59 protein-coding genes (2 of these 59 running past the window's edge) are annotated in these 56,950 nt (G+C 54.6%); 28 read left to right on the top strand and 31 right to left on the bottom strand.

Features of this window, described 5'->3' with window-relative positions:
• The 4 genes in view from BP07_RS03745 to purE are tightly spaced (at most 12 nt apart) and all read left to right on the top strand, a layout consistent with a single transcriptional unit that may run on beyond the window.
• On the top strand, positions 1-211 hold the 3' portion of the coding sequence (locus BP07_RS03745; RefSeq protein WP_042685717.1) for an inositol-3-phosphate synthase. The gene continues 866 nt to the left of window position 1, outside the view; 211 of the gene's 1,077 nt are visible here — the last part of the coding sequence; its start codon lies beyond the left edge, outside the window; the stop codon is at positions 209-211.
• The gene (ribC, locus tag BP07_RS03740; protein WP_394296288.1) at positions 211-678 is read left to right on the top strand and encodes a riboflavin synthase; all 468 of its coding nucleotides are present in this window, start codon (positions 211-213) and stop codon (positions 676-678) included. The genes BP07_RS03745 and ribC overlap by 1 nt, the downstream gene beginning before the upstream one ends.
• A gap of 12 nt (positions 679-690) precedes the next feature.
• Positions 691-2,208, top strand: coding sequence for a 2,3-bisphosphoglycerate-independent phosphoglycerate mutase (gpmI, locus tag BP07_RS03735; protein ID WP_042685712.1), 1,518 nt, complete (start codon positions 691-693; stop codon positions 2,206-2,208).
• Positions 2,209-2,210: 2 nt separating this feature from the next.
• Positions 2,211-2,609 (top strand): 5-(carboxyamino)imidazole ribonucleotide mutase, encoded by a 399-nt coding sequence (gene purE / locus BP07_RS03730; protein WP_042685710.1) that lies wholly within the window; start codon positions 2,211-2,213, stop codon positions 2,607-2,609.
• Here the strand turns inward: purE and BP07_RS03725 are convergent.
• From BP07_RS03725 to BP07_RS03715, 3 genes are read right to left on the bottom strand one after another with little or no spacing between them, the layout of a single operon-like run.
• Positions 2,584-2,871: a chorismate mutase gene (locus tag BP07_RS03725; protein ID WP_042685707.1), complete on the bottom strand. Its 288-nt coding sequence runs from the start codon at positions 2,869-2,871 to the stop codon at positions 2,584-2,586. The two genes, purE and BP07_RS03725, sit on opposite strands and share 26 nt — an antisense overlap.
• Before the next feature lie 2 nt (positions 2,872-2,873).
• Positions 2,874-3,719, bottom strand: a complete 846-nt coding sequence (locus BP07_RS03720) for a shikimate kinase (protein WP_042685705.1) — start codon at positions 3,717-3,719, stop codon at positions 2,874-2,876.
• Between the two features lie 37 nt (positions 3,720-3,756).
• The gene (locus BP07_RS03715) at positions 3,757-4,851 is read right to left on the bottom strand and encodes an OBG GTPase family GTP-binding protein (protein ID WP_042685702.1); all 1,095 of its coding nucleotides are present in this window, start codon (positions 4,849-4,851) and stop codon (positions 3,757-3,759) included.
• Positions 4,852-5,100: 249 nt separating this feature from the next.
• Here BP07_RS03715 and glnA point away from each other — a divergent pair, with 249 nt between their 5' ends.
• Positions 5,101-6,429: a type I glutamate--ammonia ligase gene (glnA, locus tag BP07_RS03710; protein ID WP_042685700.1), complete on the top strand. Its 1,329-nt coding sequence runs from the start codon at positions 5,101-5,103 to the stop codon at positions 6,427-6,429.
• 96 nt (positions 6,430-6,525) lie between these two features.
• Here the strand turns inward: glnA and BP07_RS03705 are convergent, their stop codons facing one another.
• The 9 genes from BP07_RS03705 to BP07_RS03665 form a co-directional block, all read right to left on the bottom strand.
• Positions 6,526-7,287 carry an ABC transporter permease gene (locus BP07_RS03705; protein WP_042685697.1) on the bottom strand — a complete coding sequence of 254 codons (762 nt, stop codon included), beginning with the start codon at positions 7,285-7,287 and terminating at the stop codon, positions 6,526-6,528.
• A gap of 12 nt (positions 7,288-7,299) precedes the next feature.
• Positions 7,300-7,932, bottom strand: a complete 633-nt coding sequence (locus tag BP07_RS03700; protein WP_052353230.1) for an ABC transporter ATP-binding protein — start codon at positions 7,930-7,932, stop codon at positions 7,300-7,302.
• A gap of 5 nt (positions 7,933-7,937) precedes the next feature.
• The gene (locus BP07_RS03695) at positions 7,938-8,237 is read right to left on the bottom strand and encodes a PadR family transcriptional regulator (protein ID WP_211247045.1); all 300 of its coding nucleotides are present in this window, start codon (positions 8,235-8,237) and stop codon (positions 7,938-7,940) included.
• 90 nt (positions 8,238-8,327) lie between these two features.
• Positions 8,328-9,146 (bottom strand): sulfite exporter TauE/SafE family protein, encoded by an 819-nt coding sequence (locus tag BP07_RS03690; protein WP_245597042.1) that lies wholly within the window; start codon positions 9,144-9,146, stop codon positions 8,328-8,330.
• Positions 9,147-9,304: 158 nt separating this feature from the next.
• Complete coding sequence (locus tag BP07_RS03685) at positions 9,305-9,646, bottom strand: ArsR/SmtB family transcription factor (protein WP_042685686.1); 342 nt, start codon at positions 9,644-9,646, stop codon at positions 9,305-9,307.
• On the bottom strand, positions 9,643-11,022 hold the full coding sequence (locus BP07_RS03680; protein WP_042685683.1) for an NAD(P)/FAD-dependent oxidoreductase: 1,380 nt from the start codon (positions 11,020-11,022) through the stop codon (positions 9,643-9,645). The genes BP07_RS03685 and BP07_RS03680 overlap by 4 nt, the downstream gene beginning before the upstream one ends.
• On the bottom strand, positions 11,015-11,458 hold the full coding sequence (locus BP07_RS03675) for an adenylyltransferase/cytidyltransferase family protein (protein WP_052353217.1): 444 nt from the start codon (positions 11,456-11,458) through the stop codon (positions 11,015-11,017). The genes BP07_RS03680 and BP07_RS03675 overlap by 8 nt, the downstream gene beginning before the upstream one ends.
• A complete protein-coding gene (amrS, locus tag BP07_RS03670) occupies positions 11,455-12,474 on the bottom strand; it encodes an AmmeMemoRadiSam system radical SAM enzyme (RefSeq protein ID WP_042685679.1) in 1,020 nt (339 codons plus the stop codon). The genes BP07_RS03675 and amrS overlap by 4 nt, the downstream gene beginning before the upstream one ends.
• A gap of 5 nt (positions 12,475-12,479) precedes the next feature.
• Entirely contained in the window at positions 12,480-13,751 is a 1,272-nt protein-coding gene (locus BP07_RS03665) for an adenylosuccinate synthase (protein WP_042685674.1), read from the bottom strand.
• Between the two features lie 260 nt (positions 13,752-14,011).
• On the opposite strand from BP07_RS03665, the gene BP07_RS03660 reads away from it, so the two are divergent.
• Together BP07_RS03660 and BP07_RS03655 are read left to right on the top strand one after the other, a co-directional pair.
• Positions 14,012-14,662, top strand: coding sequence for a DUF2284 domain-containing protein (locus BP07_RS03660; RefSeq protein ID WP_042685672.1), 651 nt, complete (start codon positions 14,012-14,014; stop codon positions 14,660-14,662).
• A gap of 38 nt (positions 14,663-14,700) precedes the next feature.
• Entirely contained in the window at positions 14,701-15,288 is a 588-nt protein-coding gene (locus BP07_RS03655) for a site-2 protease family protein (protein WP_042685669.1), read from the top strand.
• Here BP07_RS03655 and BP07_RS03650 read toward each other — a convergent pair.
• Both BP07_RS03650 and BP07_RS03645 read right to left on the bottom strand, forming a co-directional pair.
• Complete coding sequence (locus tag BP07_RS03650; RefSeq protein ID WP_042685667.1) at positions 15,276-16,139, bottom strand: RIO1 family regulatory kinase/ATPase domain-containing protein; 864 nt, start codon at positions 16,137-16,139, stop codon at positions 15,276-15,278. The genes BP07_RS03655 and BP07_RS03650 overlap by 13 nt on opposite strands.
• Before the next feature lie 3 nt (positions 16,140-16,142).
• A complete protein-coding gene (locus BP07_RS03645) occupies positions 16,143-16,799 on the bottom strand; it encodes a histidinol phosphate phosphatase domain-containing protein (RefSeq protein ID WP_042685988.1) in 657 nt (218 codons plus the stop codon).
• A 59-nt stretch (positions 16,800-16,858) separates the two neighbouring features.
• Here BP07_RS03645 and larC point away from each other — a divergent pair, with 59 nt between their 5' ends.
• A complete protein-coding gene (larC, locus tag BP07_RS03640) occupies positions 16,859-18,046 on the top strand; it encodes a nickel pincer cofactor biosynthesis protein LarC (RefSeq protein WP_042685666.1) in 1,188 nt (395 codons plus the stop codon).
• A 358-nt stretch (positions 18,047-18,404) separates the two neighbouring features.
• Here larC and BP07_RS08750 read toward each other — a convergent pair whose 3' ends face one another.
• The 11 genes from BP07_RS08750 to BP07_RS03595 form a co-directional block, all read right to left on the bottom strand.
• Positions 18,405-18,641 carry a hypothetical protein gene (locus BP07_RS08750; RefSeq protein WP_169736239.1) on the bottom strand — a complete coding sequence of 79 codons (237 nt, stop codon included), beginning with the start codon at positions 18,639-18,641 and terminating at the stop codon, positions 18,405-18,407.
• A complete protein-coding gene (locus BP07_RS08745; RefSeq protein WP_157203057.1) occupies positions 18,613-18,777 on the bottom strand; it encodes a hypothetical protein in 165 nt (54 codons plus the stop codon). Before BP07_RS08745 ends, BP07_RS08750 begins: the two co-directional genes overlap by 29 nt.
• Before the next feature lie 4 nt (positions 18,778-18,781).
• Positions 18,782-19,420 (bottom strand): M48 family metallopeptidase, encoded by a 639-nt coding sequence (locus BP07_RS03635; protein WP_042685663.1) that lies wholly within the window; start codon positions 19,418-19,420, stop codon positions 18,782-18,784.
• Entirely contained in the window at positions 19,420-22,311 is a 2,892-nt protein-coding gene (locus BP07_RS03630; protein WP_042685661.1) for a type I restriction endonuclease subunit R, read from the bottom strand. Before BP07_RS03630 ends, BP07_RS03635 begins: the two co-directional genes overlap by 1 nt.
• Positions 22,312-22,378: 67 nt before the next feature.
• The gene (locus BP07_RS03625; protein WP_042685659.1) at positions 22,379-23,311 is read right to left on the bottom strand and encodes a HEPN domain-containing protein; all 933 of its coding nucleotides are present in this window, start codon (positions 23,309-23,311) and stop codon (positions 22,379-22,381) included.
• A 49-nt stretch (positions 23,312-23,360) separates the two neighbouring features.
• Positions 23,361-24,515: a hypothetical protein gene (locus BP07_RS03620; protein ID WP_157203056.1), complete on the bottom strand. Its 1,155-nt coding sequence runs from the start codon at positions 24,513-24,515 to the stop codon at positions 23,361-23,363.
• Positions 24,512-25,774: a restriction endonuclease subunit S gene (locus tag BP07_RS03615; protein ID WP_042685656.1), complete on the bottom strand. Its 1,263-nt coding sequence runs from the start codon at positions 25,772-25,774 to the stop codon at positions 24,512-24,514. Before BP07_RS03615 ends, BP07_RS03620 begins: the two co-directional genes overlap by 4 nt.
• Before the next feature lie 61 nt (positions 25,775-25,835).
• Entirely contained in the window at positions 25,836-26,891 is a 1,056-nt protein-coding gene (locus BP07_RS03610) for a DUF3800 domain-containing protein (protein WP_042685655.1), read from the bottom strand.
• A 9-nt stretch (positions 26,892-26,900) separates the two neighbouring features.
• Complete coding sequence (locus BP07_RS03605) at positions 26,901-27,236, bottom strand: hypothetical protein (protein ID WP_042685652.1); 336 nt, start codon at positions 27,234-27,236, stop codon at positions 26,901-26,903.
• A gap of 5 nt (positions 27,237-27,241) precedes the next feature.
• Positions 27,242-28,831, bottom strand: coding sequence for an SAM-dependent methyltransferase (locus BP07_RS03600; RefSeq protein WP_211247044.1), 1,590 nt, complete (start codon positions 28,829-28,831; stop codon positions 27,242-27,244).
• Between the two features lie 164 nt (positions 28,832-28,995).
• Complete coding sequence (locus tag BP07_RS03595; protein ID WP_052353216.1) at positions 28,996-29,763, bottom strand: DUF2797 domain-containing protein; 768 nt, start codon at positions 29,761-29,763, stop codon at positions 28,996-28,998.
• Positions 29,764-30,001: 238 nt separating this feature from the next.
• Between BP07_RS03595 and BP07_RS08320 the strand changes: the two genes are divergently transcribed.
• From BP07_RS08320 to BP07_RS03575, 4 genes are all read left to right on the top strand, one after another.
• Entirely contained in the window at positions 30,002-31,783 is a 1,782-nt protein-coding gene (locus BP07_RS08320; RefSeq protein ID WP_052353215.1) for a hydantoinase/oxoprolinase family protein, read from the top strand.
• A gap of 48 nt (positions 31,784-31,831) precedes the next feature.
• A complete protein-coding gene (locus BP07_RS08315; protein ID WP_052353214.1) occupies positions 31,832-32,908 on the top strand; it encodes a GTP-binding protein in 1,077 nt (358 codons plus the stop codon).
• A gap of 12 nt (positions 32,909-32,920) precedes the next feature.
• Positions 32,921-34,612, top strand: coding sequence for a methylamine methyltransferase corrinoid protein reductive activase (locus BP07_RS03580; protein WP_084174088.1), 1,692 nt, complete (start codon positions 32,921-32,923; stop codon positions 34,610-34,612).
• Between the two features lie 64 nt (positions 34,613-34,676).
• The gene (locus tag BP07_RS03575; protein ID WP_042685648.1) at positions 34,677-34,994 is read left to right on the top strand and encodes an archaellum operon transcriptional activator EarA family protein; all 318 of its coding nucleotides are present in this window, start codon (positions 34,677-34,679) and stop codon (positions 34,992-34,994) included.
• A gap of 208 nt (positions 34,995-35,202) precedes the next feature.
• On the opposite strand, the gene BP07_RS03570 is transcribed toward BP07_RS03575, so the two are convergent.
• Complete coding sequence (locus BP07_RS03570) at positions 35,203-36,078, bottom strand: damage-control phosphatase ARMT1 family protein (RefSeq protein WP_042685646.1); 876 nt, start codon at positions 36,076-36,078, stop codon at positions 35,203-35,205.
• Positions 36,075-37,574, bottom strand: a complete 1,500-nt coding sequence (lysS, locus tag BP07_RS03565) for a lysine--tRNA ligase (protein WP_338045894.1) — start codon at positions 37,572-37,574, stop codon at positions 36,075-36,077. Before lysS ends, BP07_RS03570 begins: the two co-directional genes overlap by 4 nt.
• A gap of 92 nt (positions 37,575-37,666) precedes the next feature.
• On the opposite strand from lysS, the gene BP07_RS03560 reads away from it, so the two are divergent.
• From BP07_RS03560 to BP07_RS03515, 10 genes are all read left to right on the top strand, one after another.
• The gene (locus BP07_RS03560; protein WP_157203055.1) at positions 37,667-38,566 is read left to right on the top strand and encodes a COG1470 family protein; all 900 of its coding nucleotides are present in this window, start codon (positions 37,667-37,669) and stop codon (positions 38,564-38,566) included.
• Between the two features lie 177 nt (positions 38,567-38,743).
• Entirely contained in the window at positions 38,744-39,097 is a 354-nt protein-coding gene (locus BP07_RS03555) for a DsrE family protein (protein ID WP_169736238.1), read from the top strand.
• Positions 39,098-39,106: 9 nt separating this feature from the next.
• Positions 39,107-39,472, top strand: coding sequence for a DsrE family protein (locus BP07_RS03550; protein WP_042685627.1), 366 nt, complete (start codon positions 39,107-39,109; stop codon positions 39,470-39,472).
• Positions 39,473-39,488: 16 nt separating this feature from the next.
• Positions 39,489-40,010, top strand: coding sequence for a CoB--CoM heterodisulfide reductase subunit C (gene hdrC, locus BP07_RS03545; protein WP_052353213.1), 522 nt, complete (start codon positions 39,489-39,491; stop codon positions 40,008-40,010).
• On the top strand, positions 40,007-40,888 hold the full coding sequence (gene hdrB, locus BP07_RS03540; RefSeq protein ID WP_084174085.1) for a CoB--CoM heterodisulfide reductase subunit B: 882 nt from the start codon (positions 40,007-40,009) through the stop codon (positions 40,886-40,888). Before hdrC ends, hdrB begins: the two co-directional genes overlap by 4 nt.
• Complete coding sequence (locus BP07_RS03535; protein ID WP_042685625.1) at positions 40,885-42,882, top strand: CoB--CoM heterodisulfide reductase iron-sulfur subunit A family protein; 1,998 nt, start codon at positions 40,885-40,887, stop codon at positions 42,880-42,882. Before hdrB ends, BP07_RS03535 begins: the two co-directional genes overlap by 4 nt.
• A complete protein-coding gene (locus BP07_RS03530) occupies positions 42,879-43,334 on the top strand; it encodes a hydrogenase iron-sulfur subunit (protein ID WP_052353212.1) in 456 nt (151 codons plus the stop codon). The genes BP07_RS03535 and BP07_RS03530 overlap by 4 nt, the downstream gene beginning before the upstream one ends.
• Complete coding sequence (locus BP07_RS03525; RefSeq protein WP_042685621.1) at positions 43,331-44,509, top strand: NADH-quinone oxidoreductase subunit B family protein; 1,179 nt, start codon at positions 43,331-43,333, stop codon at positions 44,507-44,509. Before BP07_RS03530 ends, BP07_RS03525 begins: the two co-directional genes overlap by 4 nt.
• A complete protein-coding gene (locus BP07_RS03520; protein WP_042685620.1) occupies positions 44,496-45,680 on the top strand; it encodes a Coenzyme F420 hydrogenase/dehydrogenase, beta subunit C-terminal domain in 1,185 nt (394 codons plus the stop codon). The genes BP07_RS03525 and BP07_RS03520 overlap by 14 nt, the downstream gene beginning before the upstream one ends.
• 15 nt (positions 45,681-45,695) lie before the next feature.
• Positions 45,696-45,926, top strand: coding sequence for a sulfurtransferase TusA family protein (locus BP07_RS03515; protein WP_042685617.1), 231 nt, complete (start codon positions 45,696-45,698; stop codon positions 45,924-45,926).
• Positions 45,927-45,972: 46 nt separating this feature from the next.
• Here the strand turns inward: BP07_RS03515 and BP07_RS03510 are convergent, their stop codons facing one another.
• Together BP07_RS03510 and purN are read right to left on the bottom strand one after the other, a co-directional pair.
• Complete coding sequence (locus tag BP07_RS03510; RefSeq protein ID WP_157203065.1) at positions 45,973-47,154, bottom strand: bifunctional 5,6,7,8-tetrahydromethanopterin hydro-lyase/3-hexulose-6-phosphate synthase; 1,182 nt, start codon at positions 47,152-47,154, stop codon at positions 45,973-45,975.
• A gap of 173 nt (positions 47,155-47,327) precedes the next feature.
• Positions 47,328-47,942 carry a phosphoribosylglycinamide formyltransferase gene (purN, locus tag BP07_RS03505; protein ID WP_394296287.1) on the bottom strand — a complete coding sequence of 205 codons (615 nt, stop codon included), beginning with the start codon at positions 47,940-47,942 and terminating at the stop codon, positions 47,328-47,330.
• A 128-nt stretch (positions 47,943-48,070) separates the two neighbouring features.
• On the opposite strand from purN, the gene BP07_RS03500 reads away from it, so the two are divergent.
• The 3 genes from BP07_RS03500 to BP07_RS03490 are packed head-to-tail and all read left to right on the top strand — an operon-like array spanning position 48,071 to position 51,823.
• A complete protein-coding gene (locus tag BP07_RS03500; protein ID WP_052353211.1) occupies positions 48,071-49,504 on the top strand; it encodes a radical SAM/SPASM domain-containing protein in 1,434 nt (477 codons plus the stop codon).
• Entirely contained in the window at positions 49,470-50,870 is a 1,401-nt protein-coding gene (locus BP07_RS03495; RefSeq protein WP_084174083.1) for a B12-binding domain-containing radical SAM protein, read from the top strand. Before BP07_RS03500 ends, BP07_RS03495 begins: the two co-directional genes overlap by 35 nt.
• A gap of 32 nt (positions 50,871-50,902) precedes the next feature.
• Positions 50,903-51,823, top strand: coding sequence for a presenilin family intramembrane aspartyl protease PSH (locus tag BP07_RS03490; protein WP_052353210.1), 921 nt, complete (start codon positions 50,903-50,905; stop codon positions 51,821-51,823).
• A 48-nt stretch (positions 51,824-51,871) separates the two neighbouring features.
• On the opposite strand, the gene BP07_RS03485 is transcribed toward BP07_RS03490, so the two are convergent.
• On the bottom strand, positions 51,872-53,776 hold the full coding sequence (locus BP07_RS03485) for a threonine--tRNA ligase (protein ID WP_042685603.1): 1,905 nt from the start codon (positions 53,774-53,776) through the stop codon (positions 51,872-51,874).
• Between the two features lie 118 nt (positions 53,777-53,894).
• Here BP07_RS03485 and asd point away from each other — a divergent pair, with 118 nt between their 5' ends.
• The gene (gene asd, locus BP07_RS03480; protein ID WP_042685600.1) at positions 53,895-54,926 is read left to right on the top strand and encodes an aspartate-semialdehyde dehydrogenase; all 1,032 of its coding nucleotides are present in this window, start codon (positions 53,895-53,897) and stop codon (positions 54,924-54,926) included.
• A gap of 31 nt (positions 54,927-54,957) precedes the next feature.
• Here asd and BP07_RS03475 read toward each other — a convergent pair whose 3' ends face one another.
• Positions 54,958-55,650 (bottom strand): DUF1614 domain-containing protein, encoded by a 693-nt coding sequence (locus BP07_RS03475; RefSeq protein ID WP_042685596.1) that lies wholly within the window; start codon positions 55,648-55,650, stop codon positions 54,958-54,960.
• A gap of 131 nt (positions 55,651-55,781) precedes the next feature.
• Between BP07_RS03475 and BP07_RS03470 the strand changes: the two genes are divergently transcribed.
• The gene (locus BP07_RS03470) at positions 55,782-56,543 is read left to right on the top strand and encodes an ATP-binding protein (RefSeq protein ID WP_084174082.1); all 762 of its coding nucleotides are present in this window, start codon (positions 55,782-55,784) and stop codon (positions 56,541-56,543) included.
• A 38-nt stretch (positions 56,544-56,581) separates the two neighbouring features.
• Positions 56,582-56,950, top strand: partial view of a carboxymuconolactone decarboxylase family protein gene (locus BP07_RS03465; RefSeq protein WP_211247043.1) — the 5' portion only. Its footprint extends 81 nt past the window's final position; 369 of the gene's 450 nt are visible here — the first part of the coding sequence; the start codon lies at positions 56,582-56,584; the stop codon falls past the right edge of the window.

The following is a 56,950-nucleotide window of genomic DNA, read 5'->3' as shown; positions in this document are numbered from 1 at the left end:
AGACCTCAAGCTCTCCGTGGAGGACAGCCCCAACAGCGCTGGCGTGGTAATCGATGCGGTGCGCATAGCCAAGCTCGCCCTCGACAGGGGCGTGGGTGGAGCCCTGAAGAGCGCCTCGGCATACTTCATGAAGCATCCACCCGTGCAGATGAGGGAGCCAGAGGCAAGGGCAGAGCTCGAACAGTTCATCCAACAGTTCATCCAAGAGTGATGCACATGAAAGTGGGCATTGCCGACACCACATTTGCGAGGTTCGACATGGCAAGGGCGGCGATTGACGAGCTGCGCCGCCATGTGTCGGTGAAGATAGAACGCATCACCGTGCCGGGGATAAAGGACCTGCCCGTTGCCTGCAAGAGGCTCATAGAGGAGAGGGGATGTGATGTGGTGATGGCTCTTGGAATGCCGGGTCCCAAGCCCATAGACAAGACGTGCGCCCACGAGGCGTCCATGGGGCTCATAATCGCACAGCTCATGACCAACAAGCACATCCTCGAGGTGTTCGTGCACGAGGACGAGGCAAAAGACGAGGTGGAGCTCGCAAGGCTCGCAGAGGCGCGCACCAGAGAGCATGCCCAGAACCTCGTGAAGATGTTCTTCAAGCCCCATCTCATGGAGAGGGAGGCGGGCATGGGCATGAGGGAGGGCTTCGAGGACGTGGGTCCCTTGAGGCCTTGAGGGAGTGAGCCCTTGAAGAGACCGCTCGTGCTGGTGGTGCTGGACGGCTTTGGACTCTCAGAGAGCGAGAGGGGCAACGCCATCGCAGCCGCACGCACGCCCAACATCGACCACCTGTTCTCCTCTTACCCGTTCACAACGCTCTGCGCCCACGGGGAGGCTGTGGGTCTTCCAGAGGGGCAGATGGGAAACTCAGAGGTCGGGCACCTGAACATCGGTGCGGGACGCATCGTGTATCAGGACATCGTGAGAATCTCAAAGGCGATAGAGGACGGCTCGTTCTTCCAGAATGAGGCTCTGCTCTCTGCTGTGCGCTGGGTGAAGGAGCACCGCTCCATCCTGCACCTTCTGGGGCTGGTCTCCCCAGGGGGTGTGCACTCCCATCAGGAGCACCTGTATGCGCTGCTCGAGCTCGCCCGCATGCACGATGTGCCCGTGATGGTGCACGCCTTTCTGGACGGCAGGGACACGCCCCCGAGGAGCGCCCACCTGTACATCAGGGAGCTCGAAAAGAGGCTGCACGATGGACAGGTGGTGGGAAGCGTGTGCGGGCGATACTACGCAATGGACAGGGACAGGCGGTGGGAGAGAACGCGGCTGGCGTATGATGCCGTTGTAAACGGCGTCTCGGAGTACAGGGCACAGAGCGGCTACGATGCCGTCATCAGAGCATACGAGCGGGGCGAGAACGATGAGTTCGTGAGGCCAACCGTGGTGGCACCCCACAGGATGCGTGATGAGGATGCCGTGATATTCTTCAACTTTCGGGCAGACAGGGCAAGACAGCTCACGCTGGCGCTCACCGACAGAGCCTTTAAGGAGTTCCCCGTGAGCGCCCACCCGTTCTTTGTGGCGTTCACACGCTACGAGGAGGACATCCCCCTCAACGTGGCGTTCGACAAGCAGCACCTCATCAACACCTTCGGGGAGTGGATATCCCGCCACGGGCTCACACAGCTTCGAATCGCCGAGACCGAGAAGTATGCCCATGTGACCTATTTCTTTTCTGGTGGAAGGGAGGAGCCATTCGAGGGCGAGGAGCGCATACTGATTCCCTCCCCCAAGGTCGCCACGTACGACCTCAAGCCAGAGATGAGCGCCTATGAGGTAACGGACGCCGTGGTGGAGCACATGGGGAGGTTTGACGTGGTGGTGATGAACTATGCCAACTGCGACATGGTGGGGCACACGGGCATCATGGAGGCGGCGGTGCGGGCTGTGGAAGCTGTGGACGAGTGTGTGGGAAGAGTCATGGAACGCACGCTCTCCCTCGGGGGCACGCTGGTGCTCACCGCAGACCACGGAAACGCCGAGCAGATGCTGGATGACGGCACGCCCCACACCGCCCACACCAACAACCCCGTGCCATTCGTGATAGCAAGGAGGGGCTTTGCGTGCACGCTTCGGGATGGGGGCATACTGGGCGACATAGCCCCAACGCTGCTCGAGCTTCTGGGGCTTCCCGTTCCAGAGGAGATGAGCGGCAGGAGCCTCATAGAAAGTGTTATCAGCCCACAGCCCCACCCATGACTATGCACAAGGTCGCCATCATCATGGGCTCCAAAAACGACGAGCGCATCGCAAAAAAGGCGATAGAGGTGCTCGATGATGCTGGGGTGAGCTGGGAGCTGCGGGTGCTCTCAGCCCACAGACAGCCAGAGGAACTCAGGGAGTACGTCAAGAACAGCGATGCCGATGTGTTCATCACGATAGCTGGGCTCTCGGCTGCGCTGCCGGGCGTGGTGGCATCGCTCACCGAAAAGCCCGTGATAGGTGTGCCAGTGAGCGCAAAGCTCGGCGGGCTGGACGCCCTGCTGTCCATCGTGCAGATGCCCTCTGGAGTGCCAGTGGCGTGCGTGGGCATCGACAACGGCGCAAACGCCGCCCACCTCGCCCTGCGAGTTCTCAGGGCAGGTTCCCGTCGCCCATGAACCCCCTCTGGCGCTCCACGCTCATCTCGATGAGCACCCTGAACAGCTCTCTCGTGAGTGAGGGATCGAGCCCCCTCTCCACCGCCAGCATGACTGCCCGCCTCAGCACCTCCTCCTCCTGCTCCTCGTCCTTTATTGGACTGCCCTCCCTTCGCTTGGCGGCAATCACCCTCTCCGCGAGCTTGGTGCGCTCGGCAACAAGCTCGATAAGCTGGGCATCTATGCCCGCAATCCTCTCCCTGAGCTCCTCAAGCTCGCCCATGCTCACACCTCCACACCCTCGTTTACCACCCTCGTCTTTATCACTGTTGCCCCCCTCTCCTTCCATCTCTCTTCAAGAGCATCCATATCGCCGTCCACGAAGAGGGCGGTGTATGCTGGGCCCGTGCCAGAGAGACCGCAGCCCACCGCTCCACAGCGCAGCGCGTCCATCACCACATCACTTTCGTATCCCAGTGCCGCACCGTACAGCAGCCCGTTGATGGTCATCGCCTCTGCATACCTTCCCTCTCTCGCCATTGCATATGCCTCGTGCACGAACGGCGCGAGAAGCGTGCACGCCCCCACGTCCACCTCGCTCGTGAGCTGCCTTCTTGAGGGCACGTACACCATCACCTCTGCATCGAGCGTGTCCCTCATCTCGATGCGCATGTGCCTGTTGTCCGTGAGCACGACACCGCCAAGGAATGAGGCACACGCATCATCGTATGCCCCCGTGATGCTCACCCCAGTGTCCAGTGCTGCCCGCACGCCCATCCTCACCACCTCCTCTGGGGGAAGGCACTCCCCTATCGCCCTCAGCGTTGCCATCACTGTGGCATTGGCGACCGCAGATGAGCTCTTGAGCCCGCTTGCTATCGGTATATCGCTCTTGGATGTCACCACGCCCTCACACCTCATCCCGAAGCGCTCGAGCACGAGCTCTGCACACCTCAGCATCAGGGAGGGGTCGGTGGGGGTGTCCATCCTCGCCTCAAGGTGCATCTCGTCCGAGTGTTTGAGAGTGACCTCCACCGTGGTGGTGAGCCCGATTGCAAACGCAGCCCCTTTCCACGTGGCTATCGCATTCACGATGGTGCCAGCCCCGTATGCCCTGCCCTTTCCCTTCATCACCGCCACATTTCTGAACGGATTGATAACACTTTGCCTACCGATCTATCACGATTGTGAGCACGTCGCCGTCTTCAAGCTCGTGCTCGAGCCCAACGCGCTGCCCCTCGTGCTTCGCCGACCTGCCCCACACCCTGCCATACCTGAACTTGCTCACGAAGTCCCTGTGCAGCACCTCGCACACGTCCCTCACCCTCGCCCCCTTTCGTATCACGAGGGGCTCGTCGAGGTCTGGGGGCTCGCCCTGTGGCTTTAGAAACACCCTGATGAACCCGAGCTCCTCGTATATCCTGTCCTTGAGATGCTCGAGCCCCTCGCCCTTCTCGGCAGATATGAACAGCGCATCGGGATGCTCTCGTGCGAGGCTCTCCTTAAGCTCCCCGGAGCACAAATCCGCCTTTGTGAACACCACTATCGCCCTGAGGTAGCTGCGGGAGCCAGAGAGCACATCTATCAGCTCGTCCACCGTTATATCCTCGCGTATGACCACATGGGCATTGTGGATGCGGTACTCTGCGAGCACCGCCCGTATGGTGCCCTCGTCCAGCGAGATGGGCACTGTGGTGCTGATTCTCACGCCTCCTCTGTCCGTCCTGGTGATGTGCACATCCGGCGGTCTCCTGTTTATCCTGATACCAGCATCGTACAGCTCTTGCTCGAGCACGGAGAGCTGCTGTACATCGAATGGGTCGATGAGCATCACGATGAGGTCTGCCACCCTTATCACCGAGAGGACCTCCCTCCCTCTGCCTCTGCCGTGGGCAGCCCCTCTTATGAGCCCTGGCACGTCCAGCACCTGAATCCTCGCACCACGGTGCTCCATCACGCCGGGCACCACGTCGAGGGTTGTGAACTCGTATGGGGCGACCTCACTCTTGGCATCGGTGATGGCATTGAGCAGCGTGGACTTGCCCACAGATGGAAAGCCCACGAGCACCACCGTGGCATGCCCCGACTTCTTTACGGCATACCCTTCCCCACCTCCTGCTGAGGCGGTCCTTTTCTCCCGCTGCTCTCTGAGCCTTGCGAGCTTTGCCTTGAGCCTGCCTATGTGATGGGAGGTTGCCTTGTTGTAAGGGGTGGTGCGAATCTCCTCCTCCACTGCCCGTATCTGCTCCTCTATGCTCACCATCGCCTCACCATAACGGTGGTAGCTGGGCTATAAACGTTGCTAATCCAAAGGAGATGGGTATAGAGGAGGAGTCCATCAGTCTGATAGCCACCCACCCCCATATGCAGTTATCCGATACTCAAAGACTCGACAAACTCCCTCATAGAAAACGCTATATATTAGATATTAGCAGTTGAGTGCAGGTCATCCATATGTAGGTGGTGCGATACAGTTACCATGGATTGACCTATAGCGTACGGGAGAGAGAGCATGGGCTCAAAAGAGGACGAAATCTTCAGGATAGTGGAGGAAAAGAACGTAAGGTTTGTCAGGCTGCAGTTCGTGGATGTGCAAGGCATCCCCAAGAACGTGGCGATTCCCGTAGGGCAGCTCGAAAAGGCGCTTGGTCCTGGTATACACTTCGACGGCTCCTCGATAGAGGGCTTTGTGAGAATCGAGGAGTCAGACATGGTGCTGAGGCCAGACCCGGACACCTTCAGGGTGCTGCCATGGAGCGGCAATGAGGGCACTGCCGAGGCTCGGCTGATATGTGACATCGAGCTTCCAGATGGCAAACCCTTCATGGGCTGTCCAAGACAGGTGCTAAAGAAGAACATGGAAGAAGCTGCCAAGCTGGGCTATGTGATGAACACTGGCCCAGAGATGGAGTTCTTCCTATTCAAGAGGCAGGACGGCATGCCCACCAACATCCCGCAGGACCGGGGAGGATACTTCGACCTCGCCCCCATAGACCTCGCAGAGGAAATCAAGCGAGAGATTGTGCTCGTGCTGGAGGAGATGGGGTTCGAGGTGGAGGCAGCCCACCACGAAGTGGCATTCGGGCAGCACGAGATAGACTTCAAGTACGACAACGCGCTGGCGACCGCAGACAACGTGATCACTCTGAAGTACGTTGCCAAGACGCTCGCCCTGCAGCACGGGCTGCACGCCACCTTCATGCCAAAGCCCATATTCGGTGTGAATGGCTCTGGAATGCACACGAACACCTCGCTGTTCAAGGACGGCAAGAACGCCTTCTATGACCCGGACGCACCAGACCAGATAAGCGACACCCTCAGGTACTTTGTGGGAGGGGTGCTAAAGCACATCAGAGCCATCACCGCGATAACCAACCCGCTGGTGAACTCCTACAAGAGGCTCGTGCCAGGCTATGAGGCGCCCGTGTACATCACGTGGTCTGGGCCCAACAGAAGCTCGCTCATACGGGTGCCAGCTCCAAGGGGCAACAGCACCAGAATCGAGATCAGAAGCCCTGACCCCTCGTGCAACCCCTACCTTGCCTTTGCAGCCATACTCGCCGCTGGTCTGGACGGCGTGAAGAACAAGATAGAGCCGCCAGAGAGGGTGGAGAAGAACATCTACAAGCTGACCGAGGAGGAGAGGGAGAAGCTGGGCATCGGCATGCTTCCGGGCACCCTCAAGGAGGCAATTGAGTGCTTCAAGGAGGATGAGCTGCTCGTGAGTGCCCTTGGCGAGCACGTATCCCAGAGCATCATCAACGTGGCAATGGCAGACTGGGATAGCTACAGAACGCAGGTGCACCAGTGGGAGCTCGACCGCTACCTCCAGACCTACTGATTCCTCCTTTTTTTCTTTCTTTATTTTCTATCATAATAGAAAGTTTCATAGTGTTGCTTACAAAGCAAGCAACAGCTTGAAAGCAGTTAGGGTTGTCTAAATCTCCTCCGTAAGTTGATGGGCGGGTGTGAATAGCCTTCCCCTCACAAGGTAGCTGGCATATACCGCCGTAATGGCTCCAGAGCTGATGATCATGAAGAAGATTGATAGCTGATACACAGCAGCGGTTATCGGCTCAACTCCCGCCATTAGCATTCCAGTCATCGCGCCGGGGATGAAGATTATGCCGAGAGTCCTCATGTTGTCGAGGGTCGGAATAAGGGCGGATTTTATAGATGCTCTCTCATACTGTTCCACGGCTTCCTGAGCAGTAGCTCCAAGTGCAAGCATCACCTCTATTCTGCTTTTATTATTCCTGATCTCACTCAAAAGCCTCGTGAGTGTGAGGGAGCATATGTTCATCGCATTTCCAAATGCCATGCCCGCGATGGGTATCACAAACTCTGGTTTAAGCGGTATGACATTAAGGGCTACCATTATTGCAAGAGATATTGAAGCACCGATGGCTATGCTTGGAGTGGTTATCAATGCTGCCTTTGGCATGTCCACTCTCCTCGCTGATGTGTATCCAGCAAGCAAAGCCATTGCAATGAATATCACAATGGCAAGCGTATGCCACATCACACTTGTGAAAACATATGTAAGCACAACAGAAAGAAGCATCAGCTGTGCAAAGCCCCTTAAAGCAGCGGAGGAGAGGTCTCTGCCAATCTCTATTCTTCTGAAATATGAGAGGAGTATCACGAGTATGACAAGCACAGATGCGCAGGCAAGCTTAATTAAGGGTTCAGCGTACATAAACACATCAACCTACCTCAGATGCTCGACCATGGCAACTCTTCCGTTTCTCATAACGGCAATTCTGTGTCCAAGCCTCTTTGCCTGCTCGAAATCATGAGTCACCCATAAGACGGTCAGTCCTTTTGATTTAACGAGCTTCATCACAAGACTTTCAATTTTTATGACATTTTCATTGTCAAGAGAGGCTGTTGGCTCATCAAAAAGCATGGTCTTCGGTTTTAAAGCCAATGCTCTTGCTATGGCAACTCTCTGCTGTTCCCCTCCACTGAGCCTGGTAGCATCATTATCGAGCAAATCTTCAACTCCAACCTCTCTGGCAAGCCTTTCAACACCTTCCTCTCTACCCAAAAGCCTTAGACCATAGGCTATGTTATCTCTAACGCTCCCCTCGAGCATCACGGGAAACTGAAACACCATTCCAACCTTCCTTCTGAGCTGAACGGGGTTGTAATCCCTAATGGAAATGCCATCAACCAGTATATCTCCTTCATCCAGCTCTGTGAGCCTGTTTATGCATCGCAGAAGCGTTGACTTACCACTGCCTGAAGGCCCAGTAATGGCCATCACACACCCTCTTTTTACGCTCAAGCTCACGCCCTTGAGAACCTCTTTTCCTCCAAAGCTTTTTCTGACATTTAACATCTGTATCAACTAATCACCTCGCTGAAAAGCTCCTTTATTCTGTTTTTCGCTAACTCCAGAGCGTTTAAGCCATCTTCTGTAGCTTGATATACCCTTCTCACCTTTCCGTTCACAACAACTCTTCTCGAGTGCAGCAGCCCGTCATCCTCCATTTCGTGAAGAATTGGATAGAGCGTTCCGGGGCTTAAAGAGTAGCCGTGCCTCGCAAGCTCGTCCATCATCCAGGCTCCGTAAATCTCCCCCTCTGATGCGTGGTAGAGGATGTGTATCCTTACAAAACAGAGGAATAACTTTCGATCCAGCAAGATATCACCTATCGTTATCGAGTTTCGATATTGATGTATAAGTGCCTTTCCGAGGTGGTATCAATGTACAGCAAAAGGGATGGGGCACCCTTAGATGGGCAGCCCCAGATAGGTGAACACACCCATCATCTTCAAGGCAATGTAGAACATCACGGCTATGAACACGTACCTGAGCTTCTTTGCGGGCAGCCTGTGGGCTGCCACCACCCCCACCTGTGCCATGGGGATGCTCGTGATGGCGAGCGCCGCCCATGCGAGCAGGTTGACGTATCCGAGAGAGTAGGCAGGAAGGTTGGGTACGTCGAGTCCGTTGAGTATGTAGCCCAGCACGCCCCCGGCGGAGGTGAAAATCATCATCGCGGTTGAAGTGCCCACAGCATTGTGCATTTTGAACTTCAGGGCGAGCACCATCACGGGAATCATCAGTATACCGCCGCCTATTCCGATTATGCCCGTCACGATGCCCATGGGAAAGCCCCACGCAGCCCACAGCAGCGGGCTGTCCTTTGGCTCCTCTGCCACCTTTGGAGGCTTGGCGGTGAGCATTCTCACCGCACCCACAAAGATGGCGGCACCGAAGATGAGCTTGAGAAGGCTTCCCGCGAGATGGGCAGCAATCGTAGCACCTATGAAGCTTCCCACGGCTCCCGTGAGCCCGAGCACGATGCCTGCCTTCCACCACACCACGCCCTTTCTGTGGTGTCCAAACGCCCCGCTCATCGCGGTGGGAAGCACCACGAGCAAATTCGTGCCAAACGCCTGCTTGACCGCTATGTCCAGCGGAACGCCCATCGCAGTGAACACCCATATCTGAACTGGCACCATGATGAAGCATCCGCCGACGCCCAGAAGCCCGCCGGCAAAGCCAACGGCCACACCGGTTATCGCAAGCGCAATTACAGCCACCATTATATCCACTCAGCACCACCTCTCCTCAGCCATTTTTGGAACACCTAATTCAAATCAAATTTGAAATGATATAAACATTTCTCTTTTATTCGATGTCCAAAGACCGAGCTACAAATAAAATGGCATATCTGATTTGATTGAATTTGAAACAGTGTCACTTAGAATGTGCGCACGAGCAGCTCTATCAGAAAGCGTCCCTCTGGGGTGAGAGCATACACCTGAAATCCCCCCTTCCTCTCGGAGTCCACGAGCCCTGCCTCCTTGAGCAGCCTCAGGTGGTAGGAGAGGGTGGAGTGCCTCACGCCCAGAAGATGAACGAGCACGCACACGCACACCTCCCTTTTCCTGAGGATTGTGAGAATGCGAAGCCTTATGGGGTCTGACACCACCTTCAGCATCTCTATCTTGTCATCGAGGCTTCTTTCTGCTTCCCTCCTCAGCACCTCCAGCTCCTCATCTGTGAGGGGGTAGGGCAGCCCTTCGAGCTCATCCTGCCTCATGCCTCATCCCTCAGGATGCCGCGACCAGCCAGCAAGCCAGTGGCTGCCGCATTGACGATGTCCCGTGAGAGTCCTGCTCCATCGCCCGCGGCATACAACCCCTTTATACTGGTCTGCATGTGCTCGTCCACGAACAGCCGCATGGCATAGAACTTTATCTCGGGGGCATACAGCAGCACCGAGTCGGACGCCACGCCCGGGATGATGCGGTCGAGCACCTCCAGCCCCTCGATGATATCCATGACGATTCTGTGGGGCAGCGCCATCGAGATGTCGCCGGGCGTCACATCGGACAGCGTGCCCTTCACCGGGTTGCCCTTGAGCCTGCTCCATGTGGAGCGCCTTCCCCGCCGGAGGTCGCCCATGCGCTGCAGCACTGGCTTTCCGCCCCCGATTGTGGTTGCCAGCTTGGCAATGGAGCGTCCATACTTGGTGGTGTTCTCGAGGGGCTCTGTCAGGTTTACCCTCACCAGAAACGCAAAGTTGGTGTTCTCGCTTCTCCTGTCCTTGAGGGAGTGGCCGTTGGTGGCAACAAAGCCCTCGTACTCCTCCTTGACAACAAAGCCGTGCTCATTTGTGCAGAATGTGCGGACAAAATCGTCGTATCTTCGAGTTCGGATGTGGAACTTCGGGTCGCGGTTAATCCTCGTGATGGGGTCCATCACGATGGAGGGCACCTCCACCCTCACCCCAACATCTATGGGGCCATACGCTGCCTCGATGCCGTGGGTGGTGGCAAGCTCGTCCACCCACGAGGCCCCTATGCGCCCGGGCGCGAGCACCACGTACCTCGCCCATATGCTCTGCCCATCGGACGTGATGACGCCCCTGCACACACCACCCTCCACGATGAGGTTTTTCACGGTGGTGTTCAGCCTGAACTCCACACCTCTCTCCTGAAGCGCACTCTTGAAGCGGTGTATCACCTCTGGAGCCCTGTCAGAGCCGATGTGTCGCTGAGGAATGGGAATGAATACAGCGCCCACGGATGCGGCCCTGCGCTCTATTTCTTCCAGCTCTCGACCTTCTGGCTTGCTCAGCTGCTCTGGAGCGCCATATCTGAGGAATATCCTGTCCACCTCCTCCACGAGCTCCCATGCCCGCTCATTGGGCACGAACTCGGTGAGGTCCCCCCCTATGTCTGGCCTGAGGTTGAGTGTGCCATCAGAGAACGTGCCAGCGCCCCCAACGCCACACATGATGTCGCATGGGGAGCAGTGCATGCATCCGCTCTCTGGACTCATCTTACACCTTCTCTCGAGGGCATCATTGCCCATGTCCACTATGAGCACCTTGAGCTGGCTCTCGGAGAGCGCCTCTGCGGCAAACATACCAGCGGGTCCCGCACCCACTATCACCACGTCATACTCAGTCATTGTCCACCTCCCTCTCCCTCGACGCCCTCTTCAGCACGTGCTCCGTGATCGACGCGCTCGAGCACAGGGAGCAGTCCCGTCTTGAGGTTATTCTCACCACCTCCACATCAAAACCCCGTATCTTGAGCTGCTCTGTGAGCTCCCTTTCATCGAACTTCTGGTCATATCCGAGGGCTATCACGTCTGGCCGTATCTCATAGAGGGGCTCGAAGATGTCCCTTTCGCTTCCCAGCACCGCCCTGTCCACCACTCTGAGGGCAGATACCATCTCCAACCTCTGCCGCTCTGGTATTATGGGCCTGGGCTTGTGGCGAATCATGGAGTCCCGTGCCACGAGCACCACCAGCTCATCTCCCAGCTTTCTCGCCTCTGACAGAAAGTGCAGATGTCCGGGATGAAGGAACTCGAACGTTCCCGTGGCGAGCACCCTTTTCATGAGCCCTCCTCCAGCCCCACGATGGGCACGGGATTTCCACAGGATGGGCACTCTGGCTTTTCGAGCTTGAGGTTTGCATAGAGCCCCTTTCGCTCTATGAGCACCGTGCCGCACACAGGACAGTACGTGTTCTCGTAGGGGTGCCCCACCACGTTGCCGATGTAAGGGTAGTGCACGCCCATGCGCCTTGCAATCTCATATGCCCTCTCCAGCGTGAGCACGGGCGTGGGCTCCACGTGGTTGAGCCTGTAATGGGGGTAAAAGCGTGTGAAGTGCACGGGCACGTCTGCACTCAGGTTATCGAGCACCCAGCGGCACAGCCACTCGATGTCCTCCTCTGAGTCATTGTATCCCGGAATTATGAGATTCACCACCTCCACGTGCATACCCATGTCGAAGGCGAGCTTGGTGGAGGCGAGCACGGGCTCCAGCCTCGCCTTGCACAGCTTCCTGTATACATTCTCCCTTCCCTTGATGTCCACTCTGAAGGCATCGAGATAGGACGATATTTCTGTGAGCGCCTCCTCAGTGATGTAGCCATTGGTGACGTACACCGTGGCCAGCCCGTGGGCTTTTGCGAGCTTTGCACTGTCGTACGTGTACTCGAACCATATCGTGGGCTCGTTGTACGTCCATGATATCGATGCACAGCCCATGGAGAGCGCCTCACTCACCGCCCGCTCCGGGGAAATCTCCACGAGGTGAATGTCCTCGATTGTCGCCTGCGATATCTCATAGTTCTGGCAGTGGGCACACCTGAAGTTGCATCCCACCGTGCCCAGCGAGTATGACATCGTTGCGGGATAAAAGTGATACAGCGGCTTTTTCTCGATTGGATCAACGTTCCTTGCGGACACCAGCCCATAGATGAGGGTGTGAAGCTCCCCGTTCACGTTCCTTCTCACCCTGCATATGCCGTACGCCCCGCTCTGTATGTGGCACCGATGGGCGCAAAGGGTGCACTCCACCCTCTCATCCAGTGGTTTCCACATCATCGCCCCTCTCTCACCCCGCATCCACATCACCTCTGTATTGTCTGCTCACGGCCTGGGCCCGTGGAGATGATGGGGATGGGCACGCCCAGCAGCTCCTCCAGCCTCTCCACATAGCGTCGGGCTGCACTGGGAAGCTCTTCGAATGAGCGCGCCCCCGAAATGTCCTCATCCCAGCCCTCCAGCTCCTCGTACACGGGAGTGCACCTTGCAAGGTCGGATGTGAGCTCTGGGGGATAATCGAGCGTGGTGCCATCGAGCTCGTACGATGTGCATATCTTTATGGGGTCGAGCCCTCCGAGCACGTCCAGCTTGGTGAGCACGAGGGAGGTATATCCGTTCAGGGCGATGCTCTTTCTCAGCAGGGGCACATCGAACCACCCACACCGCCTGAGCCTTCCCGTGGTGGTGCCATACTCGCCTCCCACCTGCTGCATGTGCTCTCCCACATCTCCGTGTTGCTCTGTGGGCAGCGGTCCCTCTCCCACTCGGGTGATGTATGCCTTCACGATGCCCACCACCTCGTCCACCATCGTGGGCCCCACACCCAGCGAGGCACACGCAGAACCAGCAATGGTGCTGGAGGACGTCACGTACTTCTGGGTTCCGTGGATGATGTCGAGATGGGTGCCCTGTGCCCCCTCTGCCAGCACCCTTTTTCCCTGTGAGAGGGCTACGTTCACCTCCCTCGATACGTCGGTGATGTGGCAAGAGAGCCGCTCTCCAGCCTCAAACAGCCACTCGGTGTCGAATGCCCGCTCCAGCTGCTCATCATCAGCACCCATCGCCTCAAGGTATGCCCGCTTTGCGGGAAGGATCGTCTCGAGCTTGCGCCTGAGGCGCTCTTTATCCACGATGTCGGCGAACTGCACCTCCTCCCTGGACACCTTGTCCATGTACGCATATGCTATGCCCCTCTTGGTGGTGCCTATCCTCTCCCTTCGCCTCGTCTCGGCAAGCTCGTCCATCACGATGTGATAGGGCATTATGATGGAGGTCTTGGCATCGATCCCAAGCTTATTGCCATCCACCACCACTCCTCCTTCCTCCAGCTGGGAGAACTCCTCGAGCAGCACCCTCGGGTTCATCACCACTCCTGGACCTATCAGTAGCCTCACATCATAGAGCACGCCAGAAGGGATGGTGTGCAGCTTGAACGTCCTTCCCCCCACCTTCACGGTGTGCCCTGCATTGTCTCCTCCCTGAAATCGAGCTATGATGTCATAGCTGGGAGCGAGCACGTCCACTACCTTGCCCTTCCCCTCGTCCCCGAACTGAGAGCCCGTAAGTATCGTGAGCATGAGGGAGCATAGGTGAAGGATATAGAAAAGGGTTTCTTAGGGGACGAACGTGTGCTCAGAGGTGAAGCCATCGAACGCGCTACCCCTGCCCTCTCGAGCACGTCCACCATTGCCCCGAAAAGCCCCCCAGATGTCGCTTGAAAGCGTATTAATATGCGAAGCCAGAATGTGCATGAGGTGAAGCATGGCGGGACGTCGGATGGACTCTGGCAGGATGTACACATGTATTATGTTCATCGAGAGCTTTTTCGAGGGTGGGTATGGTAGGGGAAATACTCAGCACTGAGGAGCTATCCAGCATCATTGCGGAACTTCAGAGCCTCGCATCTGCGAGGGGAGCATCGTGCCATTCCATCAGTGCGCGGGATGTGGAGGTCGCGGAGTGGGTTAGGCTCAAGTGTGAGTTCGGGTGCAGGGGGTACGGCAAGAGGCTGGGCTGTCCACCTTACACTCCGAGCGTGGAGGAGACGAGGAGAGTGGTGGCCTCGTACTCCCACGCCCTTCTCGTGCACTTCAAGAACATGCCGGGCTTTGAGTCCCCACGTGACCCCAGTGCAAAGGGATGGCATGGGAAGCTGCTTCGGAAACTCTCCCTCTGGGTTCACGACACGATGTTCGAACTCGAGCGCAGGGCGTTTTTGCTCGGTGCGTACAGAGCGCTGGCGTTCGTGGCATATCCATGTGAGTACTGCGAACAGTGTGTTGCAATGACTCATGAGGGGCTGGACGAGGCAGCCCTGAAAAGACGCTGTCCCCACAAGGAGAGGGTCAGACCCTCCATGGAGGCGTGCGGCATCGACGTGTTCGCCACTGTGAGGCGTGCGGGCCTTCCAATACACACCATAGGGGAGTGTACACCCACGGCGATGGCATCCAGCCTGAACTCCTATGCCCTGTTGCTGCTGGACTGAGGTGATAGCTTCATATAGCTTAGTGGAGAGGAGACCATATGCCCACGTTCACACCAAGAGAGATCAAAGAGCTGGTGCTGTCCTTCATCGTGCTCACGCTGGCGTTTGCGCTCGTGTTTGAGTATCCCGTCCCCTCCATACCTGTGGTGGGCATAAGCGCCATTGCGGTGGGCACGGGCTTTGTGCTGCACGAGCTGGGACACAAGCTCACTGCCCAGCACTATGGGTACAGGGCAGGGTTTGAGATGAGCAGGATGGGTTTGCTGCTCGCAATCGCCACCCCGCTGCTCACACTTGGACACCTCGTGTTCGCAGCTCCGGGCGCGGTGGTGATACACGAGGGCGTGCACACGTACACCATCCCACCAGAGCGCAGGCGTATTCATCACCTGCACATCTCGGTGGCCGGTATTGTGGTCAACATCGTGCTCGCCCTCACGTTCTTCTCCCTCGCCTCGATGAGCGCAGCGCCCGCGTGGGGCATCGCTGCGTACATCAATGCACTGCTCGCCCTGTTCAACCTGATACCGTTCGGACCGCTGGATGGAGCAAAGGTGATGAGACTGAGCCCAGCTACGTGGGCTGTGTGCTTCGGGCTCGCATTCGTGCTGCTCTACCTCATCTGAAGCCTGTCGAGCAGCTCCCTCGGGTCGAGCTTTAGGGCGTACTTCCGGGTGAAATGAGCGCACACGTTGCCGATGTCCCGCTCCAGCAGCTCATCTGCACCCTCGGAGCCCACCTCCACCCACTGGGGCCAGTCGATGATGCACACCCCCTGTGGTGAGGCGAGGATGTTGTACTCGCTGAGGTCTGCGTGCACCACACCGAGCGCGTATGCCTGCTCGATGTTGTGCCACACCTCCTCGAAGCACTCCATGGGCTGCTCGAGCGTGCACTCAGAGAGTGATAGCCCATCGAACAGCTCCATGAGAATGGCGTGGCGGTTGTGGTCGATGGGCTCGGGCACGCTGACCTCTGGATAGAGCCTCCTCAGCGCATCGAACTCCCGCTGGGCGGCAAGCCTCGAGGCATACACCCACGAGAGGTGATGTCTTTCGGCTATGTACCTTCTCGTCCTCCTCACACCCTTGAACGAGAGTCCTGCCCTGTGAAGCTTGAGGATGCGCCTCTCATCTCCTTTTAGCACCACGAACACGTCAGACTCCTTGCCAAACCCCACCTGCCCGCCCACGGCGTCTATCGAACCCCTTTTCACGAGGGCATTGAGGGCAAGAAGGTCGTACCCCGTGTAGAACAGCCTGTAGCCCTCGTACGAGAGCCTCGCATATTCCACCACTTTCCACTTTCTAAGATGCTTAAGCCTGTGGGCGATGCGCTCTGTCGAGGCATTGACGTATGGGGCAATACTCTCGACGGATACCCACTCGTGGGTGCGCATCTCATTCTCTATCGCCGTCAGGATTCTAAAGTCCACGGGCTTGAGCTGCGAGTACAGATAAGGAGCATCGAACCTCATGGCTCACCTGAGAGAGAGCTTTTCCTCCATGAGTCTCTGGGGGTTTGTCTGCGTTGCCTCGTGCGCCTCTCGCTCATCGAGACCAGCACCCATCGCCACCATGCGGGCAAACTCGGCGCTCACGAGGTCATCTGGGGCATGGGCATCGGTGTCCACCACCATGGGTGCGCCCACCTCCAGTGCGGTCCTTGCCACGTGCCCGTTGGTGCGGTTGTGCCCGTTTCTGGTGGTGATTTCGATGTGCACTCCGCTTTCCCTCGCAAGCTCTGCCTCCTCGATGGTGATAAAGCCCGGATGGGCGAGGATGTCCACGCCCTCGATGCACGCAGCCCTGTTCGTGCCCTTCGCCACGGGCTCGCTTGTGGTCTCGCCATGCACCACCACCACCTCTGCCCCAAGCCTTCTTGAGAGCTCCACGAGCCTCTCTATCTTGGATGGAGGCACGTGGGTGATCTCCACACCTATGAGCACCTCTATGCTCCATGCATCTCTCATGGCGTCGAGCCTATTAAGGCAGGAGAGCACGTGCTCCACATTGGAGAAGTCCACGTGGTCGGTGATTGCTATGGCTCTATAGCCCTTGACACTCGCGCGCTGCACGAGTTCTGCTGGCACAAGCTCACCGTCGCTCAGCAGGGAGTGAGTGTGAAGGTCAATCATGCTCCCCCCATGTGTGCCCATTCGATAAAGATTTTTACACTGGCCACCAAGTGGTGAGCATGAGGGCAGTGCTCATAGAGCCGTTTGGTGGGGCAGCGGGCGACATGCTGGTGTGCGCGCTCGTGGATGCCGGGGCAGATGCGGACTTTGTGAAGGGGACGATGGAGGCTGCAAGCGGGCTTGAAGTGGAGTTCAGAAGGACATCGAGGGAACACATCTCTGCCCTTGCGCTGCACGTGGAAGGGGGGGATGAGGGCAAAAGGACGCTGGAAGAGGTGCTCACCCACATAAGGGGCTCTCGAGTGCCCCAAGAGGTTGCGAGCATGGCAGAGGGAGTGTTCACGCTGCTTGCGCGGGCAGAGGCTGCGGTGCACGGCGAGCCGCTGGAACGGGTGTGCCTTCACGAGGTGGGACAGCAAGATGCGATGGCGGACATCGTGGGCGTGTGCGCAGCCCTGCTCGACCTTGGCGCCCTCCCCGTGTACCACGTGCCCCCCATTCCCACCGGATGGGGCACTGTGGAGACATCGCACGGCACATATCCCGTGCCAGCCCCCGCGGTGGTGGAGATTGCGAGGCTGTGTGCCCTTACCACGTGCAGGGGTGCTCTGGAGGGAGAGCGGCTCACCCCCACGGGTGCTGCTCTGCTGGGCGCCCTCTCCAAGCCCCTTCCATCGCCGATGCTGTCCATGAGGACGCATGCCGCAGGATACGGGGCAGGCTCAAGAGACAAGGGTGCAAACGTGGTGAGGGCAAGCATCGTGGAGCTGCACGCCCTCGAGCACGACGAGGTGTGTGTGCTGGAGACCAACGTGGACGATACCACCGGCGAGGAGCTTGCATACCTCACTGAGCGGCTGATGGAGGAGGGGGCGCTGGACGTCTCGGTGGTGCCAGCGCTGATGAAGAAGGGAAGGATGGGCTCGATACTGAGGGTGATTGCGAGGGGGGTAGATGTGGAGAGGATGGCGTCCCTGATGGCGCTCGAGGGGGGCACGCTGGGGGTGAGGGTGTACCACAGTATGCACAGGATGGTGGCGAGAAGGGAGATGAGGAAAGTGGATGTGGACGTGGACGGCATGAGGGAGAGGGTGAGGGTAAAGGTGGCTCTTCTGCCAGATGGCACGCCATTTTCGCTCAAGGCAGAGCACGAGGACCTGCGCAGCATAGCTAAGAGACGAAACATCCCGCTAAGGAGGCTCTCAAGGATTGTGGAAGGAGAGGCATGGAGGATGGTCAGGGAGTAAAAGCACTTCATGCCTTAACCCTCCTCCCCCAGTCAGCAAATCATCCATCAAATCCGACTCCCTCACCCCACATTACAAATGAACTGGCAAGTTCGCAGTAGAAGATGGATTCTTTTTCTCTGAGTCTTTCGAGCTCCCTGGGATGCCTTGAAACTTTTATCCTCGATATCGCTGTCCTCTTTGTTCATTCCTTTTGAAAAACTTCCATAAATGCCTGCACTTTCCATCCACCTGTTCTTGTGTTTAACAAGACCTGATATGTTTGAGCAACGTTGCTCAGGATTTTGATCGCTTTAACGGGTGGTGAGTCGTGCGGGATAAGTATTTCTTATTCTCTCTTATCAGTATCTCTTCCTTCTCAAGAAGCTTGAAAAACTGTGATACAAAGCTTTTGCTTCTTTTCAAAGCTCTGGCGTCTGGCGGTTTCTTCCACGCCAACCCTGTCTCTGTCTTTTTCCAGTATATATTGTGGAACTTCAACTCTTTCTTTGCTTGAAATGATTTTCCAGATGTTCATGATGTGTGAACTTTTTGTTCGTGATTCGTGAATTATTCGCCCTGGGATGTTATGCTGATAGCCCCATGATCTCTTCATCTGCCTTAATTGCTTCAACAACCCCTTCTATCGTTTTTGAGATATTCTTCCTTCTTTTCTCCATTTTCTGCTTTTCTTCCTCGCTCAGCGGCTCGATCGAGTGGGCGAGCTTTGCGTGGCTGTCGTAGTTTTTCAACTTTTCACCTCAACATCTTCCAGACGCTGTTTCTCTCGATCCCAAGCCAGTAACGCTTCAGCTCTTTTTCAGCCTCCTTGTATTTTGGATAATATTGGGCTACAACACTCCAGAACTTCCTGCTGTGTTTTGGAACAATAAGGTGCGCAAGCTCATGGATGATCACGTAATCTTTAAGACTCTCGGGAAGGGCTGCAATTATTATGTTGAAGCTCAGGTTGCCCTTTGATGAACAGCTGGCCCACTTGGTCTTCTGCTTTCTTATGTAAACCCTGCCATAATTAACGCCAAGGAGGTGGGAGTAAAACCTTACCTTTTCCAGCATTTCCTTTTTCAGTTTATTTCCTATCCACCTTTCGAGCTCCTTAACATTCCTTGCAAAAATCACTCCTTCTTCAATTCTTAGGGCACCGTCATACTTTAACCGGTAAAAATTTCCGTCAAAGATTAGATAATCTCTTTTCTCATCGAAGTCTTTTGTGAGCTCTCTTATCTCTCTAATCTTCCCCCCAATCCATGGTTTCTTTCTCTCAATGAAGCCGTCAACATGGAATCCGTGGGGAGCAATGACCCTAACGGTTTCGTCAGGATTTATTAAAATTCTGCAGTATTTTACGTTCCTTCTTTCAATCTTTATTTCCACTATATCACCTTTTTCAACATTTCAACCATTTCATTCTTCAGCTTTCTCATCACAGCGGGTTCGCCCCTGTATTTCCTGATGAGGTATAGCAGGATTTTTTGTGAAACTTCATTAACCACCTCACTTTTACTGCTCCACCCCGGAAAAGTCACGTCCTCAACCGTCTTTTTTATCTCTATAGCATCATTTACGAGCTTTGAATCATCCAGCTTCAGGTTCCTTCTGAGAAGCTTGAGAATCTCGTATTCAGCTCTTCCAAGCCCTAAGCTTCTCCTTTCATCCTTTTCGATGTGGATCTTCTTCACTATTGAATCGAGCTCTCCATATAGTTCTTCCACATTTTTCTCCCTCTCCCTCCACTCCCTCACTATCCTTTCTACCCTCTCAACAACGTCTTCATCGATGACTTCCCCTCTTTCCACGCAACTTCTCACTGCAAAAAGTAAGTCGTAAAATCCCTTATTTTTATCCTCTTTTGCAACCCTCTTCAGAAATTCCTCATTAATTTCCACAATGGAAAAGTCTTTCCTGATCTTTTCGATATCTATCGTTTCGTGGATGAACTTCAAGGCCTCCTCCAGAAACTTGTCTCTCTTCTGCTCGATTTCCGGGTCTAAGCCCTTTACCTTGCGATGGTAAGCATAGTATATCTCTGTCAGCCAGTCGAATCTCTCCTTGAATTCAAGTCTGTCCTCGATAAGAAGCCTGTATAAGTTTCTGATTTCCCTGTAAAGTTTCTTAAAGTGCTCTCCCACCTCCTTCTCCTCAAGTCTTATTATTGCTGCATCAATTGCCCCTCTGTCGTAGCCAGTGGGCAAACCGAGTTTGATCACTTCCTCGATTTTCTTGCTTAGCTCTTCCTTAATCTCCTCAACATCGTAAGCCACTCCCACTATGTCGGCCTCGTCATAGGTCGCTAAGGCTTTTTCAAGCTCGCCAAATATGCCGATATAATCGATTATTAAGCCAGCCGCCTTAACGTTCTCGCCGTTCCTGAAGAGGGGTCTGTTTGTCCTCGCTATAGCCTGAAGCAACCTGTGCTCCTTTAGCAGTTTGTCGAGATACATTGTTTGAAGGATGGGAGCATCGAAGCCCGTAAGAAGCATGTCAGTAACGATCAAGATTTTTGGGCTCTCCTCTTTCTTGAACCTCTTGATTACTTCCTCTCTGATCTCCTTTGGTTCTTTGTTTCCGTATTTCCTCTTTAACTCCTTGAAGTACTCCTGTATCTCCTCAGGGTCATCCTGATTGAACGTCATCACGATTTCCGTCCACTCAGGTGGTAGATATTTGTCCAAAGCTTTCTTGTACCTCACGCACGCCACTCTACTCACAGCAACGACAATGGCTTTGAATGGTTTCACAGCCTGATAGTGGACGGCGATATCTCTCGCAATTCTATATATTCTCCTCGGGTTCTCCAGGATTACTCTTATAGCGTTTAATTTCTTCTTTAGCTCTCTCTCAACCTGCTCTCTATACTCTTCCTCAATTTCCTCAAGCTTCGAGCTCAGAAAGACGTTGAGAGACTCCCTGTCGAGATGTTCGCTGTCGAGTCTTGCCTGATAGGCTATTTTGACTGTAAAGCCATCTCTTATTGAGTCGAGAATGAAGTAGCGGTCAAGATACGGTTCGTCATCGTACCCGAATGTAGCGTAGGTATCTCTCCCTCTCTTTGCTATCGGCGTGCCCGTAAAGGCGAAAAATGCCGCATTTTTGAGAATGCTCCGCATGGTGGCAGCTAAGTCTCCATACTGGCTTCTGTGCCCCTCGTCAACAAAGGCTATCACGTCTCTGCGCCTCGTTATGGAGTGCCTCTTTCTTTCGAGCTCTTCTCTGAGTTCTCTTAGTTCCTCCTCTCTGAACTTGTGAATGAGCGTTACGAAAATGCCCCTCTTGCCGTCAGCGTGGGTTAAGATTTTCTTGAGGTGAAATACTGATTCTACCATTTCAAAGGATAGGCCAACTGCTTTGAGTTCACCGCCAAGCTGGTCCTGAAGTTCAACGCGATCAATGATGAAAAAGATTGTGGGATTCCCAAGAGCTTCCCGGAGCTTGTACGCTGCGAAGATTATCGTCAGAGTTTTGCCGCTTCCCTGCCAGTGCCAGATTAAGCCTTTATTTCTGTCGCCCTCCCCTCTGGCGTACTTCACTGCTCTGTCGACGATTCTGTTTGCAGCCCTGTACTGCATATATCTCGGTAGCACCTTAGTCCACTCGCCTTTGTCTTCTCTGTAAAAGACGAAGTACCTCAGAATATCGAGCAGGATGGCCTTTTTGAGAAATTCTAATTCCTGCCATTCGTAGGCGGGAACGTCTTTAAGCCATCTGACGTTTGGGAAGTAAACTGCCCTGTCTGCGTAGGCTATGCTGATCTGCACGTACTTGAAAAGCTCTGGAATTTCCTCTTCGTACCTCTTTATCTGGGAATAAGCCTCCTTCCAGCTTTTAGTCATCTTCTTGCATTCAATTAGAACGATTGGGATGCCGTTGATGTAAAGGACGATGTCGGGGATGTTTGCCTTCAGACCTCTATAATAAACCTGCCTTGAGAAAATGAACTCGTTGTTTTCAAGGTTTTCGTAGTCGATGAGCTTAATTCTTTTTACAATTCCCGTCTCTTTATCTTTTATGGCAACACCATGTTTTAAAGCTTCAAGAACAGCCTTACATCCTTCAACATCGAAAAACCTCGTTTTGAGGTAGTTTATTACATCTTCAACCTCTTCGTCCTTTACGTTGTTTATTTTCCTGATGGTTGATTTAAGGATGGGGACTATCAGGGGTTCCGAGTGATTATCGATTAGTTTATCTGATGGGATGAACTTCCAGCCAAGACTTTCAAGCTTTTTGGCCATCGGCTCCTCGGTCTGGATAAGCTCTTTTCTCATCAGACCACCTAATGCCTTTCAGTTCCTAAGTATCACTATCTATTAAAATGCTCGTCTTTTGAGTTGATTAATATCTGCCTCTGTATCTGGGGCTTTCTTTCCACGAGTTGATTACTCCCTCTAACAAATCAGTAATCTCGCCAAAGCATTGAATTATCCCAAGATTTTCATCGTATTTCTCAATTGGTAATCTTTCATTAGGGTATCTTGCAAATGTGGCGTGGGGATATGTTATTATGGAAAGCGTATATAGCACCAAAAAGTTTGAATACATTTTAAATGAGAGCTCTAAGTTTTCCAAGATTTTATTGAGGAGAGTAGTTATTTTACTCGCTATATTCCTCTCATATTCATCCGAAGCTTCTATTTTGCCTAACTCTCTCTTAAGTGTTGCAAGAAACTTAGATACCTCATCTTTTGTCTCTTTATTCTCCAAAACTTCCTTTAATCTGACAGTCAGTTTAATGGCATTCCTAATTTCTTCTGAACTCATTTCAGCTATCTGTTTTCTGTTCTTATTTACTATGTTTTCCAACTTGCGGATGTCTTGACTCGAAATTTTAAGCATCTGGGAATTTAACTCGTAAACTCTTTCAGTTAGTGCTGAAATTAGATTCAAAGATATCTTAAATTTTTCGAGAAGCTTAAGAAATGCCTTTGGTGAGTCGTGTCCAACATAGTCCTTTACTACTTTCTTACTCAGTCCGAAAAACATGAGCATATATGCCTTAATGAATTTTTCAACGGCTTGCTGTAAATGGTATATCGCTGTAGAGTAAACTTTGGACTCGTAGAGAATTTTAGCGGACTTAAAGTCATTCTCTGCAACCTCTATGAAACTTTTTGCCTCTGATAACCTTCTTTTTTCCTCTTCTTCATTAATTTCGTATACTTTTGAAAGCTCGGATGCAGCTTCAAGGAATTTCAAAAGTTCTATATCGTCAGATAGCAGTGATGATATACGTTCCGTAATCTCGTCGAAAGTTAATTTCTTCCTCATCTTAGTGACCCTCGTCCCTTATCTTCCCAATTTTTTAGTGTGGACATATTTATTTTTCAATACGCTCTTTCAATAGTTTTAAACTTTCAAGATATTTTTTTAGCACAACTTCCCATAATTCACCCCAATCAGGAGGATAAGTTCGGAAGCCAAAATGTTTTAAAGAATCAATAAATTTTGGATCATCTCTATGAATCGGATACTTCTTGCTCCTTAATCTTACAATATTCCTGAAATTCGTTATGATTTCTTTACTATAGCCCGGAAAGTGCTCCTCTAAAAAAGCCTCTAAGATATTGATTGTGCCAGTAAGATTTCTATCTGCTACAAGCTTTTTTAGCCCTTCAACATTCATTTCATCTATCAACGTGGTTATAGCCTGAATTCTGTTATTAAATTCGTCCTCATTAGCACACAGTCTTCTTATGTCAAGTATTGCCATTTCGTTGTCTTTAAACAATTTTACTCCGAATTTATTTGCGAAAATAAGATTGATTTCCCTTCTCTTCTGTGCAATCTCATCCGCTATCTTTGCAATTCTCTGATCAGAGCGGAGAACTTGGAAACTTATTTCTTCTCGTGTTGAAATTGTTTCTTCTGAAGTTACCTGGATTTTCTTGCCTAAGTTCTTATATTTTGCTAACTCCTCCTTTACCACTGGAATTATTTCCGGCGGCATTGTCCAATCGGGGTATCTTCTACTCCCAGTTTTGAAGACAAGCTTTAATGGTTGTAACCGAGGCAGTAAATAAGAAGGAATATAGGGCTTCCCAAGAATCTCCTCAATTTCGTCAACGATTTCGAAATAAGTCGCCCTTCCGCCTTTATTTATGATTGCCTGCAAAATAGCGTATCCCCTATCACCCTGATTCTCAAGAACTTTATGAACATTTCCTCTAACAGAATTCCATGAACTCTCTAATCTGATTTCCCCCTCCTCTGTGACTGTATAGTACTTTCCCTGAAATCCTCCGAGGCTAATATATTTTGGAGGATTTTTCTCTACGATTTTTAACAGTTCATCATCCTTAATTTTCTTAGAGATCTCTAAAGCACCTTGAAAATGATCGATGTCCCAATAATCTTTAAACTGATCGAAATAGGGAATCTTTAGTTCTTTACCTATTCTGAAAATCTCGTCTCTCCAGTAGAGTCTCATTAACAATAGAGCTCTTTCTTTAATTTTCTCCTCGATCATATTCAACTTACCTTTACCCTCCTCTTTCCTGTCAACAAATCATTCATCAAACCCTTCTTAATCCTCTCAAGCTTTTCCTTTCTTTTTCTTTCGAGTTCGAGTTTTTTATCCACAGTTGAAAGAATTTCGGCGATTTTGCGTTGTTCCTCGAGGGGTGGGAGTGGGAGTTTCGTGTTTCTTAAATCCTCGCTCCTAATTCCTGCTTGTCCAACATGTCTAACGCATATTTGGCGGAAATATTTTCCTTGCCATTTTTTAATAAAATTATATAAAATCCATTCTGGAACGACCTTAGTTTTGTCAACTCTTATTCTCGTAATGTGGTTACTATACGTGCAGAAATTACATTCTCCCCTAAAAATGGCTGTTTTTCCAATCAAATCAACACTGTTGGTGTTGTTAAATAAGATATCTTCTGGTTTGAGAAGATACCTGTCAATATTATCGGGAATAGGGACTTTAATGTATGAGTCTAACACGATTCTACCATCTGTTGTTATATTGTTCATTCTAAGTTGAATTACTCCGTTTTCGTCTCTCTTCCCACTTGCAAATCCTTGTTGAATGTCTATAGTAACATCTTCAAGCCGTACAACCTCCCACTCCTTCGGAATCCTGCCAATCTCTGTATCCTTAAACTCCGTGTGCCCTATGCCTTTCGTCAGAAGCTCCTGCATCAAGCCCTTTTTCAGTCTTTCAGTCTTCGCTATCGCTTCATCGACTTTTTGGATTGCATCGTCAACAGTTGAAAGAATTTCGGCGATTTTGCGCTGTTCTTCGAGGGGTGGATAGGGAATTAGTAGATTTTCTACAGCTTCTTTTGGAACTCTTTGTCTTCCTGTAGTCCCTCTCATAGAATATTCCAATACCTTTCTAAATCTCGGGTGCTTAAGAATATAAAATAAAAACAACCTATCAATTCCCTTGCAAACGATTGGAAAAACCTCTGTGGTAGCAAGGGCAAATCCGTTAGGAATGTTCTCTGGAACTATTCCTTGCTTTCCATTCTCCAAAGAAGGTGTTATTTTAGCTAAAAGCAAATCACCAGCTTCGCAGTAAGTTGAACTCTTTACTTCATTCAGGTTGCGGATTTCGTATTTTGTATAGATGCTTGAGTCTGGGATAAACTCCATGGGAATGAAAGCTATTTTCTCAACATTATTCACGGATTTATTTCCACGAATTTCTGCAACTCCACTATCTCCAAGCCTAACAACCCCCCAATCCTCTGGAATTTTGCCGATTGGTGTTTCTTTGTATCTCATCTCTTTCCCTCTTTTGATTGATCAAAGCAAATAAAAAACTTAATCTTTTTGATTCCTTCCGTTAAAACCATTTATTCAAGGTTGCCTGATTCGGATGGGGTCTCGGTGGTAATTTTAGCTTTTCAACTTTGTAAAAAAGGCTCTCATCTCTTTCAATTCTTATACCACCCTCAAGATCTACGAAAATTCGTTCAGCTTCTTCAAGTTTTTTAGAAGGAAAAAAGCTAATATTTTGTTTTCTATGATAATGAAATGAGCTATGCGGGTTGTTGGGGTTCATAATAAGTCTCTCTATTAGATCCCTCAAACTCCAAGCTAATTCCTTTTTAAATTCATCATTGGATGTATAGAAAATATTTTGGGTAGCAGCTCCTATTATTAAATCTATTAACTGAAGAAGTTGGCAATCATAGCAATCCTCTGAATTTGAGGCTTTTTTGTGATCAGAATCTAAAAATTTAATTCTTTGAGGGTGTATTTCAAAATCTTTATCTCCATCATTTTTAATTTCGTTTTTGATCTCAATTTCTAACTTTCTTAGATTGTTTTCTGGAAAATATTTGTGAATGGCAAGCCCAGTACTATTGTCATGCACTACTTTCGAGACTCCCACTTTATTAAAACCATTGTTGAGGAAAAACATCTTAAGAGCATATTTTAGATTAGTCCTGAAAAACCTATTATATGCATTTTCGTGCCATCCAAACGTGCCAAACTTTTGGATGTCAAGATTCGTTAGGTTCACGTATAAAATATTAAATCTAATGGCTTTATTGTGCTTATTTCTCTCCAAAGCGTATCTTAACCACTTCCTAGATATCTCTTTAGCTGGATGACTGCTTGTTTGATGTAATGTTTGAAAATGAAGTTCTTTATTGTTTAACTTATGCCAAACTTCTTTGCACGAGTCGGAACTCGGACAATTAGCATAATCCCAGTGCCAGCCATCATGGTCTTCTTTAAGACATCTTAGCCTTAAAAGATCATTTACAGTTTGTTTGTATTCGTCTTCCGAAACAAAAAGCGCTGCAATAGCCATATATCTTTCTTCCGTATCTTTATCTAATATCTGGTGTTGTTCATCTACATAAATACGCATTGTTATTGACCTCAACATAGATCCCTCCTAAATTTCCTCTATTTTCGTTATATTTTCGTGAGCCCAGATATCTACATTGTAATCTTTTGTGCCCCATTCTGATGGTTTAATTGGCCTAATTATCCTGATTCTTGCAGGATTTCTCTCAATAACTTCGATATTCTTTGTATTCTTAACACTACTCCAAACCACAAGAGTTGCTATAGTATCGCCTTCTTTGATCAAAGCTCTAACAAAAATGTTGCCCTTTGAGGTGATCATCCTTCTTTCCACATTTAAAACTTCGACCTCAACATAGAAATCATTGATGCCTTCTTTGAGATTTCGAATGCAATCAGCTAAGCTCAATTTCTGCAGGGTCATACCCATCACCTGACGAAACCTAATTCGGATAAATACTCGCTAACTTTATCCTCAACTTCCCTTACCTCCTCCTCAATAATCTTCAACTCTTCCCACTCCTTCGCAACATCAATCTCCTCAACCTCCTCCTTCGGAAATACGTAAAGCGTGACGTTCAGGTTGTAATCGTTCTCCTTTATCTCATCGAGCGAAACAACCCTTGAAAATCCATCGCCATCTTTAAACTCCCGATAAGCATCAACAATTTTCTTTATGTGTCCTTCTCCAAGTCTGTTGAGCTTCCTGACTTCTGGATGCTGCTCATATTCATTTGATGCATTGATGAACAGCACTCTTCCCCTCCTCTCAGCCGGTTTATTCTTATTGAAAATCAGGATGGCGCCGGGCGCTCCAGTGTTGTAAAACAATTTCTCAGGCAACAGTATGACACACTCAACGAGATCGTCTTTCAAAATCCTCTGCCTTATTGTCTTCTCCCTTCCACCTCTGAACAGGCAGCCATTATCGATAACAACGCCAATCCTGCCGGTATCCTCCTTGGCCGATGCAACCATGTGCTGAATCCATGCCCAGTCCGCTGAATTATTTGGTGAGAAGCCATATCCATATCGCTCATCGCAGAATTCGGCTTTCTTCAGAGTTTTCTCCCCATATCCGTCCTGATTCCATGGTGGATTTGCAATCACAACATCAAATTTCCTGAATGTCTCACCATCCTTTATCTTGGGACTCCGCAAGGTATCCCCAACATAAAGCTCCACGTCCTTAATGCCATGAAGAATTGCATTCATCTTGGCAATCCCGTAGGTTGTGGGATTTACCTCCTGGCCGTACAAAAACAGCTTCTTAGCCCCACCCTCTCCGTGTTCTCCTTTAACATGGTAGTATGAGTGTATGAGCATGCCTCCAGAGCCTGCTGCCGGATCATAAACTGATTCAAGGGGTTTCGGATCCAGAAGCTCGACAAGCAGCTTAACAACTTCTCTTGGTGTGTAAACTTCCCCCTCCTTGGCCTTTTGAGGAGCGAAGTAGCGGAGAATCCACTCATACGCGTCGCCAAGGACATCGGGCGAAACATTGCCAAGTGGAAGCCCACTGAACTCCTCAAAAAGCTGCCTTAAAATCTCGAGATTCTCCCTGTGCATGGTGAATTCTAGAAAATCAACCCTGTCAACCACGCCCTGCAGCTCGGGATTTCTGTTGGCGAGAAGCTTTAAGGCTTCTGACAGCTTGATCGGAAGCTCACTGGCACTTACCTTCCTTAATCTCTCCCAGGTGTACTCTTCAGGATAATTGAATTTGTGGAATGATTTATCGTTTGCAAGTTCCTTCGCTCCCTCCTCACTCACCCCTTCCCCCTCTAACCTCTCAACGGCGTTCCTGTATTCTGCCCACCACTCATCGCTCAGCTTTTTTAGAAAGAGGAGTATGAGGATGAACTTGTAATCAACCCTCGTCCTTATCAGATCGGCGGCCTTTTTGAGAACTCTCTCGACCTCATCTCTCGTGACCTCAACGTCAGTGAAGGCATTTAATTTTCCTTGCATTGGATCACCCGGAACCCACAAAAATTGTTTAGCTCTTGTCCTCTCCATGATTTTCCTGGCTTCATCGTCTTCGAGTATCTTTGGGATGTCGCTTATCTTCCGCCCCCTCCAGTGTCTTTTAATCGCATCGCCACACGATTGTATGGATTATTATAAACTTTTCACCTTTAAATCGATCCATGAGCTCCGGTCTTCTTCGTGATGCTCTGTAATCAACACTCAAAGTATTCCAGCCCCGTCTGCACTGCTGTCCTCTGGGGCTCCTCCAGCAGCTCATAGCCCAGCAGGTCCCTCATGTCGATGACGTGCAGCATGCCCATGCGCTCGAACACGAACAGGCTGCCCTTGCACCCGATGCCCCTTCCCGATAGGGTGGTGTAGGGCTCGATGCGGAGGGGAAGCGGCTCTGAGCGCAACTGCTCATCGAAGTACTGCAACCGCAGGGGCTGCCCAATTGGTCTAAAGGTGGCAACTGCCCTCTCCCACACCTCCATGTTCACCCTCTTCGTGAGCCCTCTCATCTTGCTCGTTGTGCTCACTCTGTCCGACACCACACGGCTCAGCCTGTGCTCGATTGCACGGGCTATCTGCCCGTTCTCACAGCGCGCTATCTCCACCCCGATGTCCGCACCCTGTTCCATCAGCCTCGTCTTGAGCCTCTCAGTCCTGCTCACCCCCACCTTGAGAAGGTCTGGGGAAAACAGGGCGAGATATATGGAGTGGGGGGTGGTGCAGTCCATCTCTGCCTTCTGACACACTCCCCTGCACACAGCACAGGGGTCAAAGGGGCGGCACCGCTCACAGTACGGTGCCTGCCGAGAGGTACACGGCACATACTCGCCCCGCTCGAAACTTCCAGCGCACCCCCTCGCCCCAAGGTGCAGTTCGAACTCACCCTTAAGGCGCACTCTTTCTGGGGGCACCACGAGGGCGCACTGCACGGGGTCCACCCTTGCCACCCTTCCAAGTGCCCTGCTCATCCCACTCTACTGCAACACATACACACTTATACATTGTGGGATACATTGGGTTGAAGCTGACGACGACAGCTTTGTGGTGCAGAGCCATGAGTGAGCGGCTCACCCTGTACGGCGTATGGGGTAAAGCAGCTCATTCCTTGAGAAGAGTACTCACCCACACGCTCACGAGGCTCGTGCTGGACGACCAAAGATGAGGGAACCCCTAAATTTAAATACATGAGATAATGATGATAATTTCATGTATAGTCTGGGCATCGACACGGGGGGTACCAACACCGACTCAGTTCTCGTAGACCCCCTCACCAAGCAGCTCGTGGGGTATGGAAAGGCTCCAACCACCCACTACAACCTTGCGGTGGGGATAGAGAACTCGATATCAGATTTGCTCTCCTCTACCGAGCTCAAAAAGCCAATAGGCATGGTCAGCCTTTCCACCACTCTCGCCACCAACTCGATAGTGGAGGCAAAGGCGAGGGAGGTGTGCCTCATACTGATAGGCCATCCCCCAAGGAAGGAATGGGATGAGCTGCCCGCAAAGTTCGTGAGGGTGATAGGCGGTAAGTTCGACGAACTCGGAAGGGAGGAGGAGCCCCTCGACATCGATGCCCTCGACCCAATCCTCGAGGAGGTGGATGCCCATGTGGAGGGGTATGCCGCCTCTGGCTACTTTGGGGTGAGAAACCCGTCCCATGAGCAAAGAGTGAAGGAGTATATACAGAGCAGGACGGGAAAGCCCGTGGTGTGCGGGCATGAGTTCACAGCCCAGCTTGGGCTGTACGAGAGGTCGGTCACCGCAGCCCTCAATGCCGGGCTGATTCCTGTGATTAATGAGCTGCTGGACTCGGTCAAGCAGAGCCTTGCCAGATTTGGCATCAGCGCCCCCCTGTACGTGGTAAAGGGCGACGGAGCCATCGTGAGCGAGGCGGTGGCGAGGGAGCACCCCATAGAGACCGTGTACTCTGGACCCGCAGCCAGTGCGGTGGGGGGTTTCCACCTCACTGGCAGGAGGGACGCCCTTGTGATGGATATCGGGGGAACGACCACGGACGTGGTGGAGCTGGTGGATGGCATGCCCAAGGTGATACCCGATGGAGCCATCGTCGGAGGGCTCAAGACGAGGGTGAGGGCAATAGACGCCATCACGTTTGGCTTTGGGGGGGACAGCTTGATAGAGGTGGGCGACACAATCAAGGTGGGGCCAGAGAGGGCGGTGCCCCTCAAGGAGTTCGAGCTCGCAGAACTCATCAGACGCACGGGAGCCGTGAGCTTCTATGTCAGGCGCTCTGCAGAGGGCAACGAGGTGCTGACCAACGATGTGGTGGGGTGCACGTACTCTCGGGATGAGCTCTCTCAGATGCTGAGAAGGAGGCGGATAGAGCGTGTGGCGCTCACGCCCTCGGACATCCTGTGCCACAGGGGCCTGCTCGATGGCAATGTGGAGAGTGTGAGGGCAGCCCTCGAGGTGATGGCAGAGCGCACGGGCACCGATGTGGAGCAGCTGACAGAGCGCATAGAGGGCGCCATCATGGACGCGCTCTCCCGCAATGTGAGGTACCGTGGGGAGTGGATCGTGGGTATTGGCGCGCCTGCCCCCCAGTTCGTTCCTGCACTCGCCACAACGCTTAACAAGCACCACGTCGTGCCAGAGCACTGTGAGGTGGCAAACGCCTTCGGGGCTGCGGTGTGCAGCATCATGGAGAGTGTGGACATCGTGGTATCGAGGCTATGGGAGATGGAGCAGGAGGAAGAGCAGTACATCGTACACACACCCACGGAAACACTGGTGTACGAGAAGCTGCTGGACGCGATACATGCTGCGGTCGATATCGCAAAGCAGCTCGCCATCGAGAGAGCCATCAGGGCGGGCGCGGCAAGCCCGGAGGTAAAGACAGAGCGCAGAGACCATGTGGTAATGATAGACAACACGAGGTTCTTCTTGAGAAGTGTGATTACCGCCAAGGCAACGGGCAAGGCAGCCCCCCTTGCAGTGGAGAAATTAAGAGACCCTAAAAACGTATAAATAATGAAGGGGATGAACAGTGTGTGAAAGGGTGCAGGGTGTGGACAAATGCTCGTATGTCAGCTTGGCGGATTTCTGGGTAGCGGAAAGACGACCCTTCTGATACAGGTAGCCAGAAGGTTTGTGGAGGAGCACGACAAGAAGGTGGCCATCATCGAGAACGAGATCGGTGAGGTTGGGGTAGATGCCGCCGTCACCAACGAGTTCGGGCTGGAGACACGGGAGCTGTTTGGAGGATGCATATGCTGCTCCCTCTCCACTGGGCTCATGAACACGGTGTCTGCCCTTGCCACCAACTACCAGCCCGACGTGATCATAATAGAGCCCACGGGAGTCGCGTTTCCATCGAGAATCGCGCACATTCTGAACAACCTGAGAATCGATGCCCAGTTCACACCCATCACGGTGCTCGTGGATGCCAGCAGGTTCATGGAGCACTTTCGGGACATGGGGCAGTTCACCACCCGCCAGCTCGAGGACGCCGACATCGTGGCGATAAACAAAATAGACCTGCTCTCCTCAGCCTACGAGATAGACGTGATAAAGGATGCTGTGCGGCAGATAAAGAAGACTGCGCTCACCATCCCCATCTCTGCAAAGACTGGTGAGGGCGTGGACGAGCTCATGCGACTCATCACCACGGGCGTGAGCGGGCTCGATGTGTCTGGCGAGCTGCTCGATGAGGACTCGAGGGAGCTCTCTGGAATGGGCGTGTATGAGCTCAGGATGAGAATATCGGCTCCAAGAGAGCTTTTCCCATCCCAGTGGAGGGACAAGGTTGCCCAGATCATAGAGGATATCGCAATAGCCACCACCGATGCAGGGGCAAAGTACATCGGGCACATCAAGGGGGCATTCAAGACCAATGCTGGCATCGTGAGGGGGAGCATCGTCAAGGTGGACTCCGATGTGGACGTGATGTCCACCCTCGAGCAGCCCATCTCCGAGGGGGAGCTGACCCTGAATGTCATAGTCACAGACCTCGCTAAGCAACAGATAGAGGAGCTCGTATCTGATGTGCTCGAGGACCATCTCGGAGGCATGCACTGTGAGGTGGTCGAGCGCGAGCACAAGCACGAGCACCATCATGAGAGAGGGCATAGAGAGGACATAGATGAGGAATGAGAATGAGGAGGAATGCAGATGTATGGACTGGCATTGGATTTGGGAACGAGCGGCTTTAGGGTGCAGGCAATAGACCTCGAAAAGGATGTTGTGCAGGCGACCGCCATCACCGTGAGGCATCCCCTGCCTGGAGCCAACGTGATGGACCACCTCCATTTCTGTCTGGAAAACGGCACAGACCTCGCACAAGAGCTCATGGTGGAGACCGTCAACAAACTGTTCGATGCGCTCAACATCGACCTCTCCAAGGTCGTGAGGCTTGCGATATGCGGCAACCCCATCCAGCTCTCCATCTTCCAGAACATCGAGGTCAGGGACCTCGCCTTTGCTGGGGAACGGGCAAAGGAGCTCAGGGGCATCGTGCCCCCCAACAGGGATGCCAAGATCATCAAGGCATCAGATATCAAGGGGCTAAAGCTCAACCCGGACGTTGACGTGTGCGTGCCGCCTGCGGTGAAGCACGAGATTGGCGCCGATGCCCTCGCCATGATGGTGAAGTCCAAGATGCTGGAGAGGGACGAGATTGCACTCGTGACAGACTATGGCACCAATGCCGAGATGGCCCTCAAGGTGGGTGACAGGATATACACTGGCTCGGCTGCTGCGGGTCCTGCCATAGAGGGGCAGTTCATAAAGTTCGGGATGCTGGCTTCCCCAGGCGCCATCAGCGATGTGGAGGAGGAAGATGGAGACTGGAGGTGCTATGTGCTCGATGAGGAGATGAACCCCAAGGAAGGGGACCTCGTTGACCCCACCACTGGAGACGCCTGGGAAGAGGGCGAGATGCACGAGAAGGCAAAGGGCATCACGGGTACTGGCGTGGTGGCTGCCACCGCCGTGGCCCTCGGAAAGGAGAACCTTCCTGCCACCAGCCCGACGGGCAGTGCGATACCCATACAGGGCTCCAAGGGGCTGTATGTGCCCCCCAAGATAAAAACCGATGACGGCTACATCCACCTTCAGGATGGCATCTATCTCACCGAGAAGGACCTTCAGGAGGCTGGAAAGGCGTTTGGAGCGATGAGGGCTGGACACTTCACGCTGCTCGAGCATGCTGGCATCAAGTTTGAGGACCTCGATGCGATGTACATGTGTGGCGCCAGCGGCACGTATGTGGACGCCAAGAAGGCACAGGCAGTGGGCATGGTGCCCGCCACCCCCAAGAAGATATACCAGATAGGCAACACCTCGCTCGCAATGGCTGGTGACATCGTGAGGAACCCCGCCCTGTTGGACGAGCTGCAGGAGCTTGCAAACCAGATGCGGGCAGAGCACATCATGTTCGCCACCGACAAGGTGTTCGAGACGATATACATGCAGGAGCTGGCATACTGGACGGAGGGCATGCCCATGCAGATGTACAACCAGATGATACAGAGAGCGGGCATCCAGCCGCTTCCATCCCGCATCGAGAACTCCGAGGTGCACAGAATAGTGGTCAGGGATATCCCGGATCTGGGCGTGCAGGGGCTGAGCGTGATTCGGGACATCGGTGTCATCCTCGAGGGCGAGTTCGAGGGGTGCATCAAGTGCAGAAAGTGCGAGAAGGAGTGTCCAGAGGATGCCCTCAGCATCGTGGAGGAGGATGACCGCTTCCTCATCCGCATAAAGTCAGAGCTGTGCAACGGAACGGCATGCAAGCGCTGTGAGCGCATATGCCCAGAGAAGGTGTTCAAGTTCGACGAGCTCAGGATGGTGCACTGAGGGGCAAGGGAGGTGAAGTGCTCAAAAACTGTTAAATAACTTCACCCCTCTTCATGCTTTTTGTATGGTGCCCATTGAAGTGCTCGAACTGATTTCTGGTAGCAGGGTCAGAAAAAAGACGCTGCTGACCCTTTATCACTCTTTCATACCTATGTACGTCAGCCAGATAGCAAAAGAGGTTCCAACATCCCCCAGAAACGTGTCTGCTGCCCTAAAAGAGCTTAAGGGACTTAATCTCGTAGCGCAGGTCCCCCATAGAAGAAACGCCAAGCTGAAGTTCTGGAGGATTACAGAGGAGGGACGGAGAGTGGTCGAGGAGATGGGACTCGTGAAGAACATCCCAGTGGTGAGAAGATACGACTACGAGATAGAGAACAGATAGTCATGATAGTCATCTGCTGCCACCGAGAGGGTGGTGGTTCTCCGCACATGCTCTCGATGCCCGCACCACTATGTGCCCCTCTGCCTCGATGGCATATGTATCAGCCCACCAAAGTGAGCGGAGAGTGAGGCTGTGGAAGCTTGAGCCCTAAGGGCACCCCTCAGGGAAACGGCTGTTCGGTGAAGGGTTGAGAAGAGGCACAACCCTCCTATTGCACCAGCATGGCGACCAGCATGCCCCTCTGCACTCCAAGGCTCTTTGCCACCACATCGCACTTTGCCATCATGAAGTAGCCCACCGGGACACGGAGTGTGTGCTCTGAGAGCGACTCGTAGTTCGCCATGCCCTTGGCAATCACGAGCGAGGCATTATCGAGTGCCCGCACCAGCTCTGGAGGTGCCTCCTCGAGGCACACCCCTATGGCATTGGAGCCAGTGGTGAGCACACTGTCCACGTGGGCATCCAGCCCGAGGGCATGGACGTCCTCGAGGGTGGCGTCCGTGATTATGGGGGCACCCTTCACCACCAGCGTGATGCGTGCTCCCATGCTTTTAAGCTCGCGCAGCACAAGAGCATCCAGCACCACTTCGCCACAGTTGTCGGTGAGGTACACCACATCCTCGAGGAGGGGCACCATCTCTGCCGTGTGGTCCACATCAAAACCCCTGCGGCACCTCTCCAACAGCTCCCTCTCAAACCGCTCGTGGGGAACCTCGAACCCAGCCACACCGAAGTCAAATGCATTTCCTATTGTCGCCAGAAGCAGCGCCCTTCTCAGCCGCTCCTCTGGGGATGGAGCTTGCTCTATCAGCCGCTCTGCAGTGGGTAGTGCCCGAAGGGCGGTGGCGTTGCACATCCTCTTTATCTCGGCGTAGGGATCATCGCAGCCCAGCGCATCGTATGCCGCCCTGTGCACCATCGTGGCAACAGAGGCAGAGCACCTCGTGTGGGAAAGAGCCTCGCACATCGCCCTGAGCGCTGCCTCGCACGCACTGAACACCACCTCATCATCGGTGCTCGCCAGCATCGCCTCATATCTCACCCTTGAGATGAGGCACTCGATGCACTGAGACTCCATCCTCATGCCGATGCCTCTCTGAGCCTTGTGAGCACGAAGTTCCTGTCCAGTGAGAACAGAAACCACCCCGCCCTTGGGCCAGAGCGTCTTCCAAGAAACGCCATGTATATCGCCTGAAACACCTTCGATGCCTTGATGCCCACTCTCTCCGCTACGGCATACACCTCGGCATGAATCTCCTCTGCGCTCATGGGTCCTTTCATGCTCTCTGCCAGCAGCGCCAGCGCCCTCTTCTGCTCCTCAGAGAGCGAGTGGGCTGCCTCTGGGAGGGTGGGGGCGAGTGTGAACCTGAACTCCTCTGGGGCATATCTTTGCACCCACACCCTCGCGTTGTGGGCAAGGGCGAGCACCTCGTGCTCGTCTTCCACGGCATAGCCGCTCCTTTTCAGCACGTCGAGCACCTGCCGCTCGCTCTGGGCGGTCTGCACCACGGTGACCATGTGGCGAAACGGGATGGACACGCTCATGCCGTGCCTCGTACGGGAGAGCTGGTACACCCTCGAGTTCGTGTCCAGTGCCTCGAACTCGTCTATGAGCTGCAGCAGCGACCTCGATGGGTCGAACTCTATGTGCTTTTCGGGGCGTATGCGGGCAATGAGGTAGCGCAGCACCTCGGGGGGCACCACGTCGAGCATGTCCTCTATCGTCACCGCCACGCCCTTCGACGAAGACATGGGCGTGCCCCGAAGCTGTATCCACTCGTACACCACTGGATATGGGGGCTCGTAGCCGTATATCTCACGAGAGATGCGCACTCCTGTATCATAGGAGCCTCCCGCTGCTGCATGGTCCTTGCCGAAGGGCTCGCACGTGATTTTGAAGATGCTCCACCTTGCAGCCCAGTCCACCCTCCACGTGAGCTTCCCACCTCCTCTGATGTCCACCTCTCCCTGCTCGCCACACTCGCATGCAAAGAGCACACGCCCCCCCTCATATCCGAGCACCCTCGTGCTGTTCAGCCTGCCACATACCGGGCACAGCACGCTGAACGGACTCCACTCGGATGAGAGCCTTCGTGCGGAGACCTCCTCGAGGATGTGGGCAATTTCGTCCCTCCTCTGGAGCGCCCTGATGATGGCATCGTCGTACACGCCCCTCTCATATAGCTCGTGAGCCCTCAGCACCTCTGGATGCACATCGAGCCTGTCCAGTGAGCTCAGGAAGGGCTCGAGAAAGTGCTCTGCATAGCTTGTGTGCCCCCCACAGGGGCAGGGGATGCGGGAGAGGGGCTTTCCAATGTGCTCATCGTATGACTCGTCGAGAAAGGGATACCTTCTTCGCAATGGGTCAAACGTGTCTGCGATGTATATCAGCCTCGCCTTTGTGCCAGCATCCACGAGGGCTCTGTACACGAGGTCTGCGGTGAGCACCTCCCTCATGTTGCCTATGTGTATGGGACCAGATGGGGTGATGCCGCACGCCACCACGTGCTCATCGCTCCTCTTTGCGAGCTCTCCCGCCACCACATCAGCCCAGTGCACCTTCTCGTTCAAACTTTCCACCCCTTGGGCTGGGGCGTATAGGTGGCTTGCTGGATATATAGCTTTTGAGAATGGGAAGAAGGCTTATGTAGGTAGTAGTACGTTGGTTGTCTATGAAGAGACATTCTATGAGAGGAGTGATCATCGTATGTGCCCTGCTGGTGACAGCCCTCGTGATGGGATGCGTGGGCCAGCAGGACACTGAAGTGCCTGTACAGCCTTCATCCGAGGCGTCAAAGCCAGAGAGCCCAGAGAGCGTGCCCATCCCAACACCCGCCATCGAGGAGGTGGGCATGGCAGAGGGGAGGAGTGGGGAGCTTGCGATATGGATGCCCTACTCCACCCACTACGTGCGCTCTGGTGGGACTGGAGTGTTCACGATGGGTGTGCGCAACAACGCCAAGCAGCAGAGAACGATAGAGTTCGTGCCCGTGATGTATGAGCAGGGCGGATATCAGAGTTCTGTTGAGCCTGCATGGGTGAGCGTGTCCCCATCGAAGCTCACGCTCGATGCTGGGGAGAGCGCTGTGCTGACCATAACGGTAAGCCCGCCTGAGGGCACGCCCACTGGGTACTATCAGGGCATGCTCGCCCTCAGAAGCAGCGCGTTTCCAGAGCAGCTCAGGTACTATTCCATATACGTGTACGAGCCCCTCACAGAGCCCATCACAAAGCAGTTCGAGGTTGCTGAGGGCACGGAGACGGAGGCCATACTCGCTGTGGTGAGCTGGAACGAGTTCGAGGGCGTGAACAGCAAGGTGGAGGTCAGGCTGGTCTCCCCAGAGGGAGCGACCCACACGGGAACAGAGAGAAGCGAGATTTCGGGCTGGATAGAGGGTGCCCGAATGACAGAGAGCACCTCCATCTCCCATACCACCCGCATCTACGTGAAGAGTCCCATGGCAGGCACGTGGACGCTCGAGATGATGCCCGAGGTGGCAGCTGGCATCAGCTTCAGGGTGATACTCAACCCCACCCCAGAGACCCTCAGTAACTATGGAGTGGAGGGGTAACCTCATCATCCTGCCCCTCCCCTTTTGCCTCTGGGCGTTTGCCGTGCCACTTTTCCGCTGACCGCGACCCACAGGTGCGCAGTTTGGATTATTCGCAAGCCTTAAATAGAATGGGCTTTTATGGTGATATTGTGCAGTTTGCAAAAAACTGTGCAATATAGAGATGGAGGGATGCTTGTGAGTGAGAAGATAGCACTGATAGCGTGCGAACCGCCATACAACAAGAACAGGACGTTTACTGCGGCGAGAGTGGCTCTGGCTGCCCAGATGGAGGAGGACATCGACGCCACCCTCGTGCTCATGGAAGATGGAGTGTATGCAGGGATGAAGGACCAGAAGAGCGAGCAGTTCTTGACCACGGGTAGCATCATCAGGGACTTCATGGACCTTGGAGGCAAGGTGCTGGTATGTGGCATGTGCATAAAGGAGAGGGGAATTCCAGAGAGCGAGCTGATAGAAGGGTGCGAGATCATCGACATCCACAGACTGATTGCCACCATTCACGAGTCTGACAAGGTGCTGTACTTCTGAGGTGAGTGCGTGACAAAGAAGGCGCTTGTGATAGGAAAGCACGGGGCACATCATATCGAGGGAGCGTACGCACCATTCATGGTGGCGCTCGCCTCGTGCTCGAGGGGATACGACACCACGGTGTTTCTCATATGGGACGCCGTGGAGCTGGCACAGGAGGAGGTGGCGAAGTCCATTCAGGCACCCAGCTCCCCATCGCTCTATGAGATGATGAGAGATGCCATTGAGATGGGCGCGGAGGTGTACATCTGTGACAGGAGCGCTGCGATGCGCGACATCACCACCCCTGAGGGGCTGGTGGAGGGTGTGCAGTTCAGAGATGCGTTTGAGCTGATAGACCTCGTGGACGAGGCAGATGTGGTGCTCGACTTTTGACCATAGAGGAAAAAGCATGCTGAAACCAACGCCAAGCGTGCTAAGGATTCAGGATATCGATTACGAGTTCATCGAGAGGGTGAGGGAGTTTGGAGACCCCCTCGCCTGCTACCAGTGTGGAACGTGCACAGCGAGCTGTCCGTCTGGAAGGCGTACCGCTCTCAGGGTCAGGGAGCTCGTGAGGCTGGCAGGGATGGGGCTCAAGGACGAGGTACTGAGCGACGAGGACGTGTGGGCGTGCACCACGTGCTACAACTGTTATGAGCGCTGCCCGAGAGATGTAAAGCCCGTAGAGGTGCTCATTGGAATCCGCAACATCGCCGTGGAGCAGGGCTTCATGCTGGAGGGGCACGTGAGGACGTGCAAGAGCCTGATGAAGTACGGGCATGCAGTCTCCATCGACGAGAAGGTGATGAAGATGAGGGAGGAGCTTGGGCTTCCACCACTTCCGCCCACGATATACGCCCATGAGGACGAGCTTGCGAAGGTGAGAGATGTGCTGTTCTCCAAGTTCGTGCCGAAGAAGGTGGAAGAGTGAGCGACTTTGCGTTCTTTCTGGGATGTATAATGCCCAACAGATATCCGGGCATCGAGGCTGCAACGAGGTTCGTGATGGACAGGCTGGGATACACGCTGCACGACATGGAGGGTGCCTCGTGCTGTCCTGCGCCGGGCGTGTTCAAGTCCTTCAACAGGGAGACATGGCTCGCAACGGCTGCGCGCAACCTCGTGATTGCAGAGGAGATGGGGCACGACATCATGACGGTGTGCAGCGGGTGCTATAGCACGCTGTTCGAGGCAAACCACGAGCTGCAGAGCGACCCAGAGATTAGGGAGAGGGTAAACGCCATACTCGCAGAGCTGGGGCTGGAGTACAGGGGCACCATCAGGGTGAGGCACATCGCCGAGATACTGGGCTACGAGGTCGGACCATGGGGCATAGGCGACCACGTGGTGAGAAAGCTCGACATGAAGATTGCGGTGCACTATGGGTGCCACTTCCTGAAGCCCTTCAAGAAGAAGATGATTGACAGCCCAGAGAACCCATCCATCCTCGAGAATTTCATTCGGGAGCTTGGAGCCACCCCGGTGCCCTACAGGGACGCGATGATGTGCTGTGGTGCTGGTGGTGGTGTGAGGGCTGGCGAGAGCGATGTGGCGCTCGACATGACCAGAGAGAAGCTCATCAATATCAGGGCTGCGGGTGCGGATGCCATACTCGATGTGTGCCCGTTCTGCCATCTGCAGTTTGACAGGGGACAGGCGGAGCTCAAGCAAAGGTATGGGGAGGAGTACAACATACCCGTGGTGCACATCTGCCAGCTTCTGGCATATGCCATGGGAAAGGACGATGTGGGACTGGACGCTCAGGCAGTCAAGGGAGAGCTCAGGGCAAAGAAGGGGGTGATGGCGTGAGCAGAGATGAGCCCAGAATAGGGTTTTTCATATGTCACTGTGGCGAGAACATCGCTGGTAAGGTGGACGTCAAGGAGGTGGCAGAGTATGCCTCCCAGCTGCCGGGGGTGGTGTACTCCACGGACAACATGTTCATGTGCTCCACAGAGGGCACCAACCTGATAAAGGAAAAAATAGAGGAGTTCGGGCTCGACCGCACCATTGTGGCATCGTGCTCTGTGCGCCAGCATGGGCCCACCTTCATGAAGGTGCTCTCAGAGATGGGCATCAACCCCTACTTCCACGAGCAGGTGAACATCAGGGAGCAGTGTTCGTGGTGCACCGATGACCCAGAGGAGGCAACCGAGAAGGCAAAGGCGCTCGTGAGGGGGGCAGTGATGCGCTCGCGCCTCGCAGAGCCAGTGGAGAGAAAGAGAATCGATGTGGTGCCAGCAGCGCTCGTGATAGGCGGTGGCGTGGCAGGGATGACCGCTGCGAGGGACATCGCAGACAGGGGCATCAAGACGTACGTGGTGGAGAGGGAGCCCTCGGTGGGCGGGCACATGACGATGCTCAACAAGACATTCCCAACCGACGAATGTCCCATGTGCTCTGAGGCTCCGCTGCTCAATGCGGTGAGGGACAACCCCAACGTGGAGCTGTACACCCTCGCAGAGGTGGTGGGCGTGAAGGGCACGATGGGCGACTACCATGTGACCATCAGGCAGAAGCCAAGATACGTTGACCCGCTGAAGTGCACGAGCTGTGGCGTGTGTGCAGAGCACTGCCCAGTGGAGGTGGAAAATGAGTGGGACAGGGGCTTTGGCATCCGGAAGGCGATATACAAGCCCTTCCCACAGGCGATTCCCGCCACCTTCCTCATAGACGATGAGCACTGCATAAGGTGCGAGACGTGCTCTTATGTGTGCCCGCCCAAGGCAATCGACCGAAGCCAGACCGAGAGGACAATCGAGGTGGATGTGGGCACCATCGTGGTGGCAACGGGCTATGAGGAGTACGACCCATCCGAGATTGAGCCCTACGGGTATGGGAGGTACGAGAATGTCATCACGCAGCTGCAGCTTGAGCGCATGCTCTCCCCTGTGTCGCTCACCGAGGGACACATCACAAGACCCTCGGACGGCAAGGTGCCCAAGAGCGTGGCAATCATCAACTGCGTGGGGTCGAGAAACGAGCAGGTGGGCAACGCCTACTGCACTGGGGTGTGCTGCATGTTCTCAATCAAGAATGCCAAGATACTAAAGGAGCACATACCAGACGCCAACGTGTATGTATTCTACATAGACATACGCACCCCTGGTCTGAACTACGAGGAGTACTACAAGGGCGCTCAGCGGCAGGGCATACAGTTCATACGGGGAAGGCCGGGCGAGATAACAGAGGACCCAGTGAGCAAGAACCTCATCGTGCGTGCAGAGGACACGCTCAGAGGAAGGCCCATCGAGGTGGAGGCAGACCTCGTGGTGCTCTCCGCCGCCATGGTGCCTCCCAAGGGCGTTGGCAAGGTGGCACACAAGCTGGGGCTGCTTCGGGGTAAGGAGGGTTTCTTCAAGGAGCTACACATCAAAATGGCACCCGTGGACTCCAACAAGGCAGGCATCTTCCTCGCTGGCTCTGCGCAGGGACCCAAGGACATCACCACCAGCGTGGCCCATGCGAGGGGCGCAGCCTCCGCTGCCTCCATACCCCTCGAGAAGGGCTATGTGGAGAAAGACCTGATTACGGCGGTGATTGATCCAGAGCTGTGCACAGAGTGCATGGCGTGCGTTGCCGTGTGTCCCGCGAGCGCCATCGAGGTGGTGGAGCAGGAGGTCGAGGATGATGGACGCATGCAAGTGAGGAAGACGTTGCGCGTGAACGATGCGGCGTGCATCGGCGGTGGGACGTGTGTACCCGCATGTCCCACTGGAGCAATCCAGCTCAGGACGTTCAGGGACGAACAGCTCGAGGCGCAGCTCGAGGGCATACTCTCTCACAGAGAGGTGAGCACATGAGCATCGTGTCCATCACGTGCATGGAGTGCGGATACGGCGCAGCAGACACCGCTGGCGTGATGAGGATGAAGTACGACCCCGAAATCAAAATCGTGCGGGTGCCCTGTGCTGGAAGGGCGAGGGCAGCACACCTTCTCGAGGGGTTCCAGCGGGGAGCAAGGGCAATGGTGGTCGTGGGATGCTGCCTTGGCTCGTGTGCATACTCTGGCGGCAACTTCGTGACACTGCGAAAGGTGAAGCTGGTGAAGAGGTTTCTCGAGGAGATGGGATACGACCCCGACCGTGTGAACCAGTACACTGCGAGGGCAGCAGAGGGCGACACCATCACAGGAGACTTTGAGGACGTGATGAAGAAGGCTGACAAGGGTCCAGACATCGCACCCAACCTCGTGGAGCGTGCTCTGAGGGAGGTCAAAGAGTCGAGAGAGTACTACGGGGTGACTGTGAGATGACTGTGTATCAGCTCCGTCCTGAGGGGTGCGAGAGGTGCGCCATAGAGCTGAAGCTTGAGGGAAAGGACGAGGATGTCGAGGATGTCGCATACATCACTGGCTTCGTCACTGTGGACGATGCGGACACCCTCGTGGAAATCAGGGAGAGACACGACAAGGTGGTGGCATACGGGACGTGCGCCACCCATGGCGGAATATTCGGGCTTGCCAACCAGCGGGGTGCCTATGTGGTGCCCGTGGACAGGGTCATCAGCGTGGACGAGAAGGTGCTGGGATGCCCCCCAAGAGGCCCTATGGACAGTGGAGACATGCTGTGCAGGATGTGCGAGCGGGTGCGCGAGGGCAAGCTGGTGGAGGGTTTCCACAGGCTGAACCACACCACTCCAGAGGACGTGTGCCTCAACGAAGCGGGGTTCGTGTGCTCTGGCACCCTCTCTCTGAACTGTGCTCCCCGTGGCGAGCGGTGCATAGACTTCGGGCTTCCATGCAGAGGGTGCGTGCCCCTGAGCGACGACCAAGGCGCAAGGCTAATTGACGAGGTGGGTTCGCTCGCCCTGAAGGTGGAGGTGGACGTCCGTGCCACCGACTGGGGCACCGACATGCTCGGACACAGACCAGACAACTTGACCCGCTCCTTCCCAGACCTCGTGGGCACGTTCTTCAGGTTCACCCTTGCCTCAGCCCCAGTGAACAGGGGGGTGAGGGAGAGCACTGGAGACCTCTACGCCGACGTGTTCGTGGGAAGGCTCGCAGAGGAGGCGGTGTACATCGCCTCCCGTATATTCGGCGTGAGGGGCGTGTCCGCAGCCCTGAACCTCACAGAAGCGCTGGAGAAGATATTCGGGATAGAGGTGAGCGATGCCACAAGGCAGATACGGGAGGAGCTGCGCTCCCATGGCAGGGCGCTCGCAGATGCCGCAGAGGCGATGGACTCTGAAAAGTATGGGCAGGCAAAGCAGAACATCATCAGGATAGCTGGGGACATCAACCTCTCCAACGTTGCCATAGGGGGCTTTAGACGTCCCATCGAGGGATACGAGGACTTCGATGCCTACAGAGCCCGCTCGTTCGAGTTCAGAGCTGGCGAGAGCGAGATGAAAGACGCCCTCACGAGAATCAGGGTGTCGGTGGACAATGACGGAGTGATAGTGGGGTGGGAAAGTGAAGTTCTCTGACCTTAAAGAACAGGTGATTGACCCGGGATACTGCATAAGGTGCGGGCTTTGTGCCTCGTTCTGCAGGCACATCGAGCTCGTGGATGGCGTGCCCACGATGGTGGGCAAGTGCACGCTCGATAAGGGAGCGGTGGCGTGCAGCCTGTGCTATGACAACTGTCCCCAGACGCTCGTTGTGCGTGGAGATGGGATAGGAAGGGCGCTGGACGTGGTGGCTGCCCGCTCCACAGAGCCGGCGGTGCTCGAGGTGGCACAGGATGGCGGGGCGGTGAGCGAGATGCTGAGGTATCTGTTCGAGTCTGGGAGCATCGAGGCGGCAGTCATCACGGAGCACACGAGGGAGCTTCGCACCAAGGCGAGCGTAATCACGTCGGCAGACGAGGTGCTGAGGGGTGCTGGAGCCAAGTACTCCTCTTCCCACAGCCTCGCGCTCGTGAGCAGCCTCGTAAAGCAGGGCACAGAGCGCATCGCCGTGGTGGGCACGCCCTGTCAGATAAGGGGGCTGTCCAATGCCACGAAAAGGCTGTTTGGCGACAAGCTCGAGCCCATCAAGATAGGGCTGTTCTGCATGGAGAACTTCGACTACGAGAAGCTGCACGCACTGCTCGCCGAAAGGGGAATCACACACATCAGAAAGATGGCCATAAGAGAGGGCACCCTCTTTATCACGAAGATGGATGGCAGTGTGGAGGGCATAGACATCAGGGAGCTGGACGAGGCAGTGCTCGGTGGGTGCAGACACTGTGTGGACTTCACGGCAGAGCACTCTGACATCTCCGCAGGTTCAGTGGGCTCTGAGCAGGGGTACACCACCCTCATCATCAGGACAGAGCGGGGCAGGGAGCTGTTCGAGGCGTGCCTGGGTGCGGGGAGGCTGGAGACTGCATCCGTGGACTCTGGCATCGTGCTAAAGCTCGCCGAACTCAAGCGCAAAAAGAACGAGCCGCTGCCCACCCCACCATCAGAGCGCCTCAGGGTGATGGAAGAGCTAAGGAAGAGCGATGGTGCCACCATCCCCGAGCTCAGCGAGCGCACGGGGCTTTCGCGGAGAGAGGTGTGGCTTCACGTGATGCGGCTGAGGCAGCAGAGGGCAGTGGAGGCTGTGGGCATGCGCGATCGCTATGACGTGTGGAAGCCTGTGCCCAGCACAGCACAATCACAATCAACGTAGGTGAGGTGTTGAAGGATGGACTACGATGAGGAGCTGGATGTGAGAGGACAGGTGTGCCCATATCCATCTCTCAGGACGAGACAGGCACTGATGAAGATGGCACCTGGCAAGGTGCTGAAGGTGATTTTAGACCACCCCCCAGCCAAGGACAACGTCAGAAGAGAGGTGGACAAGATGGGGCACGAGTTTCTCGGCATAGAGGATAACGATGGGGAGTGGAGCCTCTACTTCAGGGTGGTAAGGTAGGGCACCACTCGCCCTCCCTTTTTTCAGAATTTTAGAAGGCCGTCTTTTAGAAGTCCGTCTTTATTCTGAACTGGTCGATTTCAGATACCTTGAGCCCAGAGAGGAACATCTCAGCGGTATTGCGTATGTCCTTGGACTTGGTAATGGCTCTGCCCACCACCAGGATGTCCGCACCCGCATCGAGAGCCTGCTGCATGTTGTCCATCCTTATCCCGCCAGCCACCGCTATCAGGCTGGTGGGAGAAGCCTCCTTGACCTCTGTTATCCTCTCCCATGCATGGCTCTCTGCGCCCTCGGCGTCGATTGCCCTGTGAAGCTCCACGATGTCTGGCTTGATGCTCAGCCGCCCGAGCAGCCCAGCAGGCTCTTTTACGTTGAGCATGTCTATGCACGAGTATATGCCAGTCTTTTTTGCCTCCGAGATTGCGCTCTCTATGGTGCTGAGGGGAGCGAGCCCAGAGACCACCACACCATCCGCTGCCGCATCCGCAGCCATCCTTGCCTCGAGGTTGCCAGTGTCCAGTGTCTTGAGGTCTGCCATGATGAAGGCATCCCTTCGAACCGCTCGCATCCTCTCTATGATTGAGAGTCCATAGCGCTTGATGAGCGGCGTTCCAGCCTCGAATATCACGTGGTCGCTGTGGGGCACCTCCCTCAGAACCCTCTCCACGTGGGCGATGTCTGGGATGTCTATCGCAATCTGCAGGTATGGTGGGTCGAACAGCTTGAGTACCCTGTAGCCCATGATGGGGTGCACGTCCCTGTCCTTCTCCTCGAGCACCTTGTCGATGCTCGGAAATCCCTCCATGGCGCGGGCAATGGCGAGCTTGGTGGCTCCATAGTTGTAGCGGTACAGCCTGTCGAAGTCCTTTGCCTCTGGATGGATGAACACACTCACCACCATCACGAGCTCCTCTACCTTATCTCTTGGAATGATGCCCGCCTGAACGCTGTCGGCAACTGCAAGCGCCACGGCGCTCTGGGCGGGACCGAACACCTTGGCAGCGTCCTCCATGGACCGCACGGTCACCTTGGGCACGATTAGAGTGGCTGGCTTGGTGAGCAGGTTGGGCCTTATCACTGCCAGCAGTGGAGTGTGGCCCATGGACAGGGTAGAGAGCCCTGCGGCGAATGCCTCGCCCACGGGTCCATCCTTGTCGCCTATCATGAGGTCGATGTGCGCAAGCTCTGGCTCCTCACCTATGAGTGCTTCTCCCACTAACAGCAACCGCATCACCCTGTTTGAGTTGCACTACCCTGAGTGCGTATATAAAGCTACCTCATCCTCCCCATACCTCATTCTCCCCAGCCTGTCGAGCGCTGTCCATCGATGTGTCCCTTCACCTGCTCTCATAGCCGAGCATGGGATGCATCCATCGTATCACTCCAGCACCCGTCGTATCACTCCAGCACCCGCACTCTCCTTCCCTCTATCTTGAGCTTTCCCTCGAGGTACAGCCTCACAGCTTCTGGGTATATCTTGTGCTCCTGCTCGAGAATGCGGGCTGAGAGCGTCTCCTCGGTGTCGTCCTCCCTCACCTCCACACACCTCTGGATGATGATGGGACCGTGGTCCACCTCTCTATCAACGAAGTGCACCGTGCATCCTGCCACCTTCACGCCGTACTCCAGCGCCTGCCTCTGGGCATGCAGCCCCCTGAATGCGGGAAGCAGGGCTGGGTGTATGTTGAGCATCCTGCCCTCGTATGCATCGAGGAGCGTGTCGCCAACGATGCGCATGTAGCCAGCGAGCAGCACGAGCTCCACACCATGCTCCTCAAGCACCTCGAGCACCTTCTGCTCATACTCCTCCTTTGTGGGGTATGCGTGGGGATTGATGTACACTGCCTCTATTCCGTGTCTTCTCGCCCGCTCCAGCGCATACGCACTGGCACGGTCCGATATCACCACCCCTATTCTTGCATTTTTGATATATCCGCCCTCGATGTGATCTATGATGGACTGCAGGTTGGAACCCCTTCCAGAAGCCAGCACGCCTATTACCCTCTCACTCATGGTCATCTCCCTGCAATGGAGTTGAACGAGAGGTTAATAGCCTTTGTCCGGCATCGTGGAGAAACATTTTTATGTTCATGCAACTGCAAAGATTATAATTAGCTAATAAGTACTGGAAGGTGGGGGATATGGCAGATACCGTTCAGTTCGTGCAGAACCTCAAGAGGCTGCTCGAATCGAATGCAGTCAGGGGGTTACTAAAGAGCATTGGTGGATTTGAGGCCATCGAGAGATACCTTGCCATATATGCAGGCTGCAGGAATGCAGGGGGGATGAAGGAGAAGATAAACAGCTCTCTTCTCTCTGGTGTGCTCTCACAGGCGGCAGCGAGGTTTGGCGTGGACGAGGAGACGCTCAAACATACGCTTGAAGACGATGCCTACCGGAGGGGCACCGCCAACGTTCTTGCCAGCATAGGGGAGTTTGGAATCACAATGCCCCAGAGGCTCGTCGCCCCGTTTCTCGTGGTGTGGAACTTCACAACTAAGTGCAACCTCAGGTGCAAGCACTGCTATGCTGCTGGAAGGAGAGGGGAGCTCAGCTTGGAGCAGAAGCTGGATGTGGTTGACCAGCTTGCAGATGCTGGAGTGGTTGCTCTTGCCATCTCTGGTGGAGAGCCTCTGATGGAGGACGACCTCTGGGAGGTGGCGTCTCATGCCGCAGAGCGCGGTCTTGTGGTAAACGTTGCCACCAACGGCACGCTGATAGACGAGGATGCTGCACTGAAGCTGAAAGAGGCTGGCACGACCTACGTGGAGATAAGCCTCGACTCGTACATACCAGAGGTGCACGATACATTCAGGGGCGTGAAGGGAGCGTATGAGCGCACAATAGAGGGCATCAGGCACTGTGTGGAGGCGGGGCTCATGGTGGGCATCGCCACCACCGCCACGAAGCTGAACATAGAGCACATCCCGCACATCATAGAGCTCGCAAGGAATATGAAGGTGGACAGGGTCGTGGTGTTCAACCTCGTGCCCACTGGTAGGGCAAGCCAGAACCTCGAGCTTGACCTCGACCCACAGGAGAGATGGAGGCTGCTGAACTACCTGTATGACGAGTTAGAAAAGGGCGAGCTCGAGGTGTTCTCCACCTCACCAGCCTATGCGGTCGTGGCGCTGCAGAGGGTGGCAAAGGGAGAGGGACACGAGATATCTCCAACCCACTTCGCTGGCATGAAGGTGTCCACCGAGAGCTTCGAGCATGCCAACATTCTCGCAGAGTTCATAGGCGGATGTGGTGCTGGCAGGATATACTGTGGAATAGAAGCAAACGGCGACATCACGCCCTGTGTGTTCCTGCCCATTGTGGTGGGAAACGTTCGGGAGGGCTTTCAGAAGGTGTGGCTCGAGAGCGATGTGCTCAACAGCCTGAGAGACAGGGATGGAGAGCACTACGAGTGCAGAGGGTGTGAGTACAGATACGTATGTGGAGGGTGCCGTGCCCGTGCATATGGCTACACTAAGGATGTCCTCGCAGCAGACCCCGGATGCCGCTTGGTAGAGGAGGTAAGCACAGTTGGAGGTAATGCTCATCAACCCTCCAGCACCATCGGCCATTAAAGACGTGCTCGATGTATCCTCCCCTCCGCTTGGGCTCGCATATCTGGCTGCAGTGGCAAGGGAGGAGGGCTTTGATGTGGGTATCGTGGACTGCATCTCAGAGGGTATAGGGCATGAGGAGCTCTCCAGCATACTGCGGCGGGAGCAGCCAGACCTCGTGGGCATCACCGCCACCACCCCCTCTGTGATAGATGGCTACATGGTGGCGAGGATGGCAAAGGAGATTGGCTCTACGGTGGTCATGGGTGGTGTGCACCCATCAGCGCTTCCCGTGGATACGCTATTGGAGTGCCCTGCCATAGACATCGTGGTGATTGGAGAGGGTGAGAACACCCTTAGAGAGATACTCGGGAGACACGATGCTGGAAGGGATATGGAGGATGTTCGGGGCATGGAGGATGTTCGGGGCATGGAGGATGTTCGGGGCATCGCATACAGGGAGAACGGAAGGATAGTGGTCAACGAGCCAAGACCCCTCATAAAAGACCTAGACAGTCTGCCCCTGCCAGCGTTTGACCTCTTGCCTCTCCCCACCTTCAAGAAGCATAAGTTCGGCGTGGTGATGACCTCGAGGGGTTGTCCATTTAAGTGCACATTCTGCTCTTCATCCACTCTGTTTGGCAGCAGGTGGAGGGGACATTCTCCAGAGAGAGTGCTGGAGGAAGTAAAGCTGCTGCACGATGAGTATGGGGTGGGGGATGTAGAGGTTCTGGATGACACCTTTACACTCAGCAAGAAGAGAGCCACGATGATATGTGAGCTGCTCTCTTCAGAGCTGGACATCGCATGGGCGTGCTCCTCGAGGGTGGACACCATAGACCACGAAATGCTTGCCAAGATGAGGGGGGCTGGTGTGCACACAATATTCTACGGCATCGAGTCTGGAAGTGATGAGACGCTGAAAAGGGTGGGAAAGGGCATCACCACAGCCAAGGCAGAGACTGCAGTGAGGGCAACACGCAATGAAGGAATAGCTCCCCTCGGCTCTTTTATGATAGGCTTTCCCTTCGAGAGGGCAGAGGATATCAGAAAGACGCTTGAGTTTTCGCAGCACGTTGGGGTGGAGTATGCGCAGTTCAGCATTGCCACCCCCTATCCTGGCTCGATGCTGTGGGAGGTTGCCAACACAGAGGGTGTTCTGCTCACCAGGGACTGGAGACGGTACACAGCCCTCGAGCCCATAATGAGGCTGAAGTATCTCAGCCCGGAGGATGTGAAGCGGTGGCTCTACAGGGCATGGGTGGGCTTCTATCTCGGACCGAGGTACATCGTGCGGGACATGGTGAAAAGAAGGGGCATGCTGCTCAGAACTGCTCTCAGGAAGCTGCCCATCCTTCTGAGGCTCAATAGGGGTAGAGTTATGTAGGGGAATGCTCACCTCTGATGCGAGGTGTCCCATTGAGCAGCTCATCAGTTCACAGGAGTGTATCGGCGCTCGTTCCTCTCCTCTCTGCGGCCTTTCTCATGGTGCTCGTGGAGGTGCTCTCGCTCGTGCTCGCCCCATTCATGGATGCCAGTGGCTACTACGCCTTTGGAGCAGAAGGAAGGTACAACCCAGTGAGCACCCTCCTGTACATCGTGCTCATCCTCGGGTTCACCCTCGTGCTGCTGCTCGCCATAAGGTATGGCAAGGGCTGGGTGATACAGGCGACCATACTGGTGGCACTGGCGTCCACTCTGTACTACGTGTTCTCGGCGGTGCTTGGGGCATATACCTCCTGGTATGCGCCCATAAGCCTTGGTGCCTCGCTGATGCTCACATTGGTGCTGTGTGTGCACTCAGAGTGGTATGTGGTGGACATCTATGGCGTGCTCATAGGTGCAGGGGCAGCGGCAATATTCGGGGTGTCGCTCTCTGTGCTGCCTGTGGTGCTGCTGCTCATTGCCCTCGCCATATACGATGCCATAGCGGTGTACCACACCCGACACATGCTCACACTGGCAGAGGGTGTGCTCCCGATGCACCTTCCAGTGATGCTGGTGGTGCCCGCCAAGCGAGGATTTTCGCTCAGACGCATGGAGTCCGTCGGTGCGAAGGGCGCAAATGGAGGGAGAGAAGCATACTTTCTCGGGCTCGGGGATGCGGTGATGCCCGCAATGCTGGTGGTGTCCGCAGCCGTGTTCAGCCCCGCTCCACCAGTGCTCGGATGGGCGAATCTACCAAGCGTTCTGGCGGTGGTGGGCTCGCTGCTCGGCTTTGCCATTCTCATGCTGGTGGCGCGCAGTGGGAAGCCACAGGCGGGTCTGCCCTTCCTGAACAGCGGAGCGCTCGTGGGCTACGTGCTCGGGTGCGCCATTGCGGGGGTGGCGGTGCTGTGAGGGTGCTGGAGCTAAGCTTGAAGCGTGTGCACTCCCGCACCACGGAGCTCACTTGAACCTTGGTCTTTCAGAGAGCCTTGTGCTCATCGAGAGAGGTCTCGTTGGCAGCCCCTCACACTCCCTCATTATCCTGTTCCTGAGCTCCTCAGGGCTCATCTGCTCTATGTGGGGTCTGCTCCTTTCGGAGAGAGAGCGGACAGTGATGCTCAGCAGCCCGCTCTTTCTCTCCTTCTCGCCCACCACTGCCACATAGGGTATCCACTCCACGCCAGCCTCCCTGACTTTCTTGCCCACGCTCTCCTCCCTGTCGTCCACATCCACCCTCACGCCCTGCAGGCGGTCGAGCAGCGAGAGGGCGTAATCCACGTGCTCCTCAGACACGGGAATGATGCGGAGCTGGGTGGGCGAAAGCCATGTGGGCAGCGTCGGAAGCCTTCCGTCCTGCTGGCACAGGTGTGCCCTCTCGAGAAGCGCATACATGCAGCGCTCTATGGCGCCAGAGGGGGAGCAGTGCAGGATAATGGGATGCCTCAAGGAGCCATCCTCATCGGTGTAGGTGATGTCATAGCGCTCTGCGTTCTCCACATCTATCTGCACTGTGGACAGAGCGCTCGCCTTGTCCAGCGCATCGATGAAGTTGAACTCGAACTTGAGCACGAAGTAGAAGGGCCTTTCACTCCAAAGCTCGAGGAGAACGGGCTTTTGCACCGCACGGGCAAGGCTTGCCACGAACTCCCTGTTCTCCTCATAGAACTCTCGGGTCATCCTCACGGCTACCTCATAGTCCTGCAGCCCGAGCCCGATGCTCTCGAGAGTGCGCATGCACAGGTGGTACTGCTGATAGAACTCCTCCATGGCCTGCGTCATGTCCCTGCACAGAGTGTGCATATCGGGCATGGTGAACGCCCTGAGCCTCCTTAGTCCCACGAGCTCTCCCCGCTTTTCCAGCCTGAAGCTGTAGCGTGTGAGCTCGAACATCTTGAGCGGCAGGTGTCGGTGGGAGAGCACCATGTCGTGGCTCATGAGAAACTGCCCAAAGCACGCCGCAAACCTCAAAAACAGCATCTTCTTGTCGGTCGCTATCGCATACTGGCGTGCTGGAAAGCGGTCGAGATAGCGTCTGAGCGTGGGGTGGTTCATGTCGTACATGATGGGCGTCTCCACCTCCATCGCCCCATACTGGGCTGCCTGCTGCAGCACGAACTGCTCCAAGAGCCCCTTGATGAGCCTGCCCTTTGGATAGTACCTTAGGTTGCCAGAATCACTGCCCTCCTCGTAGTCCACGAGCTCGAGCCTCTTCATGAGCTCCACGTGGGGAGGAATCCTGTCCACTGCCCTCTTCTTCTCGGTCTCGTAGGTCAGAAACTTCTTGAGGCTCTGATGGTCTGCAAAGTCGAACCGCTCTGGCTCTACGAGCTCTCCCTCTGGGGTCAGGATGTAAAAGGAGGATACGAGCCGCTCCTCTGCCGTCAGGGCTTGCGGCACGTCCACCCGTCCTGCCGGGGCAATGCTCACGCTCTTTGCGTGCCGCTCCAGCTCTATCGTCTTGGAGAGCTCAGAGAGGGGATGACCCTTGCACGAGAGCCTGAACGCCTTGTACCATCCAAAGGGCGCCCTCATCACGGTGTACCCACGGGATGCGAGCTGCTCCTCCATAATCCTCAGGGCGTGCATCGCAGCCTCTGGAGAAGACAGGCTCGAGCTAAGATGTGCATAGGGGTAGAGCACGATGTTCGATGTGTTGACCTTGTGGGCAACGTCCTCTATATTCTCCAGCGCCCTTCGAGCCACCTCCTCGATGTCTGCCTCATCGCCCTTCTCCACGGCTGTGAACACCGTCAGGGCTTCCTCCATCCTGCCAGCTCGGGAGGCATCGTCTATGTCCTCTGCAACCCCGGTGCGCTTTTTTACCTCGTACTCCATGTAGTCGCAGTGAATCAGCAGCAGCCTCATGTGCACACCCTCAACGCCATAGCATCCTCTGAGCTTGTATTTATCCCTTTATGCATGCAAAAGCTTTTTGAGCACCCTCTCCATAGGGGTGTGGGTGAAGCATTGGTGAGGGTGGTACATGTCTAAGATCGGTGTGGGCGTCTTGGGTGCTACTGGAGCTGTGGGACAGAGATTCGTGGAGTTTCTCCAGGACCATCCTTGGTTCGAGATAACGAGCCTTGCAGCTTCTGAGAGGAGCGCTGGCAAGCCATACCGAGAGGCTGTCAGCTGGCGACTGTCGAGCCCGTTTCCAGACCATCTTGGCGATATGGAGGTGGTGAACGCCAGCGACCCAGAGCAGGTGGATGCAAAAATCGTGTTCTCCGCACTTCCATCTGGAATTGCCGCCACGCTGGAGGACAGATACGCGGATGCGGGGTTCGTGGTGGCGAGCAACGCCTCGGCAAACCGAATGAAGGACGATGTGCCGCTGGTGATTCCAGAGGTGAACGCCGAGCATCTCTCCCTCGTGGACGTACAAAAGGACAGGAGGGGCAGAGATGGCTTTATCGTGACCAATCCCAACTGCTCGACCATCATGCTCACGCTCGCCCTTCGACCCCTCGTGGACATGGGCATCGTGGATGTCAAGGTGGCGACTATGCAGGCGGTCTCTGGTGCCGGGTTCAATGGTGTATCCTCGATGGCGATACTGGACAACATCATCCCCTACATAGCCGGTGAGGAGGGCAAGATGGAGAGCGAGCCCCTCAAGCTGCTCGGAACGCTGGATGGGGACAGAGTTATAAACGCCTCGTTTTCGATAAGCGCCAGCTGCCACCGTGTTCCCGTGATGGATGGGCACACCGAGGCAGTGTGGGTGCAGCTCGAGCAGAGCGCAAGTGCAGAGGATGTAAGGCAGGCGATGCTCTCGTTTGAGCATGGGCTTGAGGGGCTTCCCTCGCTGCCAGAGCGCTCGCTGCTCGTACACGATGCCGAGGACAGGCCCCAGCCAAGGCTCGACCGAGACATAGGGAAGGGCATGACCGTGTCGGTGGGCAGGATAAGGGATGGAATCAGGTTCATTGTGATGGGGCACAACACCATTCGGGGTGCAGCAGGTGCCAGTGTGCTCAACGCAGAGCTCATGGTGCAGAAGGGCATGGTGTGATGTCAGCCCCACCCTTTTTTTGCTGATGACATCATGCGACGGCTGTGAGTACCGCAAGACACACGCTGGTGTACATCGCCATGAAGCTGCCATATCCACCAAGGTTGAGCTCTGCTGCACCCTCCTCATCCGGACTTATGGAGAACACCCATGCCACGAGCCCCGCAGCTATCCCCATCACACCGCCCACCAGCATCACCCCAGAGGGGTCACTCGCCGAGAGCACGTATGCAATGGGAAGCGCGAGCAGTGCTATCCACGAGGGGGTGATGAGCCCGAGGGGTGGCTTGAGCTCGGTGGCAGTGTAGCTCGCGATGAACACGATCATGAACAGCACGAGTGCTGGCAGCCGCTCACTCATGCTGAAAAACGTGATGGCAGCAAGAACTATCGGGACGATAAAGCCCCCGATGCTCACCATTACCCTTGTGTTGAACACCTTGGGAAATCCCCCAGCATACTCGTCCACGAACGAAATGCCCTCCAGAGTCTCGACGAGCCTTGCCTCACCCATGGTCAGGTTGGGCTTGAGGGTTCTGATGCTCCCCACGCACACCTCGACTGGATAGAGCAACATGATGAGCAGAACGAAACCGGCAATCACGAAGCTGTTCAGGGCGGAGAAGTGCACCCGCCCCATGAGGCACAGCGTCACGATGAGAAGGGCCACCATCCACATGCTGGCAAACCTCGTGTAGAAACTGACACCCAAAAGCTCCCTCATCCCAACACCAAGATGGGATTGAGTGAGACACTATTTAAGGTTTGCATGATAAATACTCTGGACTATGGCGAGTTCTAAGGGCGAGTTCTAAGGGCACTATCTTCTTCTATGTGCAGTACATAGCATAGCCCATGAAGATTGCAATCACAGGAAAGGGAGGAGTGGGCAAGACCACCCTTGCGGGCACGCTGGCTCGGCTGATGGCAAGGGACGGTTTCGATGTGGTGGCAATCGATGCCGACCCGGACATGAACCTTGGCTCAGCCATTGGATGCGAGCCTCCAGAGCCCCTCATCAGCCACAGGGAGCTGATAGAGGAGAGGGCGTCCATGGGCGATGGGGTGTTCGTGTACAACCCCAAGGTGGACGATGTGCTCGATCGGTTCAGTGTGCTGTGTCCAGAGGGGGTGAGGCTGCTGGTGATGGGCACGGTGGACAAGGGGGGCTCTGGGTGCATGTGCCCCGAGACAGCGTTCCTCAAGGCGTTCTTGAGGCACGTGCTGCTCAGAGAGAAGAGCGTGCTGATAATGGACATGGAGGCTGGAATAGAGCACCTTGGAAGGGGTACTGCCAAGGGCTTTGACCTGATGCTCATCGTGGTGGAGAACGGGATGCGCTCTGTACAGACCGCCGAGAGAATCAAGAGCTTGAGCTCCGACATAGGCATAAAGAGGCTGGCGGCGGTGCTCAACAAGGCCAATGGGGACACCTCCAGAGTAGAGCAGAATATCCAAATGCTTGGAATACCCCTTCTGGGCAGCATTCCGCTCGATGAGAATGTGGCGAGGGCAGACAGGGAGGGCATCCCCCCCATAGAGCTTGGAGGAAGTGCCATCGAGGCGATTTGTAACATCAAGAACAGAATTCTCGAGATGCTCCCATCCCAACATTAAAATAGTATTCAATAGAATGAGCGATGGGGTGTGAAGGCATGCGCATCAGGGACCTCCTCAGCATGATGCAGCAGTGCTCCGAGGACGAAGTAGAGGAGATGCTGGAGCAGATAAAGCAGCGCTACGGAGAGGTGCCCTACATACTCACAAGAATGCGAAACAACCCGAAGCTCTTGCTCTCCAAGATACTCTATGATGCGGCCGTGCTGGATGGGTTCAACCACATCGATGCAAAGACTGTGGAGCTGATATCCATCGCGGTGGCCTCTGCTCTCAAGTGCAGGGCGTGCATAGACCTGCACGTGCGGGCAGCCAAGCGTATGGGAATATCCGACGAGGCAATCATGACCTCTATGCTCATCGCAGCCTCGCTCTCCAACGCCGCCGTGCTCTCCGAGGCCACTCGC

Source organism: Methermicoccus shengliensis DSM 18856 (assembly GCF_000711905.1).
Classification (GTDB): domain Archaea; phylum Halobacteriota; class Methanosarcinia; order DSM-18856; family Methermicoccaceae; genus Methermicoccus; species Methermicoccus shengliensis.
This window is presented reverse-complemented; position numbering and strand designations above follow the sequence as displayed.

What these genes read in the sequence shown, in the direction of transcription:
- ribC (WP_394296288.1), top strand. Translation starts at nt 211, where the DNA reads ATGCACATGAAAGTGGGCATTGCCGACACCACATTTGCGAGGTTCGAC.
- purE (WP_042685710.1), top strand. Translation starts at nt 2,211, where the DNA reads ATGCACAAGGTCGCCATCATCATGGGCTCCAAAAACGACGAGCGCATC.
- BP07_RS03725 (WP_042685707.1), bottom strand. Translation starts at nt 2,871, where the DNA reads ATGGGCGAGCTTGAGGAGCTCAGGGAGAGGATTGCGGGCATAGATGCC.
- BP07_RS03720 (WP_042685705.1), bottom strand. Translation starts at nt 3,719, where the DNA reads ATGAAGGGAAAGGGCAGGGCATACGGGGCTGGCACCATCGTGAATGCG.
- BP07_RS03715 (WP_042685702.1), bottom strand. Translation starts at nt 4,851, where the DNA reads ATGGTGAGCATAGAGGAGCAGATACGGGCAGTGGAGGAGGAGATTCGC.
- glnA (WP_042685700.1), top strand. Translation starts at nt 5,101, where the DNA reads ATGGGCTCAAAAGAGGACGAAATCTTCAGGATAGTGGAGGAAAAGAAC.
- BP07_RS03705 (WP_042685697.1), bottom strand. Translation starts at nt 7,287, where the DNA reads ATGTACGCTGAACCCTTAATTAAGCTTGCCTGCGCATCTGTGCTTGTC.
- BP07_RS03700 (WP_052353230.1), bottom strand. Translation starts at nt 7,932, where the DNA reads ATGTTAAATGTCAGAAAAAGCTTTGGAGGAAAAGAGGTTCTCAAGGGC.
- BP07_RS03690 (WP_245597042.1), bottom strand. Translation starts at nt 9,146, where the DNA reads ATGGTGGCTGTAATTGCGCTTGCGATAACCGGTGTGGCCGTTGGCTTT.
- BP07_RS03685 (WP_042685686.1), bottom strand. Translation starts at nt 9,646, where the DNA reads ATGAGGCAGGATGAGCTCGAAGGGCTGCCCTACCCCCTCACAGATGAG.
- BP07_RS03680 (WP_042685683.1), bottom strand. Translation starts at nt 11,022, where the DNA reads ATGACTGAGTATGACGTGGTGATAGTGGGTGCGGGACCCGCTGGTATG.
- BP07_RS03675 (WP_052353217.1), bottom strand. Translation starts at nt 11,458, where the DNA reads ATGAAAAGGGTGCTCGCCACGGGAACGTTCGAGTTCCTTCATCCCGGA.
- amrS (WP_042685679.1), bottom strand. Translation starts at nt 12,474, where the DNA reads ATGCGGGGTGAGAGAGGGGCGATGATGTGGAAACCACTGGATGAGAGG.
- BP07_RS03665 (WP_042685674.1), bottom strand. Translation starts at nt 13,751, where the DNA reads ATGCTCACGATACTTACGGGCTCTCAGTTCGGGGACGAGGGGAAGGGC.
- BP07_RS03660 (WP_042685672.1), top strand. Translation starts at nt 14,012, where the DNA reads ATGGTAGGGGAAATACTCAGCACTGAGGAGCTATCCAGCATCATTGCG.
- BP07_RS03655 (WP_042685669.1), top strand. Translation starts at nt 14,701, where the DNA reads ATGCCCACGTTCACACCAAGAGAGATCAAAGAGCTGGTGCTGTCCTTC.
- BP07_RS03650 (WP_042685667.1), bottom strand. Translation starts at nt 16,139, where the DNA reads ATGAGGTTCGATGCTCCTTATCTGTACTCGCAGCTCAAGCCCGTGGAC.
- BP07_RS03645 (WP_042685988.1), bottom strand. Translation starts at nt 16,799, where the DNA reads ATGATTGACCTTCACACTCACTCCCTGCTGAGCGACGGTGAGCTTGTG.
- larC (WP_042685666.1), top strand. Translation starts at nt 16,859, where the DNA reads ATGAGGGCAGTGCTCATAGAGCCGTTTGGTGGGGCAGCGGGCGACATG.
- BP07_RS08750 (WP_169736239.1), bottom strand. Translation starts at nt 18,641, where the DNA reads ATGAAGAGATCATGGGGCTATCAGCATAACATCCCAGGGCGAATAATT.
- BP07_RS03630 (WP_042685661.1), bottom strand. Translation starts at nt 22,311, where the DNA reads ATGAGAAAAGAGCTTATCCAGACCGAGGAGCCGATGGCCAAAAAGCTT.
- BP07_RS03625 (WP_042685659.1), bottom strand. Translation starts at nt 23,311, where the DNA reads ATGAGGAAGAAATTAACTTTCGACGAGATTACGGAACGTATATCATCA.
- BP07_RS03615 (WP_042685656.1), bottom strand. Translation starts at nt 25,774, where the DNA reads ATGAGATACAAAGAAACACCAATCGGCAAAATTCCAGAGGATTGGGGG.
- BP07_RS03610 (WP_042685655.1), bottom strand. Translation starts at nt 26,891, where the DNA reads ATGTTGAGGTCAATAACAATGCGTATTTATGTAGATGAACAACACCAG.
- BP07_RS03605 (WP_042685652.1), bottom strand. Translation starts at nt 27,236, where the DNA reads ATGACCCTGCAGAAATTGAGCTTAGCTGATTGCATTCGAAATCTCAAA.
- BP07_RS03600 (WP_211247044.1), bottom strand. Translation starts at nt 28,831, where the DNA reads ATGGAGAGGACAAGAGCTAAACAATTTTTGTGGGTTCCGGGTGATCCA.
- BP07_RS03595 (WP_052353216.1), bottom strand. Translation starts at nt 29,763, where the DNA reads ATGAGCAGGGCACTTGGAAGGGTGGCAAGGGTGGACCCCGTGCAGTGC.
- BP07_RS08320 (WP_052353215.1), top strand. Translation starts at nt 30,002, where the DNA reads ATGTATAGTCTGGGCATCGACACGGGGGGTACCAACACCGACTCAGTT.
- BP07_RS08315 (WP_052353214.1), top strand. Translation starts at nt 31,832, where the DNA reads ATGCTCGTATGTCAGCTTGGCGGATTTCTGGGTAGCGGAAAGACGACC.
- BP07_RS03580 (WP_084174088.1), top strand. Translation starts at nt 32,921, where the DNA reads ATGCAGATGTATGGACTGGCATTGGATTTGGGAACGAGCGGCTTTAGG.
- BP07_RS03575 (WP_042685648.1), top strand. Translation starts at nt 34,677, where the DNA reads ATGGTGCCCATTGAAGTGCTCGAACTGATTTCTGGTAGCAGGGTCAGA.
- BP07_RS03570 (WP_042685646.1), bottom strand. Translation starts at nt 36,078, where the DNA reads ATGAGGATGGAGTCTCAGTGCATCGAGTGCCTCATCTCAAGGGTGAGA.
- BP07_RS03560 (WP_157203055.1), top strand. Translation starts at nt 37,667, where the DNA reads ATGAAGAGACATTCTATGAGAGGAGTGATCATCGTATGTGCCCTGCTG.
- hdrC (WP_052353213.1), top strand. Translation starts at nt 39,489, where the DNA reads ATGCTGAAACCAACGCCAAGCGTGCTAAGGATTCAGGATATCGATTAC.
- BP07_RS03530 (WP_052353212.1), top strand. Translation starts at nt 42,879, where the DNA reads ATGAGCATCGTGTCCATCACGTGCATGGAGTGCGGATACGGCGCAGCA.
- BP07_RS03525 (WP_042685621.1), top strand. Translation starts at nt 43,331, where the DNA reads ATGACTGTGTATCAGCTCCGTCCTGAGGGGTGCGAGAGGTGCGCCATA.
- BP07_RS03515 (WP_042685617.1), top strand. Translation starts at nt 45,696, where the DNA reads ATGGACTACGATGAGGAGCTGGATGTGAGAGGACAGGTGTGCCCATAT.
- purN (WP_394296287.1), bottom strand. Translation starts at nt 47,942, where the DNA reads ATGAGTGAGAGGGTAATAGGCGTGCTGGCTTCTGGAAGGGGTTCCAAC.
- BP07_RS03500 (WP_052353211.1), top strand. Translation starts at nt 48,071, where the DNA reads ATGGCAGATACCGTTCAGTTCGTGCAGAACCTCAAGAGGCTGCTCGAA.
- BP07_RS03495 (WP_084174083.1), top strand. Translation starts at nt 49,470, where the DNA reads ATGCTCATCAACCCTCCAGCACCATCGGCCATTAAAGACGTGCTCGAT.
- BP07_RS03485 (WP_042685603.1), bottom strand. Translation starts at nt 53,776, where the DNA reads ATGAGGCTGCTGCTGATTCACTGCGACTACATGGAGTACGAGGTAAAA.
- asd (WP_042685600.1), top strand. Translation starts at nt 53,895, where the DNA reads ATGTCTAAGATCGGTGTGGGCGTCTTGGGTGCTACTGGAGCTGTGGGA.
- BP07_RS03475 (WP_042685596.1), bottom strand. Translation starts at nt 55,650, where the DNA reads ATGAGGGAGCTTTTGGGTGTCAGTTTCTACACGAGGTTTGCCAGCATG.
- BP07_RS03470 (WP_084174082.1), top strand. Translation starts at nt 55,782, where the DNA reads ATGAAGATTGCAATCACAGGAAAGGGAGGAGTGGGCAAGACCACCCTT.